Below are 57,671 nucleotides of genomic sequence, written 5' to 3' on the forward strand. Positions count from 1 at the left end.
CCGCACCAGCGACCGGGCGCGATTTGCATCAGCCGCCATCCCTTCTTGCGCAGGGCCGGAACCTCATTGGCCGGCACCGGCTTGTAGCCGCGCGGGCAGGCGGGCAGAACCGGCTTGATGCCGCACCACAGGGTCTTGCTCAGGCGCCGGACCTGCCATCCCTGCTTTTTGCGCAGCGGCACGATGCCCGGATCAAGCGGCTGCCAGCCGGGCGGGCAGACGACGGCCTTGCGCGGCCTGGCGCACCAGATCACCACCCGGCCCCGCTGCACCTTGCGGACGCGATAGCCCCGTTTCTGCCACAGGCGAATGTCCTTGTAGGGGATGCGGAATTCGTCCTTGCGGCACTTGGGGCCTGCTGGCGGCACGATCCCGCCGATCGGCGGCTGCGGCGTGACCACAGGCCGGGCGCAGATGATCGCCGCGGCGCCTTCGCCCAGTGTCTGCGTCTGCCAGCCCCTGGGCGGTTGCGTGCCGGCGGGATAGGTCGTCCAGCCGGGCGGGCACACGGGGCGCTTCGGCTGCGGCTTGCCCTCGGCGCAGTCACAGCCCTTGCCGGCGGCGAGGCGCACGCGGGCGCAGAGATCGGCCGGCGGCTCCTCATCGCCAGTCCTGATGGCATTGCCCTGCGGCATGACGCGGCCGAGCAGTTCAAAACCGGTCGAACCACTGCCGCCCTGACCACCTTGCGCATCACCAACGCCACCAATGGCGCAGTTGCGCAGGGCCCCGCGCTTCTCCATCGCCGCCGCATCATAGCGCACGGTGAGCAGAAGCGTGGCGCTCGCACCGGCCGCCAGCGTAACCGGCGCGCTCTCGCAATGGATCGTGGCAGAACCGGTCTTGGCGCAGCTCTGCCAGGCCACCGAGCCGCTGTAGGCCACCACCTGCGCGGAAGGATGCACCAGATCGTTGACGCTCAACGTGCCGGTATAGGCGCTCTGCCCGGTGTTGGTAAGCGTGATGCGATGCGTGCACAGATAGCTGTGTCCCTCCTTGCGGCAGCGGGCATCGCTCTTTTCTAGCCGCATGCTCGGCCGCTTGCTTGGCTGCATCGCCTCCGGCGAAATGGTCACGCACGCGGGGACATCCATCAGGCTCACGCGGACGCAATCGGTGTAGGCCTCCGCCGGCGCGCCTTCCGGGATGAAGATGGTGATCACTTCGCTCACCGAGCCACCGACGGGGATGGTCACCGGTGCGTTGGTGTTGCAGGAGATGGTCCCGCCCGCGCCTGAGGGCTGACTGCAGGACCATTGCGCCGGATCGGCGTTTCCGACGAACACCACGCCATCACCCACGTAGTCGAACAGGGTCAGCGGGCCGGTGAACGGACCAAGCCCGGTGTTGGTGGCGATCAGCTCCACCTGACACTGCCAGCCACCCTCCGCCTGCTCACAGCCGATGGCCCGCTTGTCGCTGACCACCCAAGGCTGCTCATTGCTTGGTGTCTGCACGCAGCTGGTCACACCGCCTTCTTCCATGAGCAGGCAGTTGGTATAGGCCTCTTCCGGCGCGCCGTCCGGAATGAAGACGTAAAGGATGAGCAGGGCGGATTCGCCCATTCCGAGCGTGGCGGGCGCGTCGCTGTCGCAGGTGATGTCGCTGCCCGGGCCGCCCGGCTGGTTGCACGTCCAGGAAATCAGGGTTGCCCCTGCTCCAAGGAAGGTCACTTCCGGACCCGGATGATCAACGACATGCAGGGGGCCCGTGTATGGCGCCAGCCCCGCATTGATGACGCGGATGAAGTAGGCGCACTGAATGCCGCCATCCACGCGCTGGCACGCACGGGTAAACTTCTCATGCTCCAGCCGTGGCGCGCGGTCATCGACACAGGCGCGTTCGCCACCGGCCTCGATGAGCGCGCAGTCGCGATAGGCGTCCTCTTCCGCGTCTTCGGGGATGCGCACGGTGATTTCGACATCGGCCCGTTCGCCGGGATCGAGCGTGATCGCATCATCCGTCGAACATACGATGTCACCGCCGGCGCCGCCCGGCTGCGCGCAGCTCCAGGAGAGGGCGCCATCCGGCCCGGTGCCGTCATTGTCGCCGATGAGGACAACACCGGTGCCGACATCATCCGTGATGCTCGGCCGTCCGGTATAGGCCGCACCGCCGGCGTTGGTGACGCCGAGCAGATAGCGGCAGATGATGCCGCCCTCGATGAGATCGCGTTCGCAGCGGCTGCGCAGCTTTTCCGGCACCAGCCGCGGCTCGGGCACCGGCACGCTGGCGCAATCGCGCACAAGGCCGTCCTCGCCGATGATCACGCAGTTGTCGAAGGCAGCAAGCGGCGCATCGGCGGGAATGCGCGTGCGCAGCCGCAGCCAGGCCGAGGCCAGCAGATCGAGCCGCAGGCTTGCCTCCGCCTCACAGCGAATGCGGCTGCCCGGTCCGCCGGGTTGTGTGCAGGTGAAGCCGACGGAGCCTTCCAGCAGCGCCTCGAAGGAGACACCCGCCGCCGGCTCGTCCCAGATCACCAGCGGACCGGCAAAGACACCGGCACCCCAGTTGACAACGCGGATTTCATAATCGCACAGCCAGTCGCCGCTTTCCGCATCACGCTGACAGACAAGGCCGCGCTTGTAGGGCACGGGGAAGGGCGTCTGCCACGGCGGCGTCCAGCCCGGCGGCGGCGTGAAGTGGCCGGGCACGGGCGTGGCCGCGCAGTCGCGATAGATGTCCACATCGCCGACATGCCCGACATTGCGCATGTCGCCGAACTGGCCGTCATAATCCACGAAAACCGTTGCAAAGGGCGGCTCGTTCCGCGGCCGCGTCATGTGCAGCGGATTGCCCTGCAGGCCATGCACGGCATAGGGCCCCGCGGGCAGCACCACGGGATCGTTGCGCAAGTTGTCGCCTGTGCTCCACAGAAGCCCGCTGCAGGACAGGGCGATGCCGCCGGCGGCATTCTGATAGGGCCGCGGAAAACCGATGGCGTATTCCTCCGGCGCATTCGCGGCCGGATCCTGGATCCAGGCGCCCGTCTGCGGATCGCGCCGGTATCGCATGACACGATTGGCGCCGCTGACGTGAAACGCCGTCATCTCCACGGAATTGACCGCCGTGCCCCGCTGGGCCAGATACAGGCGCCCGCGGGTATCGAAGGTGATGTCGGAAACCTCCATGCCGCCCGGCACTTCCGCTATTTCAATGCGCGCATCCGCGCCCAGTGCGCCGGTGGCCGGATCGATGGAGACAGACCACACCTGCGGCCCTTCCGCCACGGCGTAGTAAAGCCGCCCGTCATGCACCGCCAGCCCCCAGATGCGCCGACGCACGTCGGTCAGGCCCCAGGTGTTGGGATTCTCGATGTCGAAATCGGGCGAGGTGATATCGGCCTGAACGCCGTCATCGGCCACCGCGTCAAGCCCGGCGGCCGGCCGCCCCGTCTGGCCGTGATCCCAGGTGTCCAGCACATTGCCGTTCATGTCCAGCCGGTAGATGAGACCGGCGTCGCGATCGGAAACGAACAGCTGATAGTGAAGCGGATCAAAGGCGATCTGGCCCAACGCGGCCGCACCGACCGGCAGGTTGGCAAACAGGCGCACCTGACCGGTGGCGCCCTCGATTTTCCAGATGCTGCCAGGGCCGCCGCCGGGGCCCCACTGGCCTTCCATCCATGTCGCGCCCGGGCGCCCCTTGCGGATGATTTCGGGGGTGCCGTCTCCGTCGGCATCCGGCGCCATGATATGCAGGCCATAGGCCGCCGTGGCGGCGACATAGGCGTTGGCCGGGAACATCCGGTCAAGCGCAACGCCGAAGACCTGTCCGGTGAGCGCCGCCGGAACCTCAAGCTTCACCTCGGGCCGCAAAAGCCGGGCATTGAGCGGCCCGGCATTTTTCAGCGCGAAGATGCGCACGCTCTTGCCGTCGGTGTCGATGAAGGGCTTGCCGGCCCGCTCCACTGTGCCGGAAAAGCCCGTGACCACAGCATCATCACGGGCAAGGAGGCCGCCGGGAAGACCGCTTTCCTGGGCGCGTAAGGAAGGCGAGGCGAAAGAGATGCCTATGAGGGTTAGAATAAAAAGAACGATACTTTTCAAGAAATAATCATATTTGAATATGTTTATGTGTGATGGCAATAAGGATTTTTTTCTGATTATTGCCGGGAGCGATGGATCTGTTCCCGATGTGGAGTCTGCATGCAAGCCATTGAATTTATGGGATACATGCCGGACAGCGCCCATGAACATGATGCGGCCTCCCTCACATGTGGCATTATTCCTGTTTTTCTTCGAATGCCACTGTGAAGGATTCAAGCTGAATGCAAGATGAACGGGAGTTAATGAAGTTCTCTTTACCGGCGCGCGCCATTCAAAAAAGAAAGAGCCGGAAAGCGTCCTGCCTTCCGGCTTTTCGGGCTGTGATTGGGGAAACGGGTTCTTTGATGCACAAAAGAGCCAGACATCCGCTTGATTTTCACGGCCTGGCCGAGAGCGGTCCGCCGATGAAACCACCGGTTCTTCTGGTAGCTTGCCCACCTTCACGCGAGCCGCCGCCCCCGCCACCGGCTGGCAGGGCACTGGTAACCACGCAGATGATATTGGCCGATGTCAACGAGCGTCTGCACACGACGCGATAGGGCCGCGCCATTTTGATCTTCAGCTCATCACAGCCGTAAAACTCCTGCTTGCGCCAATAGCGCCCCTTCCAGTACCGGAAGCACAGCCAGCGCAGTTTCTTGGGTGAGGCTGTGAAATTGTAGCTCTTGATGCCGGGCAGGGGCGCCTTGGGGGCCGCCAGGCCCGTGCTGCTGGTAATGCTCAACACCATGCCGGCCGCGATCATGCCAGCGCTCAGCAGGGTGACCATACGGGGGACTTTCATGGCTCCATCCTCCTGATGTTTCCGGGCGGATTGCACGCCCGAAATCCGGCTTGCACGATGACCGGAAAATGGGAGAGCCTGAATGCTCATGGCGTGATCGAAGCCGCATTCTGCCGGAATTTTTTCATCACAAGGCTTCAACACTTGGGACGTTCACGAGCCGTTGGCTCTCTAGGCTGCCTTTCCGGCCTGTTGCGCCCCCAATGTTGCACAATCCAGCTGAACAGGATTTGAGGATTTTATTCATATGCCGTTCATGTTTTCCGCATGCGGATCAGGCACGATCCATCAGTGCCCTTTTCAGAATGATGGGCACTCTTCCGGCGTGTTTCTGTTGAAGGGGTGCCAATTCCCTTCCGGGTCTTGCCCGGAAAGGAGCCGGTGCATGTGAGGGGTCAGGTGTGCTGTGTGCCGGTGTCTTTCATCTCGGAAAGATATGTGCGGGTCAAGATCTTGGATTCTTCGACGGCGGGCTGATCGAAAGGATTGATACCCAGCATGTAGGCATAGAGAATGGTTTCGATCATGAAGTGCATGAACAGACCGCCAAGCGCGTATTCGTTGACACTGTCGATGCGGAAAACGCGCACGGGCCGTCCCCGGTTGAGCAGGGCATCCGTCGTCGCCCGCTGCTGGGCATGGGTGAGATCGGCGATGCAGAAGCCGGCCAGGTCGGTGTATTCGGCATACGACTCGGGTATGCGGTAGCTGTCGCGCTTGCCGATGACCTGGATGATGTTGAAGAAGCGATCATTGGGGCCATCCAGGTAGAGTTGCAGCTGCGAATGCTGATCGACAGGGCCGACTGCCGTCACAGGCTGCGTGCCCCGACCTTCCTTGCCGAGACTTTCCGCCCACAGCTGCTGCAGCCAAACGGCAAACAGCCGCAGCCGTGATGTATAGGGCATGGTCACCACGATGTTCATGCCCAGATACCGCTTAAGGGCGTAATGCACCATGGCGCCGGCAACCGGTGGCAGAGCGGCCGCGGCCTTGGCCTTGAGGATCGGATCAATCACGGCGCAGGCGCCGTCGCGGATGCGGCTGGCATCCAGGCCGATGAGCAAGGCCGGAAGCATGCCCACATTGGTGAGCACGGAGAAGCGCCCGCCGACATCGGGTTCATGATCGAGAACGCGGATGCCATGATCGGCGGCAAGGCGTCTGAGGATGTTCCGGCCGGACAGGGCAGGATCTTCCGGATCGGAGATCATGAGGATCCGGTGGGGGATTTCATCGGCCAGTCCCCGCTGTTTCAGGATCTCGATGGCAAGAATGGCCTGCGCCACCGTCTCCGGCGTGCGGCCGGACTTGGAAACGATGAGAAAGGCGGTGTTGTCGAGATCACAGCGCTTGAGCGCCCGTTCCAGCCAGGGGCTTTCCAGATTGTCGAGAAAGTGCATGCGCGGGCGTCCTGCCCCGGAAAGGGGAATACCGCTGAAAAGCAGCTTGCCCACCTGTGCGAGCGCCTGTGCCCCGAGCGAGGATCCCCCGGTGCCGAAATGCACGATATCCGTGCGGCCTTCCATCAGTTTGTTCGCTTCCTCCTGAAGGCTTGTCAGATCTTCTCGCTCGTAGGGTACTTCGCACAGGCGCAACTTCCCCCGGGAGAAATGGGTGCGAAACATGTCCAGGGCCTGCAGGGCCTTCTCTTCCGCTTCCGCGCGCAACGGAGCCGGAATGAGGGAAAGCACGCCATCCAGATCCTGTTCGTAAGGATCGGCGAGCGTCGCACAGGCAAGATGCGGCTCAGGCAGGGCGACCTTGGCCGCATCATCCGTCAAGGGTCTCTTTGCTGCTTGAGCCATGTTCCCCCATCCCCCGGCCAATTCATTCTTCATAAATGTGAGACCCGCACATTTCATATCACCGGCCCTATAAAACAGTTTACGTGCACGTCATGCAAGAGGCGCCCGCGTTTTTGCCCTTTGTGGTTTTTCGTTCGCCGCCTGACCTGGCATGACAAACAGAGAATTGCGCGTCATGGTTAAATTTTCACCAACGCACACGACGCGGTGGTTTTTTCTGAAGCAGCCGGCAGCGGAAAAAGCCCTTGCCTGCTAAAGCCCCGGGGAGTATCTCACAGCTCGCAACCGCGGGGTTTGCGGACCCGTGAGGACTTTGGGCAGCAATCTTTCAAGCAAGCAGGGGTACCATGGCGGCACGAGAGGATTTCCTGGCCGCGTCCCTGTCCCGGATCAAGCCGTCGCCGACTCTGGCCGTCACCCAGAAGGCGCGGGAGCTGCGGGCGGAAGGGCGCGATATCATTTCCCTGGGCGCCGGCGAGCCGGATTTCGACACGCCGGACAACATCAAGCAGGCGGCGATCGAGGCCATTCGCCGCGGCGAGACCAAGTATACGGCGGTGGACGGCATTCCGGAGCTGAAGGATGCCATCATCGAGAAATTCCGCCGCGACAATGATCTCACTTACACCCGGCCGCAGATCATCGTGTCCACCGGCGGCAAGCAGGTGCTCTACAACGCGCTGATGGCCACCATCAATCCCGGCGATGAGGTGATCATCCCGGCGCCCTACTGGGTGAGCTATCCGGACATGGTGCTGCTGGCAGGCGGCACGCCGGTCTTCGTGCAGACGCACATCGAGGATGGTTACAAGCTGCGCCCGGAGGCCCTGGAGGAGGCGATCACCGAAAAGACGAAGTGGCTGATCTTCAACTCGCCCTCCAACCCCACCGGGGCCGCCTACAGCGCCGAGGAGATGAAGGCGATCACCGATGTGCTGCTGGCGCATCCGCATGTCTGGATCATGTCCGACGACATGTACGAGCACCTGGTCTATGACGATTTCCGCTTCGTCACCCCGGCGCAGGTGGAGCCGGCGCTCTATGACCGCACGCTGACGGTGAACGGCGTGTCCAAGGCCTATGCCATGACCGGCTGGCGCATCGGCTATGCCGGCGGGCCGGAGAAACTGGTGCGCGCCATGGCCAAGCTGCAGTCGCAGAGCACGTCCAACCCCTGCTCGATTTCGCAGTGGGCGGCGGTGGAGGCGCTCAACGGGCCGCAGGACTTCATCGACGAGGCGCGCAAGGTCTATCAGGAGCGCCGCGACCTGGTGGTGGAGATGCTCAACGCAGCCGAGGGCATTACCTGCCACAAGCCGGAAGGGGCGTTTTACGTCTATCCCTCCATCGCCGGCGTCATCGGCAAGAAAACGCCGGACGGCAAGGTGATCGAAACGGACGAGGATTTCGTCACCGCGCTTCTGGAGGCGGAAGGCGTGGCGGCCGTGCATGGCGCAGCCTTTGGCACCTCGCCCAATTTCCGCGTCTCCTATGCCACCTCCACGGAGGCGCTGAAGGAGGCCTGCACGCGCATTCAGCGCTTCTGCGCGTCCTTGCGCTGAAAAATACGATCATCATGACAGGAAACGCCCATGATCGGTTGTGTCGGATTCAGTCCGACCAGCCGCTCATGGGCGAGTAGTGACAGCGGCAGGCAATTCTCCTCTTTTGACATCATTGCGCACAGTTTCAGCAGCTCTTTGGCGCAGATGCCGCAGGCATCGCCATCATCATTGAATCCCATCCATCCCGGCCTTGCGCGCAAGGGCAGGTCCGAGAATATTTGGTTGTATCAACCGGATAGAGACAACTGTTCATTTGGCTATCCCCGCCCTGACCGTTCTCCCCTATAGTGTTCATGAAATGTTCTACACCAAGGAACACGGTGAACAACGAGCAGGAGGATGATCGGTCATGGCGCTTCAGGTTCAGCAAACGGATGTTGCGGGGGTGCATGAGGCGGCATGCTCTCATGCCGCGGGGGGATGTGAACATGCGCATCCTGAGGGACAACAGGCTTCTGGCCTGGACAAGGACGGGCGCACAGATGCTTTTCAGCCCGTTTGTGCCACGCAGGCAGCGCAGGATCGCGCCCTGCTTTCCGCCCTGAAGCGGCGGCGGGATCGTGTCTTTGCCGTCGTGGCTTCTGCCTTCGGACTTTCGCGGCGGGCGCTTAAGCAGGCCGGACGGGATGATGCCCGCGCCGTCTTCGCCCGGCAGGTGGGGCTGTATCTGCTGCATGTGGTCTTTTCCCTGCCCATGCAGACGGTGGGGCAGATCTGCGGCAAGGATCGCACCACCGTGGCCCATGCCTGTCGCCGGGTGGAGGATTTTCGCGAGAATGCCGCGTTCGACGCCTTCATGCATGATCTGGAGCTGGCAGTGAGCGCGCTGGAATCGGCGGTGGACATGCGCCATCGCCATGGCCTGTGAGCGGTGCGCGGGCAGCATCCTTTTTCGTTTCTGAGATTCAAGAAAACCTTCGCCGGCCGAGGGCGGTTTCGGCCGAAAGGGCGGTTGTGCGCCTTTGGCGGCATCGTGTTCAAGGCAAGTGAGAATTTCAGGCACAAGACATGATGAGCCCCAATGAGATCATGCGCGAGGCCCTGCAGGTGATCGGGCGGCTGAAGCGCAACCGTGGCCGTGTGTGCAAGAGCGTGGATGAGGCGGGCCGGGCATGCTGGCAGGTTTTCTCACCGCGCAATGGCTGGCGCCGCCCGGTGATGACGGTTTCGGCGGAAACAGGCAAGGCGCTTCTTCGTGCGGATCTTCTCGTTGCCGAGGATGAGGCGCCGGGATGTTTTCGCCTTGCCCGCGGCCTGAAGGATGCGACCACGATCCAGAATGCGCTGATTGCCGCCTTGTCGCCCGCCGAAGCACGCCGGGTGACACAGCCGCGCAGCGTGCGGGAAGAGGCGGGCACGGTGCGCACGGTGCTGCGCGTTGGTGCGGAATCGCCGCTGGAATGGCTGGCGCGGCGCAAGGATGCGAAGGGACGGCCCTTTCTTACAGCGGAAGAGGTTCGGGCGGGCGAGCGGCTGCGCGCCGATTATGAGGCCGCCTGTCTCTCTGCGCGCGTGACCATGAGCTGGGATGCCACGAGCACGGTGCAGGACAGGCGGCGCACATGCCGGTTCGGGCATGATCCGGCAGATGTGTCCGAGCGGGCACTGGCGGCGCGGCATCGGGTGGAGAAGGCATTGGCGGCCGCAGGCCCTGGGCTTTCCGACATTCTCATCGAGGTTGTCTGTCTGGCAAGCGGTCTGGAGGCGGCGGAGCGCCGTCTGGGCTGGCCGCGGCGATCGGGGCGGCTGGTCCTGAAATTCGCGCTCTCGCGGCTGGCGCGGCATTATGGGCTGATCAAGCGCGAGGAAGACCAGGGCCCCGCCCGCATCCTGCATTGGGGCCTGCCTGATCACGTGCCCCGGCAGGCCCTGCCTGAGAACATGGAGGGGGCACAGGATGATGCGGGCAGCTGATATCCGGTAGAAACCTTTGCCCGGCACAGGCGGCCTTGTTTGCGGGCGCTTTCTGCGGCATGTCTGCATTCGGATCCGCTGAAGAAAAGGGAGCCGCGCAATGCCGGGCAGACGGACCTTCATCATCACCCGCCCCGAGGAGGATGCCGCCCGCTTTTCCGAAGCCGTGCGCCGTGCCGGGCATGCGCTTTTGTCTGCGCCGCTTTTGCGCATCGTTTTTGATTCGCAGGCCGAGATCCCGGATCATGCCTGGCAGGCGGTGGCGATCACCTCCGCCAACGGCGCGCGGGCGATTGCGCGGCATCCGGCGCGGGCGCATCTGATTACGGCAAAGGCGGTGACGGTGGGGCCGGCCTCCACGGCGGCGGCGCAGGCGGCCGGTTTTACCGATATTCTTCAGGCTGAGCGCGGTGATGTGCACGGTGTGATCGATGTCATCCGCAGCCGGCTGGATCCGGCGGCGGGGCCGGTGCTTTATGCTTCCGGGCGGGTAACACGCGGCGCGCTGGAAGAAAAGCTTGCCCAGGACGGCTTCACGGTCGTGCGCGTTGTGCTCTATGACGCCAGGCCCGCCGAAGCCCTGCCGGAGGAAACAGCGGCCTTCATACGCCGGGGGGGAGAAGCGACGGTGGCGCTTTATTCTCCGCGTTCGGCGAAGATCTGGGCCGGTCTGTGCCAGAAGGCCGGGCTTGCGGCCCCGGCGCGCCGGCTTGATTATGCCTGCCTTTCCGCCAACGTGGCCAGGGCGCTCAAGGAGGCCCTGAATCCGGAGCGGGAACCCCTGATCGCGCCAAAGCCGGAAGAAGGCGCCCTGCTTGCCCTGCTGGGGCTGACGCCCACGGGCGAAAGCACCCCGTAAACGCTTTTTCCATGACCAAGGACCAGGACAACGATCCAACATGTCTGTGGTGGATAAGGTTTTCACCCCAGCCTTAAGGCACAGATGGCGGGGTAACATGCCTTACGGGATTCACACATCTCCTAATCCCAAATGAATTCAAGCGGTTATGCGATATGCCTGATGGATATTGTGGAACACTTTGCACGACACCCACATCGTCATACCGTAGATCAGCCGGTATCTCAGACCATTAACTCATGCATTTGTGGCCCGAGACCTAAGGCTTTCGCCCATGCCTGTCCAGGAAAATTCAGGAAGCGTGCTGTTGAAGCCAAATCGACCGAGGAAAAAAGGCTTTCCATGAGCTAGGGGTTTGTTATTTAACTCATTGATAAATCACAAGAAAACGTCATTGCCTGGCCTTGTCCCGGCAATCCAGGGCCAGGAATGAGGTGTTTTTGGTGGGCGGTGGTGCTCACCAGCAGGCTTGATCTGAACCGTATGCTTTTTGAAAGGAAGTTCCTCTCTGAGGATAGAGCCCGGTAGAACCGTTCCTGACTGCCATCACCGCATGAGCAAACCGCCCCTGGATACCCGGGACAAGCCCGGGTATGACGTAAGTAGTTGATACTCAATATAAAAATAACAACCTCCCAAGTTTGGGCAAGGGGAAAGAATGCCCAGATCAAAGGCATTTGCGTAGCATGTGACTAATCACGCTCTTCGTAGCGAAAATCGTTCGCAACACACAAAGCAATTTAATTGGACAAGCGTGGGCTTTCGCCGGGGTGACGAGGAAGATGGTGGGCTTATGTTTGGTAGTGTGGTTCTGCATGATCGCATCATATAATTTCATATATTTAAACACGAATCACTTATGTGAATGCCGTAGGTAACATACCCCGCCAAAATGGTCCGGAACGGAATACAATCCCGTTCCGGCATATTATCCATCCAGCTCAAACCAAGCATACTGGCGAGCGCCATCGCCTACCAAACCGCCTTATCCTTGGTCCTGGATTGCCGGGACGAGGTCGGTAGAGATAAAAATGTGCGGAGATTCAACAGGTTAGCCATCCAACGCTCATGTCACATCGGTGATGATGGGCTCATGGCCGGTTTCGGCGAGAAACCGCAGGAAATCTTCCCGGGCGATGGAGGTGGTGGCCGTGTTCTCCAGGGGGTGAAAATTGAGCGTTTCGTGCGCGAGCAGGCGCTCGTCCAGCACGACCGTCACCTTGCCGTCCTTATCGTTGATCAGGGCAAAGGGCGTGACCGACCCGGGGCGCACGCCCAGCACCTCTTCCAGAAGCTCCGGCTTTCCGAAGGACAGACGCGCCGCACCGATGCGCTTGTGCAGGACTTTCAGGTTCACCGGCGTGTCTTCTTCCGCCACCACTAGCCACAGGCGCCCCTTCTTGTCCTTGAGAAAGAGATTTTTCGTATGCCCGCCGGGAATGCGGCCGCGTAAGGCACGGGCATCCTCGACAGTGAAGGCGGGCGGATGCTCGGTGGTGGTGTGAGCGATGCCCAGCCTGTCCAGCATGTCAAAAAGGGCTTGCCTGTCCGCCTTCATGTCCCTCATCGTCCTGTTTGTATTGGGTGCATACAATGCCGCTCCGGCACGCAGCGCATGGCGCCGAAAACGTTATATCCCTGCTTTGCCTCATGCACGCCGGTGGCGCAAGCGGCGGATGAAAAGCCGCATGATCCATGCGCATCCTGCATGCAATTCCCCTCTTGAAATCCGGCGCGAGATGCGCCATATAACGGCGCGGCGAACGGGGGGAGCGCGAACGGAATTGATGAGATGGCGCTCTTGACCGAAACGCCGACTTGATGCATTAAGACCACCGACATTCGGGCGGGCGTAGCTCAGGGGTAGAGCACAACCTTGCCAAGGTTGGGGTCGTGAGTTCGAATCTCATCGCCCGCTCCATTAGGTCCTTTTCAGCCACCGGCCTTTCGCAGGAAAGGCCGGTTTTTTTCATCCCGGGATCGCTGAAGGGAAAAACGGCAGAAGGCGAAGTGATCACACCCGCCGTCAGCGCCAGTCGCCAAGCACGGCCTGCACCAGCGCCAGCGCGGCAACCCCGGCGGTATCGGCGCGCATGATGCGCGGGCCCAGGGAAATGGGATGCACAATGTCCGTCATGCCGCGCAGCATCGCCCGCTCCCGCTCGGAAAAGCCGCCCTCCGGGCCGATCAGCACCGCAAGCGGCCCTTCAGGCACGGCTTTCAGCGCCTCGATGGGATTGGAAACGGTTGCCGCCTCATCGCAATAGATGATGTGCCGCTCCCGCGGCCAGCAGGCCAGCACATCGGCAAGCGGCCGCGCCTCTTCAACCTCCGGCACGAAAACCAGGTTGCACTGCTCCGCCGCCTCGATGGCATTGGCCTTCAGCCTGTCCACCCGCACCCGCTTCGGCACCGTATGATCGGTAAACACCGGCCGGATACGCCGCGCGCCCATCTCCGTCGCCTTCTGGGCGATATAGTCCAGCCGCGCCGATTTGAGCGGCGCAAACACATAGTCGATATCCGGCGGCGGCGCCGGGGGCGTCAGGAATTCGGTAACCTGAAGCGAACAGCGCTTGCGCCCCGCCTCCTGCAGGTGCGCCAGCCACTCACCATCGCGGCCGTTGAACAGGCGCACGGCATCGCCGGCTTTCAGGCGCATCACCGTCACCAGATAGTGACAGCCTGCCTTGTCGGGCTCGATCGTGCCGTCCTGTTTGAGGGGCTGATCAATATGCAGCCGGGGAATGCGTGCGAAAGACATCGCTCGGCCTGAACATGCGAAGCGGAAGACCATCCACGCGATCAGCTAGCACGTCTTTTCCGGACCGTCCACATAAACACGGCGCGACATCCCGCCGTTGTCTCGGCTCCGCCCCGGGGGTATAAGGCCGTCAAGAGAAAGAATAACCGGCCGGAAGAACGAGCTCATGAATGCATCCCATCCCCTTGCGACGGACGCAGTGCCGGCGCGCGCTGAAACCGAGGGCGATCTTGCACCCGCAGGCCAGCGACGGCCCGCCCGGCGCCGGGTGTATATCAAGGCCTTCGGCTGTCAGATGAACGTGCATGACGGCGAGCGCATGATCGATGTGCTGCGCCCGTTGGGGTTTGAGCCTGCCGCGGCGCCGGAGGAAGCGGATCTCGTCATCCTCAACACCTGCCACATCCGCGAGAAGGCGGCGGAGAAGGTCTATTCCGAGCTCGGCCGCCTGCGTCAGCTCAAGACGCGGCGCTTCAGGCACACCGGCCGCGACATGGCCATCGCCGTTGCCGGCTGTGTCGCCCAGGCCGAGGGCGAGGCCATGCTTAAGCGCGCGCCCGTGATCGATTTCATCTTCGGGCCCCAGAGCATTCACCGCCTGCCCGATCTCGTCACCCGCCTGGATGCCGGCGAGCGCGGTATGGTGGAGACGGATTTTCCCGCCGAGGACAAGTTTCGCGCCCTGCAGGAAAACGCCGCGGAGGCGCCGCGGGTGCCGCCGTCGGTCTTCGTGGCCGTGCAGGAAGGCTGCGACAAGTTCTGCACCTTCTGCGTGGTGCCCTATACGCGCGGGGCGGAATATTCGCGTCCGGCGGCCGATATCATCGCCGAGGTCGAACGCCTCGTCTCCCGCGGCGCAAGGGAGGTGACCCTCATCGGCCAGAACGTCAACGCCTGGCATGGCGAAGGCCCGGATGGCAATGTCTGGAGCCTCGCCCGCCTCATGGACAGGCTGGCCGGGATCGATGCGCTCGCCCGCATCCGTTTCACCACCTCCCACCCCAACGACATGAGCGATGATCTCATCGCCGCCTTCGCCGACAACCCCAAGCTCATGCCATACCTGCACCTGCCGGTGCAGGCCGGGTCCGACAGGATCCTCAAGCGCATGAACCGGCGTCACACCGCCGCTGATTACCTGCGCATCATCGAGAAGGTGCGCAAGGCCCGCCCCGATATCGCCATTTCCGGCGACTTCATCGTCGGCTTTCCCGGCGAGACGGAGGAGGACTTCCGCCAGACCCTGCGGCTGGTCGAGGAGGTGCGCTATGCCCAGGCCTTCTCCTTCCGCTATTCGCCGCGCCCCGGCACGCCTGCGGCGGAGGCCGCGGATCAGGTGCCGGAACCGGTCAAGGCCGAGCGCCTCTCCCGCCTGCAGGATGTGTTGTTTGCCCAGCAGGAGGCCTTCAACGCCGGCTTTGTCGGCCGCCGCTTTGCCATTCTACTGGAAAAGCCGGGCCGGCATGAGGGCCAGCTCATCGGCCGCTCCCCCTGGCTGCAGGCGGTCTATGTCGATGCCGGCGATCATCGCATCGGCGATCTCGTCGAGGTGGAGGCGATCAGGGCCACGCGCAACGCCCTCGCCGGGCGCATCGTCTCCTCAAGCGTGTCCAAATAAATTGCTCTATGCGTTGCGAATGATTTTCACCATTAGGGATGTGAGCACTCACATTCTGCGTAAATGCTTTTACCAAGGCATTCTTCCACCCTTGCCCAAATTTGGGAGGTTGTTATTTTTTATGTGGAATATCAACAAGTTACGTCATAAACCCAGTTGCCCTTGATATTCCTTTCACCCATGAAGCACCGCTTTTCCCTCCCCCTGGTAGGGGGAGGGTCAGGGAGGGGGTCGGGCGGCAACCTCATGAGCCTGTGGCCCGACCCCCCTCCCGGCGCTTCGCGCCGACCTCCCCCTATCAGGGGGAGGTTAGGATCATGCGCTTTTCCTGCCCGCCGCCCGCTGCACCGGGACCAATTTAGCTTCTGACAACAAGGGTTTGTTTAATTCGTTGAAAAACCATGGGAAAACGTCACATCCGGACGTGTCCCGCATGCTACATGACACTTATATCGTCATACCGGCGAAAGCCGGTATCTCAGGCCAGTTACTCATGCGTCTGTGGCCCGAGACCCCGGTTGATCTACGGGGTGACGAGAAAGATGGCAGCGTTGTTTCGCGGAGTAAGCTTATCCCGGGTATCCAGGGGCGGTTTGCTTATGCGGTGATGGCAGTCAGGAACAATTCTACCGGGCTCAAGCTCTTACCGCCGGAAGGATATTGTATATCCTTCCGGAACCTTTCGGCGGGGTATATTACCCCGCCATTCACGCCTTAGGCGGGGTTGTAAACCCCGTCAAAATGTTCCGGAACGGGATAAAATCCCGTTCCGGCATTTTATGTCCATACGGCTCAAACCAAGCCAGTCGGCGAATGTTGTCGTTCTCCAAACCTGCCTCATTCCTGGCCCTGGATTGCCGGGATCCCGGTTCAAGCCCGGGACAGGCTTGGCCTGGCAATGACGTTTTCTTTTGTTTATCAATGAGTTAAACAACAAACCCCTCGCTCATGGAAAGTCTTTTTTCCTTGGTTGATTTGGCGGCAACAACATGCTTCCTGAATTTTCTTGAACAGTGGCGCATCGTTTCCTGAATCCCATTCCCTGCGCCGGGATGCGCCCTTGACGCCTGCAGGCCCGATGCGCACCTTTATGCACACGGCCATGTGCAGGAGAGCAGCCGGGAAAAAGCCCGGTCAGCCCCGATGAGGGCGGCCGTGTGCCCGGCGTGACACGTGAGGAGGACGCAGACGGATTGAAGACGGACATGACCATCCCCGGCCGCATCCCGGCGGACGAGACCGCGGAAGACAACACCGTTCTCACCTTTGAGGACAACCGGCTGGCCAGCCTCGCCTTCGGCGAACATGACCGCAATCTTGCGCTCATCGAGACGCGGCTGGGCGTGGACATCATCCCGCGCGGCAATCGCCTGACCCTGCAGGGCCCGGAAGACGCGCGCACCGCCGCCGTGCGCGTGCTCGAGGAGCTCTATCAGCGCGCCGCCGCCGGGCTGGACATCACCACCGGCGACGTCGATGGCGCCATCCGCATGGCCACGGCCCTGCCGGCGCCGAAGACGGGCCTTGTGGAAATCCGCACCCGCCGCCGGGTGGTGCGGCCGCGGTCTCCGGGCCAGCGCGACTATCTGAAGGCCCTGGAGGAGCACGATCTCGTCTTCGGCATCGGCCCCGCCGGCACCGGCAAGACCTATCTCGCCGTGGCCCGCGCCGTTCAGGCCCTGCATGCCGGAGAGGTGGAGCGCATCATCCTCTCCCGCCCGGCGGTGGAAGCGGGCGAGCAACTGGGCTTTCTCCCCGGCGACATGAAGGAGAAGGTGGATCCCTATCTGCGCCCGCTCTATGACGCGCTTGATGATCTCCTCGGCCGCCAGCGCGCCGCCCGCATGATCGCCGAAGGGGCGGTGGAAGTGGCCCCGCTCGCCTTCATGCGCGGGCGCACCCTGGCCAATGCCTTCGTCATTCTCGATGAGGCCCAGAACACCACCAGCCAGCAGATGAAAATGTTCCTCACCCGCCTCGGCGAGGGCGCGCGCATGGTCATCACCGGCGATGTCTCCCAGATCGACCTGCCCGCCGGCGTCACCTCCGGCCTGCTTGAGGCAGTGGACATTCTGCAGGGGGTGGAAGGCGTGGCCATCGTGCGCCTGAAAGAGGCCGACATCGTGCGCCATCCTCTCGTGGCCCGCATCGTCGCCGCCTACGAGAGCCGCACGAAAGCGAGCAAAGGCGGGAAAACGCCTCAGGACACATGATCATGTCCCGTAAAATACGCGCATGAAGAAATAACTTGGGTTACGGCGAAATTCCGTGCAGGCCTTGATCATCCATGACCATGAATGATGAGACCGCATCATCACCGCGCGCCACAGTCTCTTCCGCGCAACAGCAGGAGGAACCGTGCAGCCCGGCTGCACCGTCCGCGCCTGCGCGCGGGGACCTTCTTGTGGACGTGAGTCTCACCGCACCACCGGCCTGGCCCCTGTCTTCAGAACGTCTGGCCGCCATTGTTTCCCGCGCGGCCCGGGCCGCCTGGCAGAAGGCGAAAGCCTTGTCCGTGCCGGAAGGGGGCGAAGAGCGTCCCGTTTCCCTGCATGTGCTGCTGGCGGATGATGAGACCATCCGTCCCCTGAATGCCGCCTGGCGCGGCAAGGATGCGCCCACCAACGTGCTGTCCTTTCCCGCCCCGCCGGTGCCGGTGCCGCCCGGTGAGCCAATGCAGCTGGGTGAGATCGTGCTCAGCGGCGAGGTCATTGCCCGCGAGGCGGAAGATGCCGGCGTGCCCCTTGAGGATCAGCTGGCCTGGATGGTCGTTCACGGAACGTTGCATATTCTCGGCTATGATCATGAAAATGCCAAGGATCGGGCGCAGATGCAGGCACTGGAAAGCGCCATCATGAAGCACCTGGGCTATGACGATCCGCATGCCGAAGCGTGATCGCACCTGAATAAAGACAAGAACCGGCCCGAAAGATGGCCGGTGGAGTAACATCGATGCAGAACAAGGAGAAGACAGACAGTTACGAAACCTCTCCCCAGGAGGACGAGGCTTTCAGTCGCAGCGGTGGCGGCAGTGGTCTCATTGAGCGCCTGCGCGCCTTTTTCACCTCTGAAACCCCGGCGGAGGAACGGGAAAAGGACGCGGCAAGCGACGTGCAGTCGCTGCCTGCGCCTGTGCGCCGCAAGACGCAGACGATGATGGGCCGTCTTGTTGCCTTCTCGCGTCAGCGCCTGGATGACGTGCTGGTGCCGCGCGCGGAGATCATCGCCGTGAAGGCCGATGCCCCGGTGCGCGACCTCATGGAGGTCTTCACCCGCGCCCAGCATTCGCGCCTGCCGGTCTTCCGCGACACGCTCGATGACATCCTCGGCATGGTTCACATCAAGGACCTGCTCAGCCTGCTGAAGAACGGCGCACAGCCCCGGCCGAAAAAGACCAGGCGCGGCACGACGGCCGGCATCATCACGGAAGGCAGCGATCTTCTCCTGCCCGCCGATCTCCTCGACACCACGGTTGAGAAATCCGGCCTGATGCGCCCGGTGCTTTTTGCGCCGCCCTCCATGCCCGCGGCCGATTTGCTGCTGAAGATGCAGGCCACGCACCTGCACATGGCGGTGGTGGTGGACGAATATGGCGGCACCGAGGGGCTGGTCACCATCGAGGATCTCATCGAGCAGATCGTCGGCGAGATTTCCGACGAGCACGACGAGGCCGAGGACATGATCGTGCCGGTTGCGGGCGGCTATGTGGTCTCCGCCCGCGCGCCGCTTGAGGATCTGGAGGCCATTCTCAAGGTGGATCTCCTGCCGCCGGAGCAGGATGAGGAGGTGGATACCGTGGGCGGCCTGATTTTCACCATGCTCGGGCGCGTGCCCGCCCGCGGCGAGATCATCCGGCACGATTCAGGAGTGGAATTCGAGATTCTCGAGGCCGATCCCCGCCGCATCCGGCGCATCCGCGTGCGCCCGGCCGAACCGCTAAAAGGCCCAGCCGTCGCCTCCGCCGCCGAATAGGGAACACCTCCGCGCTTCCACCCTTACGGCGGAAACGGCGCAAATTTGGCGGGCACCGGCGGCGTCCTGCCGTCTTAATGCACGTGAATGGGCGTCAGATCGTGCTCCAGCACGTTGGCGATCGCCCCTGCCTTGCTGTCGGTGATCGCAAGGGGCGTGCCGTCGGCATGGCAGACGGCATACAGCCGCGTGCCTTCCTCGACATGGATGGGCGCGCCGATCAGCCGCGAGGCCTCCGCCGGCCGAATGGGCCGGATATAGGCGATCTCGCCGCCGCCCAGCCGCGCCAGCTCCAGAGGATTGAGCGGTTTTCTGATCAGCTTGTCCGTCATGACACCTACGACCTTCCTTGCAGCGATTCTCATGCCCGCGCATGCGATTCACGGCAAGGCTTGCGCGGGCCGGGTCCTATCCGATATGGGGCCTGAAATTCCGATTTCAAGAACCCCTCCGGCGGAGAAGACAACCCATGGGGGAAATTCCCAATCATCCGTATACATACACTCTTGCGTCTTCTCCTTGATCTGGTAAATGGCACGGAAGCGTGATAGTTTGCGTTGCATCGGGCTTCAGGCAAGGACAGTCGTGTGCTGATGACCGCCTGATGCGCGTGCGACCGGGGGATAACATACAATCGAAGGTTGTCAGCCCGTCATGCGTCATGCCTCTTGACGCCGCAGGCGCTCTCGGGCATGCCGCAAAAAGGGGACACAAAACAAGGATCGGCAACCCAAGGGACAGGGGATCAGGAACAATGAAGCCCACCCTCATTCTCGTCGGCGCGGACAAGGGCGGCGTCGGCAAGACCACCATTTCGCGGGCCCTGCTGGACTTTTTTGCCCGCCGCAACGTTCTCGCCCGCGCTTTCGACACCGAAAATCCGCGCGGCACGCTCTATCGCTTTCATCCCGGCAACACCCAGGTCATCGATATCGAGGACGTCGCCGATCAGATGAAAATTCTCGACACGCTGGAAACGGCGGCGGAGAAGGTGACCGTGGTGGATTTCAAGGCGGGCGCCTTAAGCCGCACGCTGGAGATTTTCGAGCAGATCGGCGTTTTCGATGCCGCCCGGGACGGGCAGTTCGATATCGGCATGGTTCATGTCGTCGGCCCGGCCGTGGCCTCGCTTGACGAGCTGCAGGAGATCAACCGCTACGTGACCGGCATCGACTACATCGTCGCCCGCAACTTCATCAACGAGACCAATTTCTTCGAGTGGGACGAGGAGACCTACAAGAAGTATTTCGCCAACCTCAATAACGCCCACGAGATCGAGGTGCCCAAGCTCAACGAGATGGCCTACGAGGCGGTGGATCTCGCCGGCGTGACTTTCTCCGACTTCATCAACAACCGCACCGCCGATGGCCAGCCGGGCAACTTCTCCTTCACCCTGCGCGGCTATGTGCGCAAGTGGCTCTCCGATATCGACGAACAGTTCGAGGGCCTGGAGCTGATTCGCAACATCCTCTCCGGCGGCCGCAATCGCGCCCCCGTTGCCGAAAACGGCGAAAAGAAAAAGGCAGCCGCCGGCGGCAAGAAATAAGGCGGCGCATAAAGCCCCATCCGCCTCCCTTTGCCGGGAACACCTCTTCCGGCAAGGGAGGCGTTTCTTTTTTAAGAACAGCGGGCCGATGAAACGGCCTTTACCTCCCATTACCTGTCGCCCTGGTCAGCCGGAATCCCGGTTCAGGCCCGGGACAAGCCCGGCTGTGACGCGATAGGGACAAATGCCTCTTCCGGTGAGACCGGATCCAGCCGGCGTGACGATGGTCGTCAGTCGGGCAAGGTCTTGTGGGTGTTGTCGCAGATGGGGGGCGTTTTCGTGTGCTTGCAGCCGCAGAAGAGCACGGTGCCATCCCGGGGCGCCACCCAGGCCAGGGGCTCAAATCCCGTGCCCTCGTGCGAGCCGTCGCAGAAGGGCTGATCCTTGGAGCGGCCGCAGGCGCACCACCAGTAGGTCTCGCCTTTCTTCACCTTCACCGGAAAGGCGCGTTTCGCGGCGATGACAGGTTCCGGCTTGTCGTTCATGAGTTTCCTCCCCCTTGCATGATCGTTGCCGATACCGGGCCGCAGGCAGGGCGCAAGCTTCGGTGGGCCTTTCGCCTCATGCCGGCGGGTCATGTCATGCTGGCCTGAGACGGGGGCCGGCGCCAGCGGTTTTTCGCTCCTCGGGCCGGGCCCTGCCGTTTTTGGGGCCGTGAATGAGGCGGTCGTCTCCTTCAAGTGCCTCAAGTTCCGATGGCAAAGACCATCCTGAACCGTGCCCTTCAGGCCCCGTCCGCCTCGATCTTCTGGCAGCCGCCGCCGGCGCGGGTCCTGGCCCAGGCTTCGCAGCAGCCCTGCGCCATGGCGCGCACGCGCAGGATATAGGCCTGGCGCTCGGTGACGGAAATGACGCCGCGCGCATCCAGCAGGTTGAAGATGTGCGAGGCCTTGATGCACTGGTCATAGGCCGGCTGCGCCAGCAGGTGACAGTCGCCCGCATCCCCCAGCTCCAGCAGACGCTTGCATTCGCGCTCCGCATCCTCGAAATGGCGCAGGAGGGTGTCGGTATCGGCATATTCGAAATTGTAGCGGGAATATTCCTGCTCCGCCTGCAGGAAAACATCGCCATAGGTGACCTTCTCCTCGCCTTCGCCGCCGTTGAAGTTGAGGTCGAAGACGTTGTCCACCCCCTGCACGTACATGGCCAGCCGCTCAAGCCCGTAGGTGAGCTCGCCGGAGACGGGATGACAGTCCAGCCCGCCCACCTGCTGAAAGTAGGTGAACTGGCTTACCTCCATGCCGTCGCACCAGACCTCCCAGCCCAGGCCCCAGGCGCCGAGGGTGGGGCTTTCCCAGTCGTCCTCGACGAAGCGGATGTCATGCAGGGCGGGATCGATGCCGATGGCATAGAGCGAGCCGAGATAGAGCTCCTGGATGTCATCGGGCGAGGGTTTGAGGATCACCTGATACTGATAGTAATGCTGCAGGCGATTGGGGTTTTCGCCATAGCGGCCGTCGGAGGGGCGGCGGCAGGGCTGCACGTAAGCCGCCTTCCACGGCAGCGGCCCGATGGCGCGCAGTGTCGTGGCGGGATGAAAGGTGCCCGCGCCCACCTCCATGTCGTAGGGCTGCAGGATGACACAGCCCTGCTCGGCCCAGTAATCATGCAGGGTCAGGATGAGATCCTGAAAGGAACGGCTGGGATCGCGCCTGCGCTTCTCGCTCATGGATGTCGGCCCGTCATTTCCGGCTGATGTCTCTTCGCACACGCTGATGCGCTGGTATTGCTAAAGGCATGGCAGGCCCGGAGCAAGCCCGTTTTTCTCTTTAAATCCTCTTTGCAGGAGCCTGCATCGGGCCCGCTCATTTTTCCTCATCCGGCACCCAGGCGCCCGTTTTCGGATCCTTGCGCAAAGTGACCGTCTTCGGCGGCTGATCGCCCGCATCATCCGACGATTGGCCCACGGAGGCACGCCGCCGGTCTTTCTCTGCACGCGCCGCCCGTTCGCGCAGGCGCGCCTCGCGCTCGCGCATGAACTTGAAGGTCATCAGCACCAGGGCGATGAGCAAGAGGGCAACGAGGATTTTCGAGCCCATGAGCGGCGGTCCTTTCCTTGCCAGGCTTAAACGGGCAGGGCCGCAGACAGGCCAGGCCCGCCCATTTCCCCTGCGCTGGACACCGGCATGCGGCGCGTCCCATGCCGGCATGTGCCCATGCGCTGGCCACGGGGTGGCGCACGCCATGGCCGGTTAAGGGGATGGGCGTTACATTCTCATGAAATCAGCCGAGAGGAAAGGCCTTGCCGTGGCGCAGCACCATGTCGGCCTCCAGGGAGAAGGCGCCGTCACTGCGGTGCAGCACGATGCCGGGCAGAATGCGCGTTGGCGCGCGCGAGGCCTTCACCCCCTGCACGAGAATGCGCGAGGCCGGCTGCCCCGGCTTGGGATAGAGCGGCGCGATGCGCACATCGCCCAGCTTGTGGGCCTCGAAGGCGGCGAGAATGCGCCCCAGCGTCTCCGGGCGGTAGACGAGGGTGACGGTGCCGCGCGGGCGCACCATGGCGGCGAGCACCGCAATCCAGGTTTCGAGATCCTCCGGGCCGAAGACATGGGCGGTGGATTTCAGCGGCGCGGTGGGCGCCTGCACGCTGCCTTCCTCGTAATAGGGCGGATTGGCGAAGGCATGGGCGAAGGAGCCGTGCTCCGGCCAGGAGGCGAGATCGCGGCGCAGGCCTTCGCGCACATCGCCGCGGATGATGCGCAGCCGGCCGGAAAAGCCGTTCTTCTCGGCGTTGCGCTCCGCCAGCATGGCATAGCGCACATCCTGCTCCACACCGGTAATGGTGACATCCGGCACCCGCGCCAGCAGGCACAGCGCGGCCACTCCCGGCCCCGTGCCCGCCTCGAACACGGCATCGCCCGCCTTCGCCGGCACGGCGGCGGCAACGAAGACGGAATCAATGCCGGCGCGAAAGCCCTTCTCGGGCTGCATGACCGTGATGCGGCCGTTCAAGAAGGCATCCTCCGTGAGCACGCCGGCGGCGCTGCGCGGACCATGATCCCTGTTCTCGTCCATGGAAGACGTCATCGCATTCATCATCCTTCGGTTCCCGGTTTCCGTGAAGCCCCCTGATCGCCCGCCACGAGATCCGCAAGCAGCCATGCGGCGCGCCGTTCATGCTCATCCCGCACCATCAGCCGGCGCGGAAAGGCAAGCATCGAGCCCTCCACCGCCGAGACATACTCATCAAGCACCCAGGATTCGATGCCCGCCTCGGCCAGCACATGGCGCGCAAAAGACAGAAGCACCGGATCGCTGGTTCTCAAGACCTCGCGCATGGCGTCATCTCTGGTTCGTCATTATCCTAGGCATGTCAGACTAACGGAAAGTTGCCGCGCACGATACGCCCGCCCGGATGCATGCGTACCTTCAATGCCTGCCGCATTCTGCCGCATGTCATGATCCATGCGGTTGACTCAGAACGTCCTCTCCTTAAACCTAGCCGGCGACACGGGTTTTCGTGAGTGGAAAGACGCTTCATCGCCGACCGTCCTGATCGGGACGGGGCGCATCATCGGGAGTTTCGCCATGGGCGTTGTCGTGCCACTGGGAGAACGGGACGGAGCCAGGGCCTCCATCGAGCCGCTGCTGAAGGTGGTGGCGGCGGACATGGAGAAGATCAACGAGACCATCCTGTGGCATGCCCGCTCGCATGTGGACCTCATCCCCAAGCTTGCCGCCCATCTCATCAACTCCGGCGGCAAGCGCCTGCGGCCGATGGTGACGCTGGCGGCCGCGCGCATGTTCGGCTATGAGGGCGAGACCCACCTGCCGCTGGCCATCGCCGTGGAGTTCATGCATACGGCCACGCTGCTGCATGATGATGTGGTGGACGAATCCGACATGCGCCGCGGGCGCAAGGCGGCGCGCCTCATCTGGGGCAATCAGGCCACGGTGCTGGTGGGGGACTATCTGCTCTCCCAGACCTTCAAGATGCTGGTGGACACCGGCCTGATGGATGCGCTGAAGGTGATGTCCCACACCGCGGCGGTGATCGCCGAGGGCGAGATCATGCAGCTTGAGGCCCAGAACGACATCACCACCACCGAAGACCGCTACATGGAGATCATCTCGGCCAAGACCGCGGCCCTCTTCGCCGCGGCGGCGCAACTGGGCGCCATCGTCGCCGAACGCCCGCAGGAAGAGCGCGCCGCCATGGATTCCTTCGGCCGCAATCTCGGCATCGCCTTTCAGCTTGTGGATGATGCGCTCGATTATGCCGGCGAGCAGGACAAGCTGGGCAAGGCGGTGGGCGATGATTTCCGCGAGGGCAAGGTGACCCTGCCGGTGGTGCTGGCCTATCGCCGCGGCAATGAGGAGGAGCGCCGGTTCTGGAAGCGGGTCATGGCCGACCGCGATCAGCGCGAGGGTGATCTTGAGCGGGCGCTTGAGATCCTCGCCCGCCATCACACCATCGAGGACACCATCGAGCGCGCCCGCCATTACGGCGCCATCGCCCGCGATGCGCTCGCCATCTTCCCGCCCAGCGATCCGCGCGATGCCCTTATCGAGGCGGTGGACTTCTGCATCTCCCGCGTAAGCTGATCAGCCCCTTCTGAAAGCAAAAGCCTCGGCACCTTCAAAAAGCGGGGCATGCCAGCCGGAAGTGAAGGCCCCGGAAGCGAAAAGAGAGTGCAACGAGTGCCTCACTCAGCCCTCGATGCGGGAGAAATCGGCGATCAGGCGGGCCACGTCGCGGATGCGTGAGAGCAGCAGCAGGCGGTTTTCGCGCAAGGTGGGATCCTCGGCGTTTACCGTTACCTTGTCGAAGAAGGTGTCCACCGGCTCGCGCAGCCGGGCCAGCGCCGCCATGGCCGCCTCGAAGTCCTCGTTGGCCAGGGCCTTCTTCACGTTGGCGCGCGCCTGGCGAATGGCGCTGGCCAGTTTCTTCTCCGGCCCGGCGATGAGCAGCTGCGGATTGGGCTCGCCCTCGTAAGTGCGCTTGTCCTTCTTCTCCTCGATGCGCAGGATGTTGGCGGCGCGGCGGAACCCGGCGAGCAGGTTCTGCCCGTCCTCGCTGTTGATGAAGTTCTCCAGGGCCTTCACCCGCCGCACGATGGTGAGCAGATCGTCCTGATCGCCCAGCCCGAAGACGGCATCGATGAGATCGTGGCGCACGCCGCTTTCGCGCAGGTGCACCTTCAGCCGCTCGATGATGAAGCCGAGCAGGTCGCGGGCGATGGCCTCGGCTTCTGCATCATCGCCTGAGAAGGCCGGCGAGAGGCGCACCCGGTCCTGCAGGAAGGGCAGAAGCGGCAGCCTGATGCCGTTTTCCAGCACGATGCGGATCAGCCCGAGCGCGGCGCGCCTGAGCGCGAAGGGATCGCGCGAGCCTGTAGGCTTCTCGCCCGCCGCCCAGAAATTGGCCAGCATGTCGATCTTGTCGGCCAGGGCCACCGCGATGGACACCGGCTGATCCGGCACGCGATCGGACGGCCCCTGCGGCCGGTAATGATCCTCGATCGCCTGGGCGATATAGGGCGGCACGCAGGATTTCAGGGCGTAATACTTGCCCATGGTGCCCTGCAGCTCGGGAAATTCGCCCACCATTTCCGTCACCAGATCGGCCTTGGCCAGCCGCGCGGCGAAGGCGGCCTCCTCGGGATCGGCATCGACAAAGGGGGCAAGATCGCGCGCCAGCGCCTCAAGCCGCCGCACCCGGTCGCCCAGGGTGCCGAGTTTGGCGTGAAAGGTGATGCGATCCAGCTCCGGCACCCGCTCCTCCAGCGGCGTGGCGAGATCCTGCTCCCAGAAGAAGCGGGCATCGGAAAGCCGCGCGGCGATCACCCGGTTGTTGCCCTCGATGATCTTCTGGCCGCCGTCCTTCGCTTCCAGATTGGCCACGAGCAGATAGCGGTTGGCCAGCCCGCCGCCGTCCTCCGCCTTGCGGCGCAGGGCGAAGCATTTCTGATGGCTGCGGATGGTGGTGATGATCACCTCCTCCGGCACATCGAGGAAGCTTTCGTCAAAGGAGCCCATGAGCACCACCGGCCATTCCACCAGCCCGGCGGTTTCCCTGATCAGGCCTTCATCCTCAACGAGTTCAAGTCCGGCCTCTTCAGCGAGCTGTTCTGCACGCGCCCGGATGATCCGCGCCCGTTCCGCGCCGGAGAGGATGACGAAGGCCTTGCGCAGCTTTTCCTCATAATCGGCAAAGCCGGTGACCGAAAGGACATCCGGCGCCATGAAACGATGCCCGCGCGTTTCGCGGCCGACGGGAATGTCCTCCAGCTCAAAGGGCACGATGCGGCCATCCAGCAGGCAGATGATGGAATGCAGCGGCCGCACCCAGCGCAGGCGCCGCGCCCCCCAGCGCATGGACTTCGGCCAGGGAAAGCGGCGGATCACATCCGGCAGCAGCTCCTGCAGCACCGCTTCCGTGGGCCGGCCCGGGCGCTCGATGCGGGCCACGTAATAGGGGCCCTTCTTCTCGTCGGCGACGATATCGCACTGATCCAGCGAAAGCCCCGTGGCGCGCAAGAACCCCTGAATGGCCTTCTCCGGCGCATCCACCCGCGGCCCGCGCCGTTCCTCGACGATATCCGGCGTCTTGTGCGGCACATCGGAAATGACAAGCACAAGCCGGCGCGGGCCGGCAAAGGCGCGGCTTTCGCCGATTTCAAGACCGGCCTCCGTGAGGCCTTCTCGCACCAGTCTTTCAAGATCGGCCGCCGCGCGCGCCTGCATGCGGGCGGGGATTTCCTCGGAAAACAGTTCGATGAAAAGCTCTGGCATGGCGGGCCTTCTTCAAGAACCGGTCGCTGATCGCTTGCGGACTCATCACCTCTGCCGGCGCCGGTGACCAGGAGCATGCGCCGGACCATGCCCTTGTTGCAGCACCCGCCACGGAAAGGCAAGGGCCTGTTCGCCCATTGCCGCAAGGCTTTTTTCTTGAGCGTTCTGGATGAAGGACATGGATGGGAGAGGGAAGGTCCCGACAGGCGCGAGCCCTGTCTCGGGCCGAGCCCGGATGAGATGCAATTGATGACCGTCACCGCATGCGCATACCGCCCTGGACAGCCGGGACAAGCTAAGGCTGTGATGTGGGGAGGGGGCGGTGAAATACAACAATCTCCTGCCTTGCAACAAAGAGGGAATCAGTTATTAACATATTGAATTCTAACAATAAAACGTCATTGCCGGCCTTGTGCCGGCAATCCAGGGCCAGGAATGAGGCGGTTTTGGTGGGCGATGGCATCTGCCAACTGGCTTGATTTGAGCCGTATGCTTTTTGAAAGGAGGTCCCTCTCTTAGGATAGAGCCCGGTAGAACCGTTCCTGACTGCCATCACCACATGCGTAAATCGCCCCTGGATACCCGGGACAAGCCCGGGTATGACGTAAGTAGTAGATATTCAATACAAAAAGAACAACCTCCCAAGTTTGGGCAAGGGGGAAAGAATGCCTTGATAAAGGTATCTGCGTAGCATGTGACTAATCACGCTCTTCGCAGCGAAAATCATTCGCAACACACAAAGCAATTTAATTGGACACGACTGGGCTGATCTACGGGGTGACGAGGAAGGTGGCGCCGTTGTCTACTGCCGGAAGGATGTTGTACATCCTTCCGGAACGTTTCGGCGGGGTTTTAAACCCCGCCAAAATGTTCCGGAACGGGATAAAATCCCGTTCCGGCATTTTATGTCCATACGGCTCAAACCAAGCCAGTTGGCGAATGTTGTCGTTCTCCAAACCCGCCTCTTCCCTGTCCCGGGCTTGAACCGGGGTCCCGGCAATCCGGGGCCAAAAGCGCAATGGGTTTGGGAAACGACAGCATGCGCCCGCAGGCGTGGCCGCGCCGCCTGTTTTCTGAAAAAAGATGCCGGAAGGGCATGGAAACGGTGTGATGTTTTGCATCCTCCGGCAGAGAAAGGCCGTTTCCTGTGCCCGCCCAAGCCCGTAGATTAGGAAACGATGCATGCGGGATCGCCATAAGCGAGCAGGGATGGCGCACATGGGGCGGGAAAACGGGCAGGGCAGGGCAGAGAATGGGAGAGCAGAAGGCCTTGGCCGCCGCATCGTGCGGGCCCTTGCGCAGGGCCCCTGGCCCTTCGCCCTGCTGGCCGGTGCGCTGGGATCGCTTTCCCTGCCCCCCTTTGCGCAGGGTTGGCTGCTGGTTGTGTCCTTCTCGCTGCTCAGCTTCTGGTTTGAGAAATTGTCCACACAGACGCATCCCCTGCGCCCCCTGCTGGTCAGGGCGGCAGGGCTCTTTGGCCTGTTCGGCATGGGCTGGTTTGGCGCCTCTGTCTGGTGGGTGGGCGAGGCCTTTCTTGTCGAGGCTGAAAAATTCGCAATCGTCATGCCCTTCGCCGTTCTCGGCCTTGTTGTGCTGCTTGCCTCCTTTTGGGCGCTTGCGGGCGCGCTGACCGCTCTTATTGCCCGCGCGCCCTTCTTTCGCCGCTGGCCTGTGCCTGTTGCCCTGGCCATGGCCGCCGGCTTCACCCTGGCGGAATATGTGCGCGGGCATGTGATCTTTGGCGGCTTTCCCTGGAACATGCCGGTGCATGGCCTGATCACCCTTCCCGCACTTGATCAGGCCGTGGCCTTTTTTGGCCGGGATGGCCTCTCCTTTTTTGCCGTGTTCTGGGCGGCCCTGCCGGCATCGTTCTGGGCGTTCAGGCGGCGGACGCGCCTTGAGCAAGGCCTTGTGCTCGCCGGCCTTGCCCTGTTTGCCGCCACCTGGATTTTTGCCGCATGGCGCCTTCATGCCGCACCGCCCCTGACGCCGCCGGAGAGGCAAGCGCGGCCGCTTGTGCGCATCGTGCAGCCCAATGTGCCGCAAAGGGAAAAATGGCGCCCCGAAAACCGGCAGGCCATCTTTCAGCGCCTGCTTGCGCTGACCACACGCCCCTCTGCCCTGGGGCGCAGGCCGGATATCATCGTCTGGCCGGAAAGCGCCGTGCCCTTCCTGCTCGCTGAAAACCCGCAGGCCCTGCACCAGATCGCTAAAGCCCTCAAACCGGGGCAGCTTCTCATCACCGGCAGCCTGCGCCGCGCCCTGCTCGGAGAGCCCGAGCCTGAGCGATTGCGCAATTCTATCTTGGTTGTCGATGATGAGGGTTTCATCATCGCCCGGTATGACAAGCGCCATCTCGTGCCCTTTGGGGAATATTTGCCGCTGGCTTCCCTGCTGACGCCCCTGGGCGTGCGCAAGCTGGTGCCGTTTTCGCGCGGCTTTGCGCGCGGTGTGCGCCCCGTTTCCCTGCCGGCGGGGCGGGCCGGACCGGCAGGCCCCCTGATCTGCTATGAGGCCATCTTTCCCGAATTGGTTGCCGAGATGCTTGCATTGCCCGTCACGATGAGGCCAAAGTGGTTAGTCAATATTACCAATGATGCCTGGTTTGGCCGCAGCATTGGCCGCGCCCAGCATCTGGCCGCGGCGCGTCTGCGAAGTATCGAATTTGGATTGCCACTTGTGCGTGCGGCGAACACCGGCCTGTCCGCCGCCTTCGATGCCTATGGCCGCACCTTGGTGAGTTTGAATCCGAATCGCCCCGAATATGGGGATTTCTTCCTGCCGCAGGCGAACGTAAGGGCAGGTCTGACGGGAGGCTTTGCGAATCTCGCTGGACGGATCGCCTTGTTATTTTCACTCATGATGATGGGGATTTCATTCTTTCGTATACCCGTGATTGCAAGAAGGCGACCGTGATTGAAGAAAAATGCTCCGCAGACGTACTTTTTTCGCCTTGGAGATATTTACAGACCACCTCCGGCTGTAATATGTAGACGCTTGCCAGCGCATCCGGGCGCTTGAAGCTGCAGGGGGGAATGGAGAGCCAAGACGGGACAGAAACCAATCAGACCGGGGGCTAACGGTCTGAGGTAAAAATGACGAAAAAGAACCCGAATCCGATTGATGTGCACGTGGGCAATCGAGTGCGCATGCGTCGCATGCTGGTGGGGATGAGTCAGGAGAAGCTGGGCGAGCGCCTGGGTCTGACCTTCCAGCAAATCCAGAAATACGAAAAAGGCACCAACCGCATCTCCGCAAGCCGCCTCTATCAGATCTCCCAGATCCTTGGCGTGCCGGTCCAGTTTTTCTTCGAGGACCTGCCGCCGCAGATCGCGGGCGAGAAGAGCGAGGGCGTGGAAGAGCCGCGCGAGGAGGGCGCCATCATGGACTTCCTCGGCTCCTCCGAAGGCCTGCAGCTCAACCGCTTCTTCTCGCGGATCAAGGATGCCGCCGTCCGTCGCAGCATCATCGATCTCGTGCGCGCCATCGCCCGCGAGCAGGAAGAGCAGTGACACGGCGGCTGTTTTCCTGGCCTTTTTCGCATCGACACGGCAAGGAACGAGGGCATGTGACCGCTGGCATGCCCTCGTTTTCGTTTGGCGGCGGTTGAGAAATTCATTTGACAGCGGGTGAGAAGCCCGGCCCTGCCGCCAGCCGGGCATGCAAGACCTGCGCAGGCCCGTGCACAGGCCTTGCTTTCAGGGTGTTCGTCAAGTGTTCCAAAAAAGTTCTTGACATCCGTCCCGCTGCGTGCTATAGGCTCAGGCACACTCGGCGCAGTGGGCAGCACGACAGAGGAACTGAAATTCGCCTGAAAGCGAATTTTTGCGGGGGGCTGCCCTGAGGCCTGCCCTCAAACAGTCCGATGCATCAGCCCTTTAGGGGCAGCTTTTCCATACCCCCACTACGATACAGTCTTGACTTGCCTGTCCCGGACCTGAACCGGGATCCCATCTGTCCAGGGGTGGAAGGCGAAAGGGATGTGGAGCAGAAGGCACCGCATCTGGGCTCGGCCCTGGAAAGATCCAGGCGCCGGGGAGGCGATCCTTATGCGAAGCGCGTTCTCATGCAAAGTGATCCTTATGCAAAAAGTGGATCCTTATGCAAAAAGTGGATCCTTATGCAAAAAGCGTGCCTTGCATGGGAAATCTTTACCGCTTTCGCATTTTGCGGGTTATACTGAGGGGCAAAGCCGCTATGATCGGCGCAAAAGCGTGGTGTGTGACGGTGTGACCGAAGAGGGATGAGCCCTCATGACCCTGCGTCAGAGACTGGATGTGCGGCAGAGCCAGACGCTGGTGATGACGCCGCAGCTGCAACAGGCCATTCGCCTGCTGCAGATGTCCAATCTCGAGCTGCAGGCCTTTATCGCCGCGGAGCTGGAGACCAATCCGCTGCTGGAACGCGCCGATGAGGCACAAGAGGTGCCGGAAACGCCGGAGGCTCCGGAAGCCGAGGCGGGCGCGACGGGCGATGCGCCGGATCCGGGGGCGGAAAGTGTGCCGGACGGGAATGCGCCGGCGGCGGAGAGTGATGATGCGCTATCCCTGGAGGCCGATCTTGCGGCGGTGGATGCCGGCTTTGAGGACACATCCCGGCTCAAGGCGCGGCTTGATGCGCTGGATACCCCTGCGGAGGCGATCTTCACCGACGATTCGCCCAGCGAACGGGCCACGGAGAAGGCGGCGGAGCCCCTGACGCCGGATGCGGCCATGAGCGGCCTGGCTGGCGGGGATGATCCGTTTCTTTCCGGTGTGGCCTCGGCCGTGTCGCGCCCGGCGCCGGCGGACGAGGAGGAGGGGCGCAGCCTGGAGGAACGCATCGCGGGAGAGGTGAGCCTTGCCGATCATCTGGCCGAACAGCTGCCGCTTGTCCTGACCGATCCGGCGGAGCGCCTCATCGGGCAGCATCTGATCGGCTGCCTGGATGAGGCGGGCTATCTGGGCGAGCCCGTCGAGGAGATCGCCGATCGCCTTGGTGCGGCACCTGAACAGGTGGAGGCGGTGCTGAAGCGGCTGCAGACGCTGGAGCCCACCGGTGTTTTCGCGCGCGATCTTGCCGAATGCCTGCGGCTGCAGCTGGCGGAGCGCGGGCGGCTCAATACGCCGATGCAGACGCTGCTGGACAATCTCGATCTGCTGGCCAGGCGCGACTTTGCAAAGCTTGCGCGCCTCTGCCGCGTTTCCGAACGCAAACTGGCGGAAATGCTCTCCGAGATCCGCCGCTGTGATCCGCGCCCGGGCGCGCGCATCGGCGGGGCGCCGGCGCAGCCGGTGGTGCCGGATGTTTTCGTGCGGCCGGCGCCGGATGGCAGCTGGATCGTGGAGCTCAACAGCGAGACCCTGCCCAGGGTGCTGGTGAACAATCAGTATCGCGCCCTGGTGCAGGCCGGTGCCATGCCGCAGCGCGACAGGGATTACATCATCGAGTGCATGAACCGCGCCTCCTGGCTGGTGAAGAGCCTGGATCAGCGCGCGCGCACCATCCTCACCGTGGCGCGGGAGATCGTGCGCCAGCAGGACGCCTTCCTGCACAAGGGGGTGAGCGCCTTGAAACCGCTGACGCTCAGGCAGGTGGCCGATGCCGTGGGCCTGCATGAATCCACGGTCTCGCGCGTCACCTCCGGCAAGTACATGGCCACACCGCGCGGGATCTTCGAGATGAAATATTTCTTCACCGCCGCCCTGGCGGCCACCGACGGGGGCGAGAGCGTCTCGGCGGAGGCGGTGCGCCATCGCATTCGCGCGCTTATCGACGCGGAGGATCCCGATCATGTGCTGTCCGATGACAAGATCGTTGACATCCTGCGCGCGGAAGGCATAGACATCGCCCGGCGCACCGTTGCCAAGTACCGCGAGGCCATGGGCATTCCCTCCTCCGTGAAGCGGCGGCGGGAAAAGCGGCTGCTGAAGGCCTGAGGGGAGTTGGCGCGGGCCGGTGCAGAAGCGGCCTTTCAAGCGGTGGTCCCTGCGCCGGATCAGACAAGGAGATGCAAAAACTGACCGCCAAGACGCCGGTTCTTGATCACCGGTCTGGAAAAGATCGGCCGGCTGGCGCATAATGATTCCCGCAAACGGCGCCCGCCGGGATGAGCACCGGCCTTGCCCCCACATCTTCGGGCAGGGCGCCGCTTTCGGGACTGGCGTGAATTCAAGACAACCTGAAAGCAAGCCTATGCAGATCAGCATCACTGGAAAGAATCTCGACATCGGAACCGCCTTTCAGACCCACGTGGAAGAACGGCTGAAAGAGGCCGTGGACAAGTATTTCGACAGCGCGGTCAGCGCGCATGTGGTGGTGGAGAAGCAGCGCAACAACTTCCATACGGAATGCACCGTGCATCTGCCCACCGGCCTGCTGTTGCAGGCGGAAGGCGAGGGCGGCGATGCCTACGGCAGCTTCGAGGAAGCGCTGGATCATCTGGAAAAACGCCTGCGCCGCTACAAGCGCAAGCTGGTCAGTCATACGCGTCAGCGCCAGAAGAAGCCGATGGCCACCTTCCCGGCGCAGAGTTTCGTGCTGCAGCCGCTGGCCGAGACCGAAGGCGCAGAGGAGCAGGCGGAGGCGGAAGAGCCGGTGAACGGCGAGGAGGCCGAATTCGTGCCGGCCATCGTCGCTGAGGATATGGAGCAGATCGCCGAGATGAGCGTGGGTGAGGCTGTTCTGCAGCTCGAACTGGCCACGCGCGAGTTCCTCCTGTTCAGAAACGCCAATCATGGCGGAGTGAATATTGTCTACCGCCGCAAGGATGGCCATATCGGGTGGGTGGATCCGGGCCCGTGCCCGACACGGGATTGAAGCGTTCGTCCCCGGATGAAGGTGTGACCGGGGCCTTGTCTCCCTGAAATCCCGCAGGGCCACCTGAAAAACGGGCGCTGCGGCAGGGAGAGAGGAAGCGGATCGCGGCACAGGGTGGAAGCGGACAGGCATCCGGCATGCATGTGCGTTCATGCATGCCGGGGGTGTTTGTGTTCATGCGCTGTTGTGCCGGCGCCGTTTCCGAGGAAGGGGACAGTCAGCAAGGGCAAGCCATGCAGATTTCCGACATTCTCGAACCGGAATCGGTTCTGCCCGCGGTTCAGGCGGGCAGCAAGAAGCAGCTTCTGCAAACGCTTTCCGAACAGGCGGCCGGCCGCACGGGGCTGAACGCGCGCCTGATCTTCGATACGCTCATGCAGCGGGAAAAGCTGGGTTCCACCGGGCTGGGCGGCGGCATTGCCATTCCGCACGGGCGCTTCTCCGGGCTGGAGAAGGTGCACGGCCTGTTCGCCCGGCTGGCGCGGCCAGTGGATTTCGACGCGCCGGATCACGTGCCGGTGGACATCGTCTTTCTGCTGCTGGCGCCGGAAAGCGCAGGCGCCGATCATCTCAAGGCCTTAGCACGGGTCTCGCGCCTGCTGCGTGACAAGGAGCTGGTGGAAAAGCTGCGCGCCACGCGCGATGTGGACGCTCTTTATTCCCTGCTGATCGAGGATGCCACCCCCCGCGCCGCCTGACGCAGGGCGCCTTGTGTGACATCCATTTTTTCCTGTCCCCTGAAAGGCGGCCCGCGTCTTCAGTTTCCGGACGCCATCGATCCGGACGCAATTGGCCGCATCGCGCAAAATGCAGCGCCATACTCTACGGGCCTGATCCGGGCGCCCGGCAATGCAGGAGGCGGTTTACGCATATCCCGAGATCTTAAAGCTTTCGCCGGGGTGACGCGAAAGAGGGCAACGTTGTGTCATGTCGTGTGCCATCATGGCACCATCGAAGTTATGCGCAATGGACCTCGCATTCTCCTCTCCCTCACAGCGCCGCCTTGGCAGGGGCGGGCGGAAGGGATATATCCCTCTTCGCCCGCTGGTGGCGGAAGGCCGGCGGGCCGGCCGGGAATAAGGCCATTGGCGGTGATCACACAATCGCCCTGCATGGGGGCTAAGGGCACAAACAGGGCGCAGCGCGCGTAGATTCTCAACGAAGCGAACCCTTCCGCGCACAAGAGCGGCACGGTTGCGCCATCAGAACGAGCCATCGGCTAAAGACGAAAGATCCATGTCCGCACCCTCCCGCATCGTCGCCATGCTGGGGCCCACCAATACGGGCAAGACCCACATGGCGGTGGAGCGCATGCTCTCTTACGAGACCGGCATCATCGGCCTGCCGCTGCGGCTTCTGGCGCGCGAGGTGTTCGACAAGGTGCGGGCGCGCGTGGGCCGCGGCGCGGTGGCGCTGATCACCGGCGAGGAGCGCATCGTGCCGGAGGGGGCGCGCTATTTCGTCTGCACGGTGGAGGCGATGCCGCTGTCGCGGCCGGTGGAATTCGTGGCGGTGGACGAGGTGCAGCTCGCGGCCGATCTCGAACGCGGGCACGTCTTTACCGATCGCATCCTGCATGCGCGCGGGCAGCTGGAGACCTGGCTGCTCGGCGCGGAAACCATGCGCGAGCGCCTGCGCGATCTTTTGCCCGATGTGCAGTTTCGCTCCCGCCCGCGTTTTTCGCGCCTGACCTATGCCGGGCAGAAGAAACTCACCCGCCTGCCGCCGCGCACGGCCATCGTCGCCTTCTCCGCCGAGCAGGTCTATGCCATTGCCGAGCTCATCCGCCGCCAGAAGGGCGGGGCGGCCGTGGTCATGGGCGCACTCTCCCCGCGCACGCGCAATGCGCAGGTGGCGCTTTATCAGTCCGGCGAGGTGGACTATCTCGTGGCCACCGATGCCATCGGCATGGGCCTGAACATGGATGTTGATCATGTGGCCTTCGCCGCCACCCGCAAGTTCGACGGCTTTCGCCATCGTGCGCTCACCACCGCCGAGCTGAGCCAGATCGCCGGGCGCGCCGGGCGTCACCTCAACGACGGCACCTTCGGCGTTACCGCCCGCGCCGAACCGTTTGACGAGGACACCATCGAGGCCCTGGAGGAACACCGCTTTCCGCCGGTGCGCCTTCTGCAATGGCGCAATCGCGCGCTTGATTTCTCCTCCATCGACCGGCTGCTTGCCTCGCTGATGGCCGTGCCAAAGCGCCCGGGGCTGGCGCGCGCACCCATGGCGGCCGATGTTGCAGCGCTGGAGCTGCTTTCGCGCCAGGAGGAGGTGCGCAGGCTGGCCGATACGCCGGCCCGGCTGAAGCTTCTGTGGGAGGTCTGTCAGCTGCCGGATTATCGCAACATCACCGGCGGCGAGCACGCCGGGCTGATCGCCAGCATCTTCACCCAGCTGGTGCATGCGGGCCGCATCGACGAGGACTGGCTGGCGCGGCAGGTGGCGCGCTGCGCCCGATTCGACGGCGATATCGATACCCTCTCCATGCGCATCGCCCACATCCGCACGTGGACGTTCGTCTCCCACCGCGGGCACTGGTTGCGGGATGCGGCTCACTGGCAGGAACGGACACGCCAGATCGAGGATGCGCTTTCCGATGCGCTTCATGAACGCTTGACGAAGCGCTTCATTGACAGGAAAACATCGGTATTGCTGCGCAGGCTGCGGGAGAAGGAAGAACTGATGTCGAGCGTGGACGACGAAGGCGCGGTGCGCGTCGAGGATTCTTACGTGGGCCGCATGGAGGGCCTGCGCTTCATCGCGGACGGCGAGCAGGGCGAGGGGGCGCACAAGAAAGCGTGGGATGCCGCCACCCGCAAGGCGGTGGCCCGGGAGCTTTCCGAGCGCGCCCAGGCGATCAGCGCCGCGCCGGACACGGATTTCACCCTGGATCCTTCCGGCTATATCATCTGGCACGGCGCGCCCATCGCGCGGCTGCAGCCGGGGCCGGAGCTGTTGCGCCCCGATGTGCGGCTGCTGGCCGATGACGGGCTGGAAGGCCCGGAGCGCGAGGCGGTGCGCTTTCGTCTGCAGAAGTTTCTCTCCCGGCACATCGAGGCGCTGCTGGCGCCGCTCATTGGCCTGCGCGAGGATGAGGCGCTTACCGGCATCACCCGCGGTCTTGCCTGGCGGCTGGTGGAGAACCTGGGCGTGCTGCCGCGTGCGGAGGTGGCGGAGGAGGTCAAGAGCCTCGATCAGGATGAGCGCGCCAAGCTGCGCAAGCATGGCGTGCGCTTCGGTGCCTGGCATCTGTTCATCCCCGCCCTGCTGAAGCCGGCGCCCACGGCCCTGCGCCTGCTGTTGTGGGCCCTGCAGGAGGAGAAGGCGGGGCGGCTGAGCCTGGATGCGCTGCCGCAGCCGCCCGGACAGGGGCTGACCTCGGTGGTGCGTGACGAGAGCTGGCCGGAAGGATTTGCCCGCGTGTGCGGCTACATGGAATGCGGCCCGCGGGCGGTGCGCGTGGACATGATCGAGCGCCTGGGCGATCTCATTCGCGAGCGCGTGTTCTGGAAGCCGCGCTTCACCGGTGAGGAACGCCCGGAAGGCTCGGTGGAAGGCGGCGGCTTCACGGTCATTCCCGACATGATGTCGCTGGTGGGCTGTTCGGGCGAGGATTTCGCCGCCATCCTGCGCACGATGGGCTATCGGGCCGAGCGCCGCCCGGCGCCGAAGCCGGCCACGACCGAAGCGCAGGCAGGGAATGCCGCGCCCAACGAGGCTGAGGCCCCTGGGCAGGAACCTGGACATGAACCTGAGCAAGGGGCTGAGCAGGCGCATGAGGCACATGAGGAACAGGCCGGGCAGGCTGCATCCGATACCGGCGCGGCGGTTACCGAGGAACAGGCGGCCGAATCGGCTGAAGCCCCCGCTGCTTCTGATGCGGATCAGCCGGTAACGGCCGATGCGGCGCAACAGGGCGCGCCCGGGCAGGAATCGGCTTCCGAACCGGCCATGACCGGGGCGGCGGAAGATGCGAAAGCCGCTTCGGCCGAAGACGAGGTTCTGGAAAAGCGCGCGGTGAGCGAGAGCGCGGCGGTGGATGCGGAAATCGCCGCGCTGGCTGCGGCGGAGGCCCCGGCGGAGCCGGAGTTCATCGAGGTGTGGTGGCCGGATGGCACCGGGCCTTTCCGCAAGAAGCCCAAGCGCCGCACCAAACCGCGGCCGGAGGGCGCAGGCAGGAATCAGGGCAAGGCGGCGGGGCGCTCGCGCAAGCCCGGCCGCGGCAAGACGTCTGCCGCTACCGCCGCGTCCAGGGGCGCGCCCGGGCCCCGGCAGAGAAAGCGCAAGGACAAGCCGGTGGATCCGGATTCGCCCTTCGCCGTCTTGCAGAAGCTCAAATCGGAACTGGAGAAAAAGCCCTGAGCCGGAAAAGACGTAGCAGATCCGCCAATCCCGCGGCGGAGCAGATGCTCACAAGCCAGCGTCTGGACAGCTGGCTTTATGCCGTGCGCCTGTGCAAGACGCGCACGCGTGCTGCGGCCTTCATCAGCGAAGAGGGCGTGCGCATCAACCGGCGCAAGGTCTTTCGCCCTTCGGCCCTGGTGCGGGTGGGAGATGTGCTGACCATCAGCCTTCACGGGCAGGTGCGCATCATCGAGGTGACCGGGCTTTCGCTCAAGCGCGTTTCGGCCTCGGTGGCGCAAGGCCTGCGCCGGGACCTGCTGACGGAGGATGCGCCCTTTCAAAACGGGGGCAATGTGCCCAGATCACAGCACATGGGCGAAAATGAGGTGTAAACAGGGGGCAATCCTGCTATAGACCGATCACGAACCGCACGGCGCATGCATGCCGGCACATGCGGATCCGAGACGCAAAACCAGGAGAGCAACCGGCCCGGGCGGTCGTGTCGTTCCGCCGGGCCATCTGTTCAGGGAACCGATGCCATGACCTACGTCGTCGTCGACAACTGCATCATGTGCAAATACACCGACTGCGTGGAAGTGTGTCCGGTGGACTGCTTCTACGAGGGCAAGGTGATGCTCGTCATCGATCCGGACGAGTGCATCGACTGCGGTGTCTGCGAGCCGGAATGCCCGGCGGAGGCCATCCTGCCCGATACGGAGCCGGGTCTTGAGAAGTGGATCGAGCTCAACGCCAAGTACGCCAAGATCTGGCCCAATATCACGCACAAGAAGGATCCCCTGCCGGAGGCCGAGAAATACGACGGCGAGGAGAACAAGCTGGAGAAGTATTTCACCGACGAACCCGGCGAGGGTGACTAAAGCCGGTCCGGAATGGACGCATGAAGTCGTGGCGATCCCTGTTCCGTATCGCCACCGGCCGCTGATCAATGCATGAGGGCGGGTGTTGATGCCAGCACCCGCCCTTTTCCATGCCGGGAGTCGGTCACGTCCGACAGGCATGTTCATCGGAGCGGGCGTTTTCTGACCTGTTCGTTCTTTCCGTCGTTGAGCGGCTTATCGGCGGCGATGAGGAATTCCCGGTTGCCTTCGCGGCCGGGCAGCGGGGAGGGGGCGACACCGAGGACGCTCCAGCCGGCCTCGTTTTCAAGGAAATCGCGGATTTTGGCGATGACGGCCTGATGCACGGCCGGATCGCGCACGATGCCGCCCTTGCCCAGCCGTTCCCGTCCGGCCTCGAACTGCGGCTTGATCAGGGCATAAAGGCGCGCGCCCGGGGCGGCCAGCGTCAGGGCGGCGGGCAGGGCCTTGCTCAGGGAGATGAAGGAGAGATCGGCGGTGATGACATCCGGCGCTTCGGGAATGAGAACGGTGGAAAGATCCCGCACGTTCACGCCTTCCAGAGAGACGACGCGGGGATCGGCGGCGAGGTCGGGATGCAGCTGGCCATGGCCGACATCCACGGCATAGACGCGCGCGGCGCCGGCCATGAGCAGAACCTGGGTGAAGCCGCCGGTGCTGGCGCCGAGATCGAGAACAATGCGCCCCTGCATGCTCATGGGCCAGGTTTCAAGCGCGGCGCGCAGCTTCAGGGCGGCGCGGGAGACATAGCGCGTGGCTGTCTCTTCAACGTCGAGCCGGCAGTCGGCCGAAACTTTCTGGCCGGGCTTGCGCACAATGGCGCCATCAACGCGCACAAGGCCGCGGCGCACGGCATCGGCAGCACGGGCGCGCGTGGGCAGAAGGCCGCGATCGACAAGCAGCTTGTCCAGACGTTCCCGGTTCATGGCGGCTTGCGTTTTCTCCCGTGCCGGTGCGGCATCGCACCGCCCCTGCCCTGCCCCTTGTCTAGCAGATATAGGGCAAGATTTTCACGCGCGCCGTTGACAGAAAAAGGGTTCCGATAAGGCCCATCCTGTCTGTTGACAAAGGCCAGCGTCACCATGACCACCCAAGCCTTTAGGCCCTGGCTTGACGACATCCCGAAGCAAGCCCGGGACAGGCAAGGGGTAATGATCGATGTGAGTGGAGGATCAATGCCTTAATGACAATCTTCATCCGTGTTGCAAGGCAGGAGACGGTTGTGTTTGCCCGCACTCCCTCCGCCGCGTCACAGCATCATCACCCCGAAGCCAAACGCCGAGCCGCTTCAAACCACGGAAAGCACCATCAGTCAGAAGGGAGAAACGCGCGTGGCTCTTTCGCGCACCACCGCCCGCCGCCTGTTGCGTCTGCTGGAGCGGCGCCTGCGCGCGCTTGCCGATCTCATGGACGTTCAGGGCGCTCAAGGAGATGAAACCAAAAACAGGCAAGAGCGCCTGAACGATCTCGAACGCGAGGCCAAAGCCATCGCCGCCCTGCTCAAGACCCTGCAGGCCGCAGGGCTGGACCCCGCCCGCGAATGGGCCAGAACGCCGGATCATGCCATCGACACCGCCACCCTCCGACGCCGCCTTGCGCGCCGCCTTGAAGGCCTGCTTGCGCCGACACGGCCCCCGCGCCGTTCTGGCGCAGATGCCGCCCAGGGAGCTGCGCCTGATCGACGCCCTCTGGGCGCTGAACGCCCGGGATGATCAGCTCCCTCCCGATTTTCATCACCCGGATGCGGACTGGCGCATCTGGCTGGTCATGGCCGGCCGCGGCGCCGGCAAGACCCGCGCCGGCGCGGAATGGGTGCGCGCCCTGGCCAACGCGGCGCGGATCAAGGGCCGCCCTCTGCGCATCGCCCTGCTCGCCCCGACCCTGCACGATGCCCGCAGCGTCATGGTGGAAGGCGAATCCGGCCTCATGCACGTCTGCCGCCATGACGGGCATCCGCCGCGTTATGAACCGGCCCTGCGCCGCCTGATCTGGCCCGATGGCACCATCGCCCAGATCTTTTCCGCCGAGGAGCCGGATTCCTTGCGCGGCCCGCAGTTTCATCACGCCTGGTGCGACGAGATCTGCCGCTGGCGCGAGGGCGGGCAGACCATGTGGGACATGCTGATGTTCGCCCTGCGCCTGGGCGAGGCGCCGCGGGTGACGGTCACGACCACGCCGGCGCCCACGCCCCTGATCCGGCGCCTGCTCGCTGATCCCGAAACCTGGATCTCGCACGCCGCCACCGCGCACAACCGCGCAAACCTCGCCCCCGGCTTCGTCGAGCGGCTGCACGCCCGCTATGCCGGCACGCGCCTGGCCCGTCAGGAGCTGATGGGCGAGCTCATCGAGGATGATCCCGACGCCCTGTTCACGCGCCAGAACGTGGAAAAAGGCCGCTGCACGGCAGCGCCGCCGCTGAAGCGCATCGTCGTTGCCGTCGATCCGCCCGCCGGACGTGGGCCGGCCGCCTGTTGCGGCATTATTGTTGCTGGCCGCGACAGGCGCGGAGATATCTATGTCCTGGAGGACGCCAGCCTCGAACGCGCCGGGCCCTTCCGCTGGGCCCGCGCCGCGGTGAGCGCTTATTACCGCCACGCCGCCGATCGCATCGTCGCCGAGATCAACCAGGGCGGCGAGATGGTGGAGGCGCTCATCCGCCAGGTCGATCCCGCCGCGCCCTTCCGCGCCGTGCGCGCAAGCCGCGGCAAGATCGTGCGCGCCGAACCCGTCGCCGCCCTGTATGAGCAGGGCCGGGTGCATCACTTGGGCGTTTTCACGGCGCTGGAGGAGGAGCTGTTTGCATTCGAGGCGCTCATAGAGGCAGGAAAAAGCCCCGATCGCGCCGATGCCCTCATCTGGGCCGTCACCGAACTCACACGCCCCCACTTCCCGCCCCCGCGCATCCATGTGTTGTAAGAAAGGGCGGGAAGGATGATGAAAGATCAACCCTTGGTTTGGAAATGAACATAATAAAACTTGAATCTTTGGTCTTGAATCCCTACCATCCCTCTTGCAACGAAAAGACGCATCCTCTATGAATCCGCGCGCCTGATCTGTGAGCATTAACGAGATATTAAACGAGGATGCTTCAAGCTCACGGATCAGATTATTGAAATGAAGGTTAGCTAAGATTGAGGTAAACATGCTAAAGAAGACGAAGATCGAGGCCGTAGTTCGTGAGAACGACGCCTCGTTGCTGGATATCAAGCTGTTGAGAGCCGATCCGAAGGAGGTCGTGGACAGCGCAACGGTGGAGACTGTCATTGCCGATGCGCTGAAAAGCGTGTTCTGTGATGAAGCGGAGGTCATGACATGGGACGATCGGACGATCGACGCCTTAGAGTGGGTGCGAAATCTGTAAATCTAGACAAAAGTGTGCAGCCTTCGGTATAAGCCTCCATCGAATCCAATCGGTTTGATGGAGGTTTTTTCATGAGCCTGCCCACGCTGATAGAACATTTTGATAATGACTTACAGCTCCCGCGTAATCCGGCAAGGATCAGGGATTACACTCTCGAAAACCGTTTTGGTTGCGCTAAAGAAATAGAATATAATTTGTTTGATTTATCTTCAGCCAATATAAATGGTTTTTATGTTCTTTATGAATATGAGCATCAGGCTCAGGGCCCTTTGAAACGGGCAGTTATCGTCATCAATAATAAAGCACCTGTTTATTGGCGCAGGTTTGCCGCCATAAAGGAATTGATTCATGTTTTTGATCACGATGAGCATCAGTTTGCCGATGAAGAGAACATTCGCGCATTACTTCGCGAAATGGAATTTCCTTATGACATCATTCAGGCAGGACATTATGATGACGATCCGGACGGCCGCGCGGTCATTCCGGCACTTGCCCTGTGTGTGCCGAAAAGTATCCGAAGTGAGATGCGCGCCAAATTGATAACAGCGTCTCATGATGAGGCTGTAAAATTGAAGGAAGAATTTTGTAAAAAGTTTGAAATTCCGTTTAGATACAAGAATTTCATCTTTTCTGAAGATTTTGATGGTATATTGGCAGATATTCTTAAGAATTATTATGAATAATGTGTGACGTTCATAGGGTTTGACTTAAACCGTAGGGAAATAAAATGCCGGAACGGGATGGAATCCCGTTCCGGCGAAGAGACGGCTTTGGTCAACGCGCAGGGTGTGCACGACCAAGCTGCGCCGGGAGAGGAAGAGAAAGCCGCTTCCAGCGCATTCATGAGAACACGGAAGACCACAGAGGCGAAAAAGGCGCTCACTCCGCCGCGTAGCGCTCCTTTTGCTGCTTGGGCGTAAGGGCGCGGGAGATGGCGTCCGGGCCCAGCTTGAAGGTGCGCTCAACGCCTTCGCGGATGGCGCGCCAGAAGGCCTGGGCCGAGCCGATGGGATCCTCCGGATCCATCTGCGGCCAGCGCGCCTGTTCCTCCGTGGAGGTGGGCGCCTTGGCCACATAGGTGAGATAGCCCTCCAGCATCTCCGCCATGCGCCGCGTCTGCCAGGGATGGCCGCGGTCCCCCTGATGCTCGAAGATCTCCTTGGCCAGGCGGAAGTGGTGCTCCTTGTAGTCCACATCAAGCCCGAAGCGGTCGTTCATGATCACCGGCAGCAGGCTCTCCGACCAGCCGCGATGGAAGCGGCACTGGCCGCAGTTGTCGTTGATCAGCTCGTGCACCATGCGCTCGACGTTCTTGCGCCCCAGGTCCTCCGGCGGCAGGAAGTCGGCGCCATAGTAGACGTAATACTTGCCCATGATCGGCATCGGCGCGCCCATGCCCGGCACCCAGTATTGATTGGGCACCATGCAGCCCCTCTCGCCATTGGCGAGATAGACGGCGCGATGGAAACACCCTTCCGCCTTCAGCTGCTCGGCGGCGGCGCGGTAGCCCTCGGTGAAGAGGGCGGCGCGATCGTCATAGAGAATGGCCTCGATCACCCGCATGGCGTAGCGGGCGTTCTTCATGGAATCCTCAACCAGGTCGAATTCCTCCGGATCGTCGGTGAAATGGGCGAATTTCAGCTCATCCGCCGGCGGAAAGCCGAAGACGGACGGATCCATCAGGCCGGTGGCCACGCATTCCATGATCCAGGCCACCATGCCGCCGATCTGAATGGCGTCAAAGCCCATGGCGTCGGCATAGTCATTGAGCAGCTCCGCCGCGCGCTGATCGAAAACGCCGCACTGCGGCCCGAGCGCGTGATAGGGCTCATAGTCCTTCTTGTAATTGTCCTTCAGCTTCTTGCAGGCCACCGAGCACGGCTCGCCGCAGTGATCGAACTTCTTGGGCGCGATGGTCTCCTCGTTGAACTGCTTGAGGTAGTGATCGACGATGAACAGCTTGTGATGCCGCAGCCGCTCCGCCATCGTCCGCTTGGTGGAGCGGTAGTTGAAGGTCATCACCTTGTCCTTGAGGTTGGTGTAGTTGGATCCGAACGTGCCACCGGACTTGATCTTGGGATCGTAGTGATACTTGGTGGTCATGGCCATGTCGACCTTGACCATCTTGTTGCCGAAGTGCTCCTGGAAGTAGGGATCGAGCTCCTTGGTCTTGATGGCGTTCGGATCCACATAATCGCCGCCGAACATGATGGCGACGAGGTTGTGATGCCTGAACAGGCGCGAGCCGAGGCCGCCGCGCCCGGCCCAGTCCGAGACCGGCTGCATCACGCCCTTCTTGATGGTGTTGGAGCCGATTGCCCCTTCCAGGGTCATCTGCGCCGCAGGCCCGACCACGGCCACGCGCACCCGCCGCGGGTTGTATTCGGCACCAAAACGGTCCAGCAGCGCCTGCTGCAGGGCGTAGATGCCGATCAATTTGCGGCCCTCGTGTTCATAGCCCTTCCAGATCTCCTCAAAGTCCGGCACCGGCTCCAGCCGCCACACCGGCCCGTCGCCCGTGTTGTTGAGCAGCAGCACCGAAGGCTCGGCCGCGCGGCCCGTGAGCGCCACATATTCCACGCCCACGTGCTGGAAGGTGTAGGCCGCACCGCCCATGGAGGAGATGTAAAAGCCCTCCCACTGGTCGGAATAGGCGGTGAACACCAGGCGGCGCGCGCCCGGCAGGGCGGAGGAGGCCAGCTTGCCCTCGCCGAAGGTGAAGGTTTCGGGATTGTCCTTGTAGCAGCGCCAGCCGAAATCCACCGGCCCGAGAATGCCGGCATCGGCCGGGATGTCCTCGATGCGGCTTTCCCCGCTGGCAAGGTCGATATGCAGGGCACGCTGGGTGAAGGGTATGGCCATGGTCGTGTCCCTCGTCTCCGGTCTTTCTTTTGCCGTCGCTTCCCCGCCGGCCGGTCTCATGGAAGGCGCTTGCCCGGTTCAGGCGCGAATAAGCCGGCGGAACGGATCGCATCGCATGAATGGTTGCGCGGATGTTTGAACGCCGCATGCGGGCTTGGCAAGGGGTTTTGTCACAAAACGCCCGCATATCCTTGCCCTGGCGCAGAAATCTCAGCCTGTTCATACCGCAAAGACGCATAATGCGCATTACGCCCAAGGGCGCAGTTTTCACCCTGTGACAGCCCTTGCGCCTGAAGCGGAGCGTGGACCGAGGCAGGATAGGGGTTATTCCCGCTGATGCGCACGCGCCGGGGCGCGCCCGGCGATCAGGATGCCGGCGAGGATGAAGAGAAGCGCCAAAAGCGCCTGCATCCGCACCGGCTCGCCCAGCAGCAGAACGCCCAGGCCATAGCCGATGACGGGGATGAGAAAATTGATCATGGCAAAGAAGCTGGCCCCGGCGCGGCCGATGATGAAGAACATGATCAGGGTGGCAAGGGCCGTGTGCACCACGCCCAAGGTGACGGCGAGAAGGGCGGTGGAAACAGGCGGAATGATCAGCCCCTCCGCGGCCAGGGTGACGGGTGCGAGCAAAAGGGTGGAGGCGATCATGATGCCGGCGGCCATGGCCAGCGGGCGGGTGCGCGTGAGCTTTTTCACGATGAGGGTGTTGACCGCATAGCATAATGCGGCCGCCGCCACCGCCAGCTGGCGCAGGGCGTGTTCGCCCAGATGCATAAGGCTCTCAGGCCCGATCAGCACCACCACCCCGGCCAGGCCCAGCAGCAGGGCCATGCCCTTGCGCAAGGTGAAGGGCTCATCGCGGGTGAACACATGCGCCAGCGCCGCCACCGTGATCGGCGTGAGCGAGATGAGAATGGCGGCCAGGCCCGAATCGATCTTCTCCTCGCCCCAGGAGATCAGGGAAAAGGGCAGGACATTGCCCGTCAGCCCCGCCAGGACGATCCAGCCCCAGTCGCTCAGCGAACGCGGCAGGGCCTCGCCCCGCGCCCGCGCCACGATGACGAGCACCAGCGCCGCCAGCGCGATGCGCCATGTGGTCAGCGACAGCGGCGGCAGATGCGGCACCGCCACCTTGATGATGGTGAACGACGAGGCCCAGATGCAGGCGAGCAGGACCAAAAGCAGGTGTTCCGTAATTCCGGGACGTGCCGACACGGGATCCGTGGCCTTGCGTTAGAGTGAACGGACGGGAGTCTTGCCGCGCCCACTCTGGCCCAAGCCTGCCCGTCTGCCAAGAGCGGCATGCCGGCCGTATCACGGATCAGGATGCCCCATGTGCCTTCATGCCCGCACCCGGCAGGCGCATGGACACGCGCAAGGGGCGCGGGATGATCCCTTCAGGCACATTAAAGGAACGGTTGAAGATGAAACGCCTTCCCGCACGCTTGCGTGCTGCGCTCGATACGGGCGTGACCACCTTCTGCAACTGCTGGAAGCTCACCCGTGCTGACGGGCGCGTCATGGGCTTTACCGATCATGACGCCGATCTCGTCTTCGACGGCGTGACCTTTCGCGCCGCCAGCGGGTTCATTCCCGCCGATGCCGAAAGCGCCGCCGGTTTGGGCCCCGGCCGCACGGAAATCGCCGCGGCCTTGAGCGATGCGGCCATCACCGAGGCGGACATCGCCGCCGGCATCTACGACGGGGCGGAGATCGAATGGTGGCTGGTGGACTGGCAGGCGCCGGAAAACCGCGTGCTCATGAGCACCGGCCAGCTGGGGCGGGTGCGGCGCGGCAGCCTGCATTTCGAGGCCGAGGTGCGCACCCTGGCGGCCAGGCTGGGCGAGGTGCGCGGCCGTGTTTTCACCCATGCCTGCGATGCCGAGCTGGGCGATGCCCGCTGTGGCGTGAACCTGAATGATGCCGCCTGGCGCGGCACCGGCACGGTTCTTGCCGTGCATGGCGCCGATGTGCATCTCTCGGGCCTGAGCGCCTTTGCGGAAGGGTTCTTCACCCATGGGCGGCTTGAGGTGGCTGGTGGCGCCGCGGCGGGCTTTGCCGCGCCGGTGCTTGCGCATCGGCTTGAAAGCGATCGCGCCGTGCTCACCCTGGGCCACGCCCCGCCGGCAACCCTGGCGGCAGATGATCCCGTGACCGTGATCGCCGGCTGCGACAAGAGCTTCGCCACCTGCCGCGACAAGTTCGGCAACGAGATCAATTTCCGCGGCTTTCCACACATGCCCGGCAACGATTTCGCCGTCAGCTACCCCAACCACGGCGACGAGGATCTCGACGGCGGCAGCATGAACCAGTGACGGCGAAACGGCGGAATTTGTCACTCGGCTTGATTTGAGCCGTATGAAAATAAAATGCCGGAACGGGATTTTATCCCGTTCCGGAACGATTAGGCGGGGTATGTTACCCCGCCGGCCATGCCTTAGGCGGGGTTTAAAAAACCCCGCCGAAAGGTTCCGGAAGGATATAAAATATCCTTCCGGCGGTAAGTATCAACTACTTACGTCATACCCGGGCTTGTCCCGGGTATCCAGGGGCGGTTTAAGCATGTGGTGATGGTAGTCAAGAACGGTTCTACCGGGCTCTATCCTCAGAGAGGAACTTCCTTTCAAAAAGCATACGGCTCAGATCAAGCCTGCTGGTGAGCACTACCGCCCACCAAAAACACCTCGTTTGTGGCCCTGGATTGCCGGAACAAGTCCGGCAATGACGTTTTCTTTTTGTCTATCAATGAGTTAAACAACTAACGCCCAGCGTATGGAAAGTCTTATTCTTCGGTCTGTTCGATGGCTGCATCATGCTTCCTGAATTTTCTTAGACAGACGTGGGCGAAAGCCTTAGGTCTCGTGCCACAAACTCATGCGTTTGTGGCCTTAGATACCGGCTTTCGCCGGTATGACGATACATGTGTTGTGTAGCAGGATGCCGGAAGGATGTTGCACATCCTTACCTTGCCGGAAGACGTTTTCACCGCTTCCGGGGAGGGGAAGGCGCGTGCATGAATGCGTGCCGGAGGGACAGAGCCGAAAAAAGGCGCAAAGGCCTCACTTGACCTTCTGCATGGGCAGGCCGGAGGCGATCCAGCCCTTGCCCTTTGGCCCGCCCATGAGGCCGCCGGCCACGTCAATGACGTTTGTCCAGCCGCGCTTGGCCAGCTCCCGCGCCACGTAAGCCGAACGCGCACCGGTGGCGCAGATGAAGGCCACGGGCTTGCTCTTGTCGCCGCCGGTGGCTTCCATGAGCTTGGCCAGAAAGCCGGGCGCCAGCTCGATTGTGCGTGATCCTTCCGGAATGCCCGTCTGCTGCCATTCCTGCGGCGTGCGCACATCCACGAGAAGAAGTTCACCCTTTTTGACCTTCTCGTAGACCGCCTTCGGATCCATCACCGTCACCGCCGCATCCCTGGCGGACGCAGCGGGGATGGACAGGGAAAGGCCGGCAAGCGGCAACCAAACGCCAAGGGCGGCAAGCAGCCTGCGGCGGCTGAGGGGCTTGTGCATGATGGTTACTCCCATGAAACCGTTGCAAATCCCGTGTTTGCTTTCTCTCCGGCGATGGCGGAGCCACACGCACCGGCCCCGCCGGTCTTTCGGGCGGCACGCACCCCTCAAGAAGCCGGGGAAGGGCAGATCAGCCCTCCCAGGGCTTCACCGGTAGGCCGGCGGTCAGCCAGCCGGGCTCGCTGCGGGTGCCGAACATGCCGCCCGAAATGTTGTAGACGTTGTTCCAGCCATACTGCTTCAGCGCCAGGGCCAGCTGACCGGAGCGCGCGCCCGTGGCACAGATGAAGCCAATCTTCTTGTCCTTGTCGCCGCCGGTGAGCTGTTCCAGGCGCTGCAGGAAATTGGGATCGCTCATGGAAATGGCCTCGGCCGGCTCGGCCAGGCCGCTCTTCATCCATTCGCTCGGATTGCGCACGTCCACGATCAGCAAGTCGCCGTTCTTCGCCTGCTCATAGGCCTCCTGAACGGTCAGGCTGTCGATCTGGGGCTGTGCCCGGAACAGATTGAACATCTCTCGCATCCTCTTCGCTTCGTTCCCGTTTTCGGGCGGCCGCGGCGCCATGGTCCTAAGCGCCGGCCATGCCCTGTTTACGGCGCATGGTCATCGACTCGCCCGCAATCGTGCCGGTATATATGCATATTTTCTAATATAAGCCAGCCCCGGTTCACGAAATTGTGTATCTCTTCCTCTCTGTGGAATGAGACTGAATTGCATCACGCCGCAGGATACGGGCATGCCCCGGCAGGAACGGCCGGGCCAACCGGGGGCGCATTGGCCCGCACCGTTCCCGGGGCGTGAGGCTGTTACGCATCCGGTCTGCCTGGGCCTTGCCGCTCACAGACGGATGCGCGACAGCCTCAGCGCATTGGAGACCACCGAGACAGAGGAAAGGCTCATGGCCGCGGCGGCAATCACCGGCGACAGCAGCATGCCAAAGAAGGGATAGAGAATGCCGGCCGCCACCGGGATGCCCAGCATGTTGTAGACCACGGCGAAGAAGAGGTTCTGCTTGATGTTCCTCAGTGTGGCCTCCGCCAGCCGCCGCGCCCGCACCAGCTTGGCGAGATCGCCCTTCAGCAGGGTGATGCCGGCGCTCTCCATCGCCACCTGCGCGCCGGTGGCCATGGCGATGGCCGAATCCGCCTCGGCCATGGCCGGTGCGTCATTCACGCCGTCTCCGGCGAAGGCGACCACGCGTCCTTCCGCCTTCAGGCGCCGCACCAGCGCCGCCTTGTCCGCCGGTTTCTGGGCCGCGGCCACCTCCTCAATGCCCACCTGACGGGCCACCGCGCGGGCCGTGGCCTCTTCATCGCCGGTGGCCATGACGATATGGGCGATTCCCTGTTTGCGCAGGGCGGCCAGGGCATCCGCCGCCGATTCCTTGACGGGATCGGCGATGGCGAGCAGGCCGGCAAGCCGGTCATCCTCGGCGAGAAAGACCACCGTCTTGCCCTCTTTCCGCAAGGTTTCGGCCTTCTCCTGCACGGCATCAAGGGAGATGTCCCGCTCCTGCATGAGGGCGGCGTTGCCGAGCAGCAGTGTCTTCTCGCCCTGATGCGCGATGACACCCTTGCCGGTGATGCTTTCGAAGGACTCCGCAGACTGCGGCCGAATGCCCTCATCCCCGGCCTTGCGCAGGATCGCTTCCGCCAGCGGATGGGTGGCGCCCGCTTCCACCGTCGCCGCCAGCTGCAGCAGCGCTTTGGCATCCTTGTCCGCCACCGGCACGATGTCAGTGACCACAGGGCGGCCTTCGGTGATGGTGCCCGTCTTGTCGATGATCAGGGTATCGGCCTCCGCCAGTCGTTCGAGATGGGCCGCGTCGCGGATGAGGATGCCAGCGCGGGCGCCGCGGCCGGCCGCCACCGTGATCGACATGGGCGTGGCCAGACCGAAGGCGCAGGGGCAGGCGATGATCAGCACCGACACCGCGGCGGTGAGCGCATAGGCCAGCTTGGGTGCCGGCCCGAAGGCGAACCAGGCGAAGAAGGCGATGATCGCCACCGCCACCACCGCCGGCACGAACCAGCCGGCGAATGTGTCGGCCACCGACTGGATCGGCGCGCGCGAGCGCCTGGCCTGGGCCACCATCTCCACGATCTGGGCCAGCATGGTGCCGGCGCCGACGCGCCGTGCTTCCATGACAAAGGAGCCGGAAAGATTGCGCGTGCCGCCGATCACCTCATCGCCCGGGCCCTTCTCCACCGGCAGCGGTTCGCCGGTGATCATGGATTCGTCCACCGTGCTGCGGCCCTCGATGATGATGCCGTCAACGGGCACGGATTCATGCGCGCGCACCCGCAGGCGATCACCCACCGCCACGTGATCGACGGCGATGTCCTCCTCCGTGCCGTCCTCGCGCAGGCGATGCGCGATCGGCGGCAGCAATTGTGCGAGGGCGCGGATGGCATCGCCGGTGCGCTTGCGGGCCTTCTGTTCCAGAATCTGCCCGACCAGCACCAGCAGGATGATCACCGCCGCCGTTTCGAAGTAAACCGGCACCGTGCCATCGGCATTGCGCAGCGAGGCCGGGAACAGATCCGGCATCAGGGTGGCGACGGCGGAATGGACATAGGCCACGCCCGTGCCCAGGCCGATGAGCGTCCACATGTTGTAATTGCGGCTGCGCACCGAATCCCAGGCGCGGCGGAAGAAGGGAAGCCCACCGTAGAGCACCACCGGCGTGGCAAGGATGAGCTGAATGATATGCCCCGTTTGCCCGGTGAGCCACGTGGGCAGGGACAGGCCGAGAAGCGGGCCCATGGCCAGAACGAGGAGAACGAGCGTGAACGGCAGCGACACCCAGAAGCGGCGGGTGAAATCGCGCAGCTCCGCATCCTCATCCGCGGCGGCGGCCTCCTGTCCGCTCATCATCGGCTCCAGCGCCATGCCGCAGATGGGACAATCCCCGGGCTGATCGGCCACGACCTCCGGATGACAGGCGCAGACCCATTTTGCCGCTCCGGCCGGCGCCTGCGGCGGCGCTTCCAGCTTGTCGGCATAGGCCTGCGGGTTGGCTTCAAAGGCTTTCAGGGTCTCTTCCGATTCGAAGTAGACGCGTAGGCCCTCATGCTTGAGCATGTGGCGCGCCTTGGGCTTGTGCACCACCGCGCCGGAAACCGGATCCACCGCCCGCAGCCAGGCGCCGGGGCTGGCCAGGAACTTCTCCTTGCACTTGGGGTTGCAGAAACGGATGATCTCGCCGTTGTATTCCGTCCACGGCTTGTCCGGATTGTTGGGATCCACCGTCATGCCGCAGACGGGATCGCGGAAGAAGGTGGCATCATCGGTTAAAGGGGCGGCTTCCGTGCCGCCGGAACACGAGCAGCAGCAGGAATGTGCAGTCTCGCTCATCACTGTTCTCCTTGAAAAAACGCTGTTTCGGCCCGCTTGTGTGCGGGGCCGTTTTTGTGTCGTGTGCCGAATGTGGGGCTTCCAGTCACTGGAAGGTCAAGAGCAGACGTGAGCGATGCAAAAAGGCGGAAGGGAGCGTTTCATCCCTTGAGATGATCGCGATGACTGCGGCAGACTGTCGAGGTGATTAAAAAACAAGACGGCAGGGCACGCCGGAAGGGGCGGGAAAAGCCATGAACACATCACGCGGCCGGGCGCGGCAAAAGCGGCAGAAAACGGTCCCGGAAGAGCCCGCGGCCGAAAAGACGGCCGGAAAAGGGGGCGGGCGCAAGGGCCGCAACCATGACCCTTTGCCGTTCACCCATGAGGAAGAGGTGATCCTGCGCGGGCTGGTGCCGGTTTGCGGCCTGGATGAAGCCGGGCGCGGGCCCCTGGCCGGGCCGGTGGTGGCCGCCTGTGTGGTTCTCGATCTCGATGACGTGCCCGATGGCATACGCGATTCCAAGGCCATGACCGAAGCCGCTCGTGAGGCGCTGGCCGAGGAAATCCGCCGCCGCGCCCGTGTGGGCGTCGGCATTGCCGATGTCGATGTCATTGCCGAGCGCAACATCCATGGCGCCACCCTCTGGGCCATGGCCCGCGCCTTCGAGGCGGTGGGCGAGCCGCTGCCGCGCGCCGCGCTTGTCGATGGCCGCCATTGCCCGGAGATCCCCTGCGAGTGCGTGGCCATTGTCGGCGGGGATGCCAGCGTGCCCTCCATTGCCGCCGCTTCCATCATCGCCAAGGTCGAGCGCGACCGCATCATGCGCGAGCTCGATGCCCGCTATCCCGGCTATGGCTTCGCCGAGCACAAGGGCTATGCCGTGCCCGCGCATCGCGAGGCCCTGCTCAGGCTCGGGCCCTGTCCGGCCCATCGCATGAGTTTTGCCGCCCTGCGCACACTGCTGGGGCTGGAAGAAGAGGACCCCGATCAGCCCCGCCTGCTCTGAGCAGCGCCGGAGAGGTCCTCATTCTCGCGCTGCCGGAGCGAACATGTTCGGCCATGAACGGGCGCTTCTGTCCTGGTCAAAATTACGGGATATTTTTTGAGGTAAATCAATTGGTTACGTCACAAATTCAGTTGCTGTTCATACTACACGACACATATATCGTCATACCGGCGAAAGCCCAATCGTGTCCAATTAAATTGCTTTGTGTGTTGCGAATGATTTTCGCTACGAAGAGCGTGATTAGTCACATGCTACGCAGATGCCTTTACTAAGGCATTCTTTCCCCTTACCCAAACTTGGGAGGTTGTTATTTTTGTATTGAGTATCAACTACTTGCGTCATGCCCGGGCGTGTCCCGGGCATCCAGGGGCGGTTTACTCATGCGGTGATGGCAGACAGGAATGGTTCTTCTGGGCTATGTCCTCAGAGAGGGACTTCCTTTCAAAAAGCATGCGACGCAAATCAAGCCTGCTGGTGAACGCTATGGCCCACCAAGACCGCATCGTCCGTGGCCCTGGATTGCCGGGACGGGGCCCGGCAATGACGTTTATTCTTGTTTATCAATGAGTTAAGCAACTATTGCCCAATATATGGAAAGTCTTTTTTCCTCGGTCGATCTGGCGGTAACAGCACGGTTCCTGAATTTTCTCGAAGAAGCATGGGCGAAAGCCGGTATCTCAGGCCACAAACGCATGAGTTTGCGGCACAAGCCCCGGCTGATCTACGGGGTGACGAGAAAGATGGCGACGCTGTGTCGTGTAGTGTGGTTGCCGTTAACATCCATTTCACACATGGAACAGCGCCTTTTTTCCTCCCCCTGGCAGGGGCAGGGAGGGGGTTGTGCAATTTAACTCTGCGTTTGTGGCCCGACCCCCACCCGGCGCTTCGCGCCGACCTCCCCCTATCAGGGGGAGGATTGAGACGATGCATCCTTCAGGCCAGCTCTGCCTGAACAAAAAATAAGACCTTGCCGCCGGAAGGATGTTGAACATCCTTGCCCAACGTTTCGGCGGGTTTTTCAACCCCGCCTAAGCATGAATGGCGGGGTAACATACCCCGCCAAATCGTTCCGGAACGGGATGAAATCCCGTTCCGGCATTCACCAATAGTGTCAACCATGTCCCCGAACACCTGTCAGCCATGTCCCCGGGCTGAATAAATGGCGGGACTGTCCGCATGCCCGCGCCGCCGGAGCGAACATGCTCGGTTCGGAGCGGGCGCTTTTCCTGAAAAAGGACCATGATGAACAGACGAACGATCGATCCTGCGCGGGTCGTTGCCGTGGCCCGCGCCTGGCTGGGCACGCCTTATGTGCATCAGGCCTCCTGCAAGGGGGCGGGGTGTGACTGTCTTGGCCTGATCCGTGGTGTCTGGCGCGCGCTTTATGGCGAGGAGCCGGAACGGCCGCCGCCCTATACGCCGGACTGGGCCGAGCGGCAGGGGCAGGAGACCCTGCTGGCGGCTGCGCAGCGTCACTTGCGCACTCTCTGGCTGGCCGGGCAGGGCGATGAGAGGCCGCCCATCGAAGCGGGGCAGGTGCTTGTCTTCCGCTATCGCGCCCACCTGCCCGCCAAGCACGCCGGGATTGCCACATCGCCGCACACCATGATCCACGCGCAGGAAGGCGCCGGCGTAGTGGAAGTGCCCATCACCGGCTGGTGGCACCGCCATCTGGCGGGCGTGTTTGCTTTTCCATATCGGGAGCTGTGACAGATCATGGCCACCGTTGTTTTGTCCGTGGTTGGCGGAATTGCGGGCGGGTTGCTGGGCGGGCCGGCCGGAGCCCTTGTTGGCCGGGCGCTGGGCGGGCTGGCCGGTGCCGCCCTGGACAATGCCATCATCGGCGCGCTAACGCCCACGCAGCATTATCGCGTGCAGGGCCCGCGGCTGAAGGAGCTGCAGGTTCAGGCCTCCACGGAAGGGGCGCCGATTCCGCGCATCTACGGCCGTGTGCGCCTGGCCGGCCAGATCATCTGGGCCACGCGGCTGGAGGAAGAGGTGCGCACCGAGACCACCACCGTCTCTTCCGGCGGCGGCAAGGGCGGAGGTGGCGGCGGCAAGGTGAAGACGACCACCACCACCTATCACTATTACGCCAATCTCGCCATTGCCGTCTGCGAAGGTCCGGTGGCCCGCATCGAACGCATCTGGGCCGATGGCAAGCCGCTCGATCCCGAGGCGGACGGCATCGTCATGCGCGTCTATCCGGGCGATGAGATGCAGGATCCCGATCCGCTCATCGCCGCCAAGGAAGGGATAAGCAACACGCCCGCCTATCGCGGCGTGGCCTATGTGGTGTTCGAGCGCCTCGCCCTGGAGCGCTTCGGCAACCGCATTCCGCAGTTCGCCTTCGAGGTGGTGCGCCCACTGGATGACGTGGCGGGCAGGGTGCGGGCGGTGAACATCATCCCCGGCGCCGGCGAGTTCTTTTGCGATCCCAAGGTGATCACCCGCGATGACGGACCCGGCCAGGGCGCCAGCGAGAACGCCCACGCCAGCGAGAAGACAAGCGACTGGAGTGTTTCTCTCGACCAGCTGCAGGCCGTGGCCCCCAATGTGGAGGCCGCAGCCCTGGTGGTGAGCTGGTTCGGCGATGATCTGCGCTGCGGCCAGTGCACCATCCGCCCCAAGGTGGAGGTGAAAACCAAGAGAACAAGACCGGAGAGCTGGCGCGTGGCCGGCCTTTCCCGCGCGCAGGCCAAGACCGTCTCCACCTTGAACGGCCGCCCCGCCTTTGGCGGCACGCCCTCCGACGCCGCCGTCATCCGCGCCATAAGGGATCTGAAGCGCCGCGGGCTTAAGCCTGTGCTCTATCCCTTCGTGATGATGGACATCCCGCCTGAGAACGGTTTGCCCGACCCCTATGGCGGCGTTGAACAGCCGCCCTATCCCTGGCGCGGCCGCATCACCTGTGATGCCGCCCCCGGCTTTGCCGGCAGCCCGGACGGCACCGCGGCCGTGAATGCGCAAATCGGGGATTTTCTGGGCACGTCCCGGCCGGAGCATTTTCATCTGAACGGGGATAAGGTGGTCTATACCGGCCCCGATGAGTGGCGTTACCGCCGCTTCATCCTGCATTACGCTTATCTGGCCAAGGCCGCCGGCGGGGTGGAGGCCTTTCTTATCGGCTCGGAGCTGCGCGGGCTCACCTGGCTGCGCAACGGCCCGGGCAGCTATCCCTTTGTGCAGGCGCTGAAACAACTGGCGGCGGATGTGAAGGCCATCCTCGGGCCGGATGTGAAGGTCTCCTATGCCGCGGACTGGTCGGAATGGTTCGGCCATCATCCTGACGACGGCTCCGGGGATGTCTATTTCCATCTCGATCCGCTCTGGGCCGATGCCAACATCGATTTCATCGGCATTGACAACTACATGCCCCTGGCCGACTGGCGCAGCGGCATGGCGCATCGCGATGCCGAAGCCGGGGCGAAGAGCATCTATGACCCGGACTATCTGAAGGCCAATATCGCCGGTGGTGAATATTACGACTGGTTCTATGCCTCCGCCGTGGATCGCGCCGCGCAAAGGCGCACGCCCATCACCGATGATGCCTATGGCAAGCCCTGGGTCTTTCGCTGCAAGGACATCCTGAACTGGTGGAAAAACCTGCACTATGACCGCCCCGGCGGCGTGGAAAAGGCAACACCCACCCCCTGGCGCCCGCAGAGCAAGCCCATCTGGTTCACCGAGGCCGGCTGCCCGGCGCTGGACAAGGGCGCCAATCAGCCCAATGTCTTCTTCGACCCCAAGTCTTCTGAGAGCGCACTGCCCCATTTCTCGTCCGGGCGCCGCGATGATGCCATGCAGAAGGCCTATCTGCGCGCGCTCATGGACTACTGGGCCGCACCCGGCGCGCACAATCCCGTCTCCTCCGCCTATGGCGGGCGCATGGTGGAGGCATCCCGCATCTTCTTCTGGGCCTGGGATGCCCGGCCGTATC

General features: G+C 63.1%; 45 protein-coding genes and 1 tRNA gene (1 of these 46 only partly in view). 27 read left to right on the forward strand and 19 right to left on the reverse strand.

The genetic code is table 11. The annotated features are described in order from the left end of the window. The 3 genes from EK16_RS11635 to EK16_RS09750 all read right to left on the reverse strand — a co-directional run. A partial coding sequence (locus EK16_RS11635) for a hypothetical protein (RefSeq protein ID WP_197059669.1) occupies positions 1-3,935 on the reverse strand: 3,935 nt, incomplete at its 3' end. Between the two features lie 490 nt (positions 3,936-4,425). Further along, positions 4,426-4,833, reverse strand: coding sequence for a hypothetical protein (locus EK16_RS09745; protein WP_156098567.1), 408 nt, complete (start codon positions 4,831-4,833; stop codon positions 4,426-4,428). Positions 4,834-5,228: 395 nt separating this feature from the next. Continuing rightward, positions 5,229-6,641 (reverse strand): glucose-6-phosphate isomerase, encoded by a 1,413-nt coding sequence (locus tag EK16_RS09750; protein ID WP_197059670.1) that lies wholly within the window; start codon positions 6,639-6,641, stop codon positions 5,229-5,231. A gap of 347 nt (positions 6,642-6,988) precedes the next feature. On the opposite strand from EK16_RS09750, the gene EK16_RS09755 reads away from it, so the two are divergent. Then, positions 6,989-8,203, forward strand: coding sequence for a pyridoxal phosphate-dependent aminotransferase (locus EK16_RS09755; protein ID WP_038036694.1), 1,215 nt, complete (start codon positions 6,989-6,991; stop codon positions 8,201-8,203). Here the strand turns inward: EK16_RS09755 and EK16_RS09760 are convergent. Further along, entirely contained in the window at positions 8,176-8,385 is a 210-nt protein-coding gene (locus EK16_RS09760; protein ID WP_038036695.1) for a hypothetical protein, read from the reverse strand. The two genes, EK16_RS09755 and EK16_RS09760, sit on opposite strands and share 28 nt — an antisense overlap. Before the next feature lie 170 nt (positions 8,386-8,555). On the opposite strand from EK16_RS09760, the gene EK16_RS11640 reads away from it, so the two are divergent. The 3 genes from EK16_RS11640 (at position 8,556) to EK16_RS09775 (ending at position 10,979) form a co-directional block, all read left to right on the forward strand. Beyond that, positions 8,556-9,074 (forward strand): helix-turn-helix domain-containing protein, encoded by a 519-nt coding sequence (locus EK16_RS11640; protein WP_051929217.1) that lies wholly within the window; start codon positions 8,556-8,558, stop codon positions 9,072-9,074. Positions 9,075-9,214: 140 nt separating this feature from the next. Beyond that, positions 9,215-10,120: a DUF6456 domain-containing protein gene (locus EK16_RS11645; protein ID WP_051929218.1), complete on the forward strand. Its 906-nt coding sequence runs from the start codon at positions 9,215-9,217 to the stop codon at positions 10,118-10,120. Between the two features lie 100 nt (positions 10,121-10,220). Continuing rightward, a complete protein-coding gene (locus EK16_RS09775) occupies positions 10,221-10,979 on the forward strand; it encodes a uroporphyrinogen-III synthase (RefSeq protein ID WP_038036696.1) in 759 nt (252 codons plus the stop codon). Positions 10,980-12,045: 1,066 nt separating this feature from the next. On the opposite strand, the gene EK16_RS09780 is transcribed toward EK16_RS09775, so the two are convergent. Then, a complete protein-coding gene (locus EK16_RS09780) occupies positions 12,046-12,537 on the reverse strand; it encodes a prolyl-tRNA synthetase associated domain-containing protein (RefSeq protein WP_038036697.1) in 492 nt (163 codons plus the stop codon). A gap of 288 nt (positions 12,538-12,825) precedes the next feature. On the opposite strand from EK16_RS09780, the gene EK16_RS09785 reads away from it, so the two are divergent. Continuing rightward, positions 12,826-12,900 (forward strand) — tRNA-Gly (locus tag EK16_RS09785). Positions 12,901-13,005: 105 nt separating this feature from the next. Here EK16_RS09785 and EK16_RS09790 read toward each other — a convergent pair. Continuing rightward, positions 13,006-13,743, reverse strand: coding sequence for a 16S rRNA (uracil(1498)-N(3))-methyltransferase (locus EK16_RS09790; protein WP_038036698.1), 738 nt, complete (start codon positions 13,741-13,743; stop codon positions 13,006-13,008). Between the two features lie 166 nt (positions 13,744-13,909). Between EK16_RS09790 and miaB the strand changes: the two genes are divergently transcribed. From miaB to EK16_RS09815, 4 genes are all read left to right on the forward strand, one after another. Then, positions 13,910-15,361 (forward strand): tRNA (N6-isopentenyl adenosine(37)-C2)-methylthiotransferase MiaB, encoded by a 1,452-nt coding sequence (miaB, locus tag EK16_RS09795; protein ID WP_081910465.1) that lies wholly within the window; start codon positions 13,910-13,912, stop codon positions 15,359-15,361. A gap of 1,205 nt (positions 15,362-16,566) precedes the next feature. Further along, positions 16,567-17,574 (forward strand): PhoH family protein, encoded by a 1,008-nt coding sequence (locus EK16_RS09805; protein WP_038036700.1) that lies wholly within the window; start codon positions 16,567-16,569, stop codon positions 17,572-17,574. A gap of 74 nt (positions 17,575-17,648) precedes the next feature. Next, a complete protein-coding gene (gene ybeY, locus EK16_RS09810; protein ID WP_051929219.1) occupies positions 17,649-18,257 on the forward strand; it encodes an rRNA maturation RNase YbeY in 609 nt (202 codons plus the stop codon). A 56-nt stretch (positions 18,258-18,313) separates the two neighbouring features. Beyond that, positions 18,314-19,333, forward strand: coding sequence for a hemolysin family protein (locus tag EK16_RS09815; protein ID WP_051929220.1), 1,020 nt, complete (start codon positions 18,314-18,316; stop codon positions 19,331-19,333). A 74-nt stretch (positions 19,334-19,407) separates the two neighbouring features. On the opposite strand, the gene EK16_RS09820 is transcribed toward EK16_RS09815, so the two are convergent. Further along, a complete protein-coding gene (locus EK16_RS09820) occupies positions 19,408-19,665 on the reverse strand; it encodes a DUF1150 family protein (RefSeq protein ID WP_038036701.1) in 258 nt (85 codons plus the stop codon). 422 nt (positions 19,666-20,087) lie between these two features. Here EK16_RS09820 and EK16_RS09825 point away from each other — a divergent pair, with 422 nt between their 5' ends. Next, the gene (locus EK16_RS09825) at positions 20,088-20,879 is read left to right on the forward strand and encodes a P-loop NTPase family protein (protein WP_038036702.1); all 792 of its coding nucleotides are present in this window, start codon (positions 20,088-20,090) and stop codon (positions 20,877-20,879) included. A gap of 230 nt (positions 20,880-21,109) precedes the next feature. Here EK16_RS09825 and EK16_RS09830 read toward each other — a convergent pair whose 3' ends face one another. From EK16_RS09830 to EK16_RS09850, 5 genes are all read right to left on the reverse strand, one after another. Beyond that, positions 21,110-21,364 carry a CDGSH iron-sulfur domain-containing protein gene (locus EK16_RS09830; protein ID WP_038036703.1) on the reverse strand — a complete coding sequence of 85 codons (255 nt, stop codon included), beginning with the start codon at positions 21,362-21,364 and terminating at the stop codon, positions 21,110-21,112. Positions 21,365-21,603: 239 nt separating this feature from the next. Continuing rightward, positions 21,604-22,548: a glycine--tRNA ligase subunit alpha gene (locus tag EK16_RS09835; RefSeq protein WP_038036704.1), complete on the reverse strand. Its 945-nt coding sequence runs from the start codon at positions 22,546-22,548 to the stop codon at positions 21,604-21,606. Positions 22,549-22,684: 136 nt separating this feature from the next. Beyond that, a complete protein-coding gene (locus tag EK16_RS09840; protein ID WP_038036705.1) occupies positions 22,685-22,918 on the reverse strand; it encodes a hypothetical protein in 234 nt (77 codons plus the stop codon). Between the two features lie 184 nt (positions 22,919-23,102). Continuing rightward, complete coding sequence (locus EK16_RS09845) at positions 23,103-23,909, reverse strand: tRNA1(Val) (adenine(37)-N6)-methyltransferase (protein ID WP_197059671.1); 807 nt, start codon at positions 23,907-23,909, stop codon at positions 23,103-23,105. A gap of 8 nt (positions 23,910-23,917) precedes the next feature. Then, positions 23,918-24,160, reverse strand: coding sequence for a putative signal transducing protein (locus EK16_RS09850; RefSeq protein WP_038036706.1), 243 nt, complete (start codon positions 24,158-24,160; stop codon positions 23,918-23,920). Between the two features lie 250 nt (positions 24,161-24,410). Between EK16_RS09850 and EK16_RS09855 the strand changes: the two genes are divergently transcribed. Beyond that, positions 24,411-25,427, forward strand: coding sequence for a polyprenyl synthetase family protein (locus EK16_RS09855; protein ID WP_038036707.1), 1,017 nt, complete (start codon positions 24,411-24,413; stop codon positions 25,425-25,427). A gap of 105 nt (positions 25,428-25,532) precedes the next feature. On the opposite strand, the gene glyS is transcribed toward EK16_RS09855, so the two are convergent. After that, positions 25,533-27,617: a glycine--tRNA ligase subunit beta gene (gene glyS, locus EK16_RS09860; protein ID WP_038036708.1), complete on the reverse strand. Its 2,085-nt coding sequence runs from the start codon at positions 27,615-27,617 to the stop codon at positions 25,533-25,535. A gap of 1,218 nt (positions 27,618-28,835) precedes the next feature. Between glyS and lnt the strand changes: the two genes are divergently transcribed. The 8 genes from lnt (at position 28,836) to fdxA (ending at position 39,643) form a co-directional block, all read left to right on the forward strand. Next, a complete protein-coding gene (gene lnt, locus EK16_RS09870) occupies positions 28,836-30,533 on the forward strand; it encodes an apolipoprotein N-acyltransferase (RefSeq protein ID WP_197059672.1) in 1,698 nt (565 codons plus the stop codon). A gap of 179 nt (positions 30,534-30,712) precedes the next feature. Further along, a complete protein-coding gene (locus EK16_RS09875; RefSeq protein ID WP_038036710.1) occupies positions 30,713-31,129 on the forward strand; it encodes a helix-turn-helix domain-containing protein in 417 nt (138 codons plus the stop codon). Between the two features lie 741 nt (positions 31,130-31,870). Next, a complete protein-coding gene (gene rpoN, locus EK16_RS09880) occupies positions 31,871-33,535 on the forward strand; it encodes an RNA polymerase factor sigma-54 (protein WP_038036711.1) in 1,665 nt (554 codons plus the stop codon). A 256-nt stretch (positions 33,536-33,791) separates the two neighbouring features. Then, on the forward strand, positions 33,792-34,415 hold the full coding sequence (gene hpf / locus EK16_RS09885) for a ribosome hibernation-promoting factor, HPF/YfiA family (protein ID WP_038036712.1): 624 nt from the start codon (positions 33,792-33,794) through the stop codon (positions 34,413-34,415). 233 nt (positions 34,416-34,648) lie between these two features. Further along, positions 34,649-35,113 (forward strand): PTS IIA-like nitrogen regulatory protein PtsN, encoded by a 465-nt coding sequence (ptsN, locus tag EK16_RS09890; protein ID WP_038036854.1) that lies wholly within the window; start codon positions 34,649-34,651, stop codon positions 35,111-35,113. A gap of 538 nt (positions 35,114-35,651) precedes the next feature. Then, positions 35,652-38,783, forward strand: coding sequence for a helicase-related protein (locus EK16_RS09895; RefSeq protein ID WP_038036713.1), 3,132 nt, complete (start codon positions 35,652-35,654; stop codon positions 38,781-38,783). Positions 38,784-38,827: 44 nt separating this feature from the next. Then, on the forward strand, positions 38,828-39,157 hold the full coding sequence (locus EK16_RS09900) for an RNA-binding S4 domain-containing protein (RefSeq protein WP_038036714.1): 330 nt from the start codon (positions 38,828-38,830) through the stop codon (positions 39,155-39,157). Between the two features lie 147 nt (positions 39,158-39,304). Further along, on the forward strand, positions 39,305-39,643 hold the full coding sequence (fdxA, locus tag EK16_RS09905; protein ID WP_038036715.1) for a ferredoxin FdxA: 339 nt from the start codon (positions 39,305-39,307) through the stop codon (positions 39,641-39,643). A gap of 143 nt (positions 39,644-39,786) precedes the next feature. On the opposite strand, the gene EK16_RS09910 is transcribed toward fdxA, so the two are convergent. After that, positions 39,787-40,569: a TlyA family RNA methyltransferase gene (locus tag EK16_RS09910; protein ID WP_051929223.1), complete on the reverse strand. Its 783-nt coding sequence runs from the start codon at positions 40,567-40,569 to the stop codon at positions 39,787-39,789. A gap of 405 nt (positions 40,570-40,974) precedes the next feature. Here EK16_RS09910 and EK16_RS09915 point away from each other — a divergent pair, with 405 nt between their 5' ends. The 4 genes from EK16_RS09915 to EK16_RS12330 all read left to right on the forward strand — a co-directional run bounded on the left by EK16_RS09915 (position 40,975) and on the right by EK16_RS12330 (position 43,687). After that, entirely contained in the window at positions 40,975-41,355 is a 381-nt protein-coding gene (locus EK16_RS09915) for a hypothetical protein (protein ID WP_156098569.1), read from the forward strand. Beyond that, positions 41,288-42,559 carry a DNA-packaging protein gene (locus tag EK16_RS09920; RefSeq protein ID WP_369793096.1) on the forward strand — a complete coding sequence of 424 codons (1,272 nt, stop codon included), beginning with the start codon at positions 41,288-41,290 and terminating at the stop codon, positions 42,557-42,559. Before EK16_RS09915 ends, EK16_RS09920 begins: the two co-directional genes overlap by 68 nt. Before the next feature lie 226 nt (positions 42,560-42,785). Next, positions 42,786-43,004, forward strand: a complete 219-nt coding sequence (locus tag EK16_RS09925) for a hypothetical protein (protein WP_038036717.1) — start codon at positions 42,786-42,788, stop codon at positions 43,002-43,004. Positions 43,005-43,075: 71 nt separating this feature from the next. Continuing rightward, positions 43,076-43,687 (forward strand): hypothetical protein, encoded by a 612-nt coding sequence (locus EK16_RS12330; RefSeq protein ID WP_156098570.1) that lies wholly within the window; start codon positions 43,076-43,078, stop codon positions 43,685-43,687. A gap of 196 nt (positions 43,688-43,883) precedes the next feature. On the opposite strand, the gene EK16_RS09935 is transcribed toward EK16_RS12330, so the two are convergent. Then, a complete protein-coding gene (locus EK16_RS09935; protein WP_197059673.1) occupies positions 43,884-45,866 on the reverse strand; it encodes an aldehyde ferredoxin oxidoreductase N-terminal domain-containing protein in 1,983 nt (660 codons plus the stop codon). A gap of 324 nt (positions 45,867-46,190) precedes the next feature. Continuing rightward, a complete protein-coding gene (locus EK16_RS09940) occupies positions 46,191-47,084 on the reverse strand; it encodes a DMT family transporter (RefSeq protein WP_038036719.1) in 894 nt (297 codons plus the stop codon). 209 nt (positions 47,085-47,293) lie between these two features. On the opposite strand from EK16_RS09940, the gene EK16_RS09945 reads away from it, so the two are divergent. Then, positions 47,294-48,184 (forward strand): DUF2163 domain-containing protein, encoded by an 891-nt coding sequence (locus EK16_RS09945; protein WP_038036864.1) that lies wholly within the window; start codon positions 47,294-47,296, stop codon positions 48,182-48,184. 744 nt (positions 48,185-48,928) lie between these two features. Here the strand turns inward: EK16_RS09945 and EK16_RS09950 are convergent. The 3 genes from EK16_RS09950 to EK16_RS09960 all read right to left on the reverse strand — a co-directional run bounded on the left by EK16_RS09950 (position 48,929) and on the right by EK16_RS09960 (position 52,742). Continuing rightward, positions 48,929-49,399, reverse strand: coding sequence for a rhodanese-like domain-containing protein (locus EK16_RS09950; RefSeq protein ID WP_081910470.1), 471 nt, complete (start codon positions 49,397-49,399; stop codon positions 48,929-48,931). A 115-nt stretch (positions 49,400-49,514) separates the two neighbouring features. Then, on the reverse strand, positions 49,515-49,898 hold the full coding sequence (locus EK16_RS09955; protein WP_197059674.1) for a rhodanese-like domain-containing protein: 384 nt from the start codon (positions 49,896-49,898) through the stop codon (positions 49,515-49,517). Between the two features lie 324 nt (positions 49,899-50,222). Then, positions 50,223-52,742, reverse strand: a complete 2,520-nt coding sequence (locus EK16_RS09960) for a heavy metal translocating P-type ATPase (RefSeq protein WP_038036720.1) — start codon at positions 52,740-52,742, stop codon at positions 50,223-50,225. A gap of 233 nt (positions 52,743-52,975) precedes the next feature. Between EK16_RS09960 and EK16_RS09965 the strand changes: the two genes are divergently transcribed. The 3 genes from EK16_RS09965 to EK16_RS09975 form a co-directional block, all read left to right on the forward strand. Next, positions 52,976-53,731: a ribonuclease HII gene (locus tag EK16_RS09965; RefSeq protein ID WP_081910471.1), complete on the forward strand. Its 756-nt coding sequence runs from the start codon at positions 52,976-52,978 to the stop codon at positions 53,729-53,731. Between the two features lie 1,239 nt (positions 53,732-54,970). Further along, positions 54,971-55,441 (forward strand): C40 family peptidase, encoded by a 471-nt coding sequence (locus EK16_RS09970; protein WP_231573666.1) that lies wholly within the window; start codon positions 54,971-54,973, stop codon positions 55,439-55,441. Between the two features lie 6 nt (positions 55,442-55,447). Beyond that, positions 55,448-57,671 carry the 5' portion of a baseplate multidomain protein megatron gene (locus tag EK16_RS09975; RefSeq protein ID WP_038036721.1) on the forward strand. It continues 1,763 nt past the right edge of the window, so only the first 2,224 of its 3,987 coding nucleotides appear in the window; its start codon is at positions 55,448-55,450; its stop codon lies beyond the right edge, outside the window.

This window comes from Thermopetrobacter sp. TC1, from assembly GCF_000746275.1.
GTDB lineage: Bacteria > Pseudomonadota > Alphaproteobacteria > Rhizobiales > Aestuariivirgaceae > Thermopetrobacter.

What these genes read in the sequence shown, in the direction of transcription:
- EK16_RS09745 (WP_156098567.1), bottom strand. Translation starts at nt 4,833, where the DNA reads ATGAAAGTCCCCCGTATGGTCACCCTGCTGAGCGCTGGCATGATCGCG.
- EK16_RS09750 (WP_197059670.1), bottom strand. Translation starts at nt 6,641, where the DNA reads ATGGCTCAAGCAGCAAAGAGACCCTTGACGGATGATGCGGCCAAGGTC.
- EK16_RS09755 (WP_038036694.1), top strand. Translation starts at nt 6,989, where the DNA reads ATGGCGGCACGAGAGGATTTCCTGGCCGCGTCCCTGTCCCGGATCAAG.
- EK16_RS09760 (WP_038036695.1), bottom strand. Translation starts at nt 8,385, where the DNA reads ATGGGATTCAATGATGATGGCGATGCCTGCGGCATCTGCGCCAAAGAG.
- EK16_RS11640 (WP_051929217.1), top strand. Translation starts at nt 8,556, where the DNA reads ATGGCGCTTCAGGTTCAGCAAACGGATGTTGCGGGGGTGCATGAGGCG.
- EK16_RS11645 (WP_051929218.1), top strand. Translation starts at nt 9,215, where the DNA reads ATGATGAGCCCCAATGAGATCATGCGCGAGGCCCTGCAGGTGATCGGG.
- EK16_RS09775 (WP_038036696.1), top strand. Translation starts at nt 10,221, where the DNA reads ATGCCGGGCAGACGGACCTTCATCATCACCCGCCCCGAGGAGGATGCC.
- EK16_RS09780 (WP_038036697.1), bottom strand. Translation starts at nt 12,537, where the DNA reads ATGAAGGCGGACAGGCAAGCCCTTTTTGACATGCTGGACAGGCTGGGC.
- EK16_RS09790 (WP_038036698.1), bottom strand. Translation starts at nt 13,743, where the DNA reads ATGTCTTTCGCACGCATTCCCCGGCTGCATATTGATCAGCCCCTCAAA.
- miaB (WP_081910465.1), top strand. Translation starts at nt 13,910, where the DNA reads ATGAATGCATCCCATCCCCTTGCGACGGACGCAGTGCCGGCGCGCGCT.
- EK16_RS09805 (WP_038036700.1), top strand. Translation starts at nt 16,567, where the DNA reads ATGACCATCCCCGGCCGCATCCCGGCGGACGAGACCGCGGAAGACAAC.
- ybeY (WP_051929219.1), top strand. Translation starts at nt 17,649, where the DNA reads ATGACCATGAATGATGAGACCGCATCATCACCGCGCGCCACAGTCTCT.
- EK16_RS09815 (WP_051929220.1), top strand. Translation starts at nt 18,314, where the DNA reads ATGCAGAACAAGGAGAAGACAGACAGTTACGAAACCTCTCCCCAGGAG.
- EK16_RS09820 (WP_038036701.1), bottom strand. Translation starts at nt 19,665, where the DNA reads ATGACGGACAAGCTGATCAGAAAACCGCTCAATCCTCTGGAGCTGGCG.
- EK16_RS09825 (WP_038036702.1), top strand. Translation starts at nt 20,088, where the DNA reads ATGAAGCCCACCCTCATTCTCGTCGGCGCGGACAAGGGCGGCGTCGGC.
- EK16_RS09830 (WP_038036703.1), bottom strand. Translation starts at nt 21,364, where the DNA reads ATGAACGACAAGCCGGAACCTGTCATCGCCGCGAAACGCGCCTTTCCG.
- EK16_RS09835 (WP_038036704.1), bottom strand. Translation starts at nt 22,548, where the DNA reads ATGAGCGAGAAGCGCAGGCGCGATCCCAGCCGTTCCTTTCAGGATCTC.
- EK16_RS09840 (WP_038036705.1), bottom strand. Translation starts at nt 22,918, where the DNA reads ATGGGCTCGAAAATCCTCGTTGCCCTCTTGCTCATCGCCCTGGTGCTG.
- EK16_RS09845 (WP_197059671.1), bottom strand. Translation starts at nt 23,909, where the DNA reads ATGACGTCTTCCATGGACGAGAACAGGGATCATGGTCCGCGCAGCGCC.
- EK16_RS09850 (WP_038036706.1), bottom strand. Translation starts at nt 24,160, where the DNA reads ATGCGCGAGGTCTTGAGAACCAGCGATCCGGTGCTTCTGTCTTTTGCG.
- EK16_RS09855 (WP_038036707.1), top strand. Translation starts at nt 24,411, where the DNA reads ATGGGCGTTGTCGTGCCACTGGGAGAACGGGACGGAGCCAGGGCCTCC.
- glyS (WP_038036708.1), bottom strand. Translation starts at nt 27,617, where the DNA reads ATGCCAGAGCTTTTCATCGAACTGTTTTCCGAGGAAATCCCCGCCCGC.
- lnt (WP_197059672.1), top strand. Translation starts at nt 28,836, where the DNA reads ATGGGGCGGGAAAACGGGCAGGGCAGGGCAGAGAATGGGAGAGCAGAA.
- EK16_RS09875 (WP_038036710.1), top strand. Translation starts at nt 30,713, where the DNA reads ATGACGAAAAAGAACCCGAATCCGATTGATGTGCACGTGGGCAATCGA.
- rpoN (WP_038036711.1), top strand. Translation starts at nt 31,871, where the DNA reads ATGACCCTGCGTCAGAGACTGGATGTGCGGCAGAGCCAGACGCTGGTG.
- hpf (WP_038036712.1), top strand. Translation starts at nt 33,792, where the DNA reads ATGCAGATCAGCATCACTGGAAAGAATCTCGACATCGGAACCGCCTTT.
- ptsN (WP_038036854.1), top strand. Translation starts at nt 34,649, where the DNA reads ATGCAGATTTCCGACATTCTCGAACCGGAATCGGTTCTGCCCGCGGTT.
- EK16_RS09895 (WP_038036713.1), top strand. Translation starts at nt 35,652, where the DNA reads ATGTCCGCACCCTCCCGCATCGTCGCCATGCTGGGGCCCACCAATACG.
- EK16_RS09900 (WP_038036714.1), top strand. Translation starts at nt 38,828, where the DNA reads ATGCTCACAAGCCAGCGTCTGGACAGCTGGCTTTATGCCGTGCGCCTG.
- fdxA (WP_038036715.1), top strand. Translation starts at nt 39,305, where the DNA reads ATGACCTACGTCGTCGTCGACAACTGCATCATGTGCAAATACACCGAC.
- EK16_RS09910 (WP_051929223.1), bottom strand. Translation starts at nt 40,569, where the DNA reads ATGAACCGGGAACGTCTGGACAAGCTGCTTGTCGATCGCGGCCTTCTG.
- EK16_RS09925 (WP_038036717.1), top strand. Translation starts at nt 42,786, where the DNA reads ATGCTAAAGAAGACGAAGATCGAGGCCGTAGTTCGTGAGAACGACGCC.
- EK16_RS12330 (WP_156098570.1), top strand. Translation starts at nt 43,076, where the DNA reads ATGAGCCTGCCCACGCTGATAGAACATTTTGATAATGACTTACAGCTC.
- EK16_RS09935 (WP_197059673.1), bottom strand. Translation starts at nt 45,866, where the DNA reads ATGGCCATACCCTTCACCCAGCGTGCCCTGCATATCGACCTTGCCAGC.
- EK16_RS09945 (WP_038036864.1), top strand. Translation starts at nt 47,294, where the DNA reads ATGAAACGCCTTCCCGCACGCTTGCGTGCTGCGCTCGATACGGGCGTG.
- EK16_RS09950 (WP_081910470.1), bottom strand. Translation starts at nt 49,399, where the DNA reads ATGGGAGTAACCATCATGCACAAGCCCCTCAGCCGCCGCAGGCTGCTT.
- EK16_RS09955 (WP_197059674.1), bottom strand. Translation starts at nt 49,898, where the DNA reads ATGTTCAATCTGTTCCGGGCACAGCCCCAGATCGACAGCCTGACCGTT.
- EK16_RS09960 (WP_038036720.1), bottom strand. Translation starts at nt 52,742, where the DNA reads ATGAGCGAGACTGCACATTCCTGCTGCTGCTCGTGTTCCGGCGGCACG.
- EK16_RS09965 (WP_081910471.1), top strand. Translation starts at nt 52,976, where the DNA reads ATGAACACATCACGCGGCCGGGCGCGGCAAAAGCGGCAGAAAACGGTC.
- EK16_RS09970 (WP_231573666.1), top strand. Translation starts at nt 54,971, where the DNA reads ATGATGAACAGACGAACGATCGATCCTGCGCGGGTCGTTGCCGTGGCC.